The organism is Priestia filamentosa, assembly GCF_900177535.1.
Taxonomy (GTDB): Bacteria; Bacillota; Bacilli; order Bacillales; family Bacillaceae_H; genus Bacillus_I; species Bacillus_I filamentosa.
Map to the genome: position 1 here is coordinate 1,094,088 of NZ_FXAJ01000001.1, position 57,671 is coordinate 1,151,758.

Below are 57,671 nucleotides of genomic sequence, written 5' to 3' on the forward strand. Positions count from 1 at the left end.
CAGTTGCACCAATTAACGGAGAGCAAGTTGTTTCCCAATGGATCGTTACAAATGATCTAGTGGAAAGGCATAATGCAGGATGGATTTGTCATGGAGTAAATGAAACAATAAAAGGAAAAGTGAGAAATGGAAAAGAATATACGCATGACTTGTATCGAAACAAACGGGGGGAATCTATTGTTGAGAAATATACGGTATTAAACATGGGGCATGCATGGTCAGGAGGAAATGACAATGGAAGCTTTACAGATTCTGAAGGACCTCATGCAAGTAAAATCATGTGGGATTTTTTTATTAGAGAAAATCGAAAAAATGGATATTCAAATCAAAAAAGCTCTTGAAGAAATCTTCTCAAGAGCTTTTTTCATGTTAAGCTTTTTCTTCTTTATTGTTTGTAACCCCTAATACATCAAGTAAAAATACAAAGACAGGTATTCCGACAATTAATCCCCATACTCCGAAAAAGTGTTCTGAAAAAATGAGTACAATAAAGGTGAAAAAAACCGGAAGCTCTGTTTTGGCTGACATAAGTTTTGGATTTAGAAGGTAAGCTTCAATAGCATGAATAACCATAATCATAATCAGTAAGTATAGAATCATTGTAAATCCACCAATTGTATATCCAATGATGGAAAGTGGGATAAGCGAGAGGATAACCCCAGCAACCGGAATAAGACCGAGGAAGAAAATTAAAATCGCTAGCCCGAACAGCTGTGGAAAATCAAAAAACCAAAGGCCGATTGTTGTAAGAACACAGTTTACAAGAGCAATAATAAACTGAGCTTCAATGACTTTTCCAAATGTCCTAACGAATTTACGACCGAAGAAAGCAATCTCTGTATAAAAAGCAGACAGCTTACTTTGCTGAAACTTTTGGCTGAACATAATAAGTCTTTGTTTTTCCATAAGGAAGAACATGCTTAAAATTAAAGACAAAAAGATTTGGACACTTAGGATACTAAGGTCTGTTAAGTATTTGTATAAAAAATTAAATCCTTGTTCAATATAAGTATTTAAATTTACGCTATCAAACGTATTTGAGATAAAGGAGAAGAAAGGAATATCTTCTGGATTCAGATAAAATGACTTAATTTGTTTTACAAGCTCTTCAACTTGTGTTTTAATAACTGGATAAAATCTAAAACCACCTACAATAAGTCCAGTGACAAGTAAAACGTAAAGAATAAGCACGATGAGCTTTTGGCTGATGGGTACCCATTTATGCACCCATTTTGTGACAAACGTTTGCACTCTATCCATCAAAAAAGTGAAAATAAACGTTAACAAAATAAAATTGATCATGCTTTTTAGAGCGAAAAGAGCAAGCGCTAAAATGAGGAAAATCAAGAAGCGTCTAAAACCGCGGTTTTCCCAGAGTTTTGCTAATCCAGTCATTGTTTACATCTCCCATAAAAAATATAGTGTACTCTTGTTTAACCCGCTATTATGGGAAACTACAGAAAATATTAAAAGGAATATTTAAAAACTGCTGTGCATTTCCGAACGTGTATCGTGTTAAACCTATCTCTTAATATTATATGCTTTTCATGTTTAATTTTAAAGCTGTATTAGCGATTTTGAATATTTAATTGAAGATGAAAAGAAAAAAACTCCCTTTGAAAGCAAAAGGAGTTTTTAAATATAAATGAAGCGTACATTATTTGTGGCTGTCTTTTAAGACTTCTTCCATTTTACTAAACGTGTTTTGAACACTTTGAGAAGGAGTTGTCGTAAAGAAACTTACAACTACAACGGCAAGTAAGCTTGCAAAGAAGCCTGGAATCATTTCATACATAAAATCAGACATCCCTGTTTGCACCCAAGTAAGCACAACAACAGTACCTACAATAATGCCGGAAAGCGCACCCCACTTTGTCATACGTCTCCAGAATAGACTCAAAAGAATAGCAGGACCAAATGCTGAACCGAAACCAGCCCATGCATAACCAACAAGATCTAAGATAGTACTATTTGGTGTGTATGAGAGCATAACGGCAATCACGGCAACAACTAAAACAGCGAGTCGCCCAACTGTAACAAGTTCTTTATCAGAGGCATCTCTACGGAAGAATGTTTTATAAAAGTCCTCTGTTGCTGCACTTGATGTTACAAGAAGCTGAGATGAAATTGTGCTCATAATAGCGGCTAAAATAGCGGCTAGTAAAAATCCTGTAATATAAGAGTTGAATAAAATGTCAGATAACAGAATAAAAATCGTTTCAGGATCATTCAACGTTATGTTATTTTCTGTAACATAGGCTAATCCAAATAGTCCTGTTAAGCAGGCTCCAATAATCGCAATAATCATCCAGCCCATTCCAATACGTCGAGCTGGTTTTAATTCTTTTATAGAACTAATAGCCATAAAACGAACAATAATATGGGGTTGGCCGAAATAGCCTAATCCCCAGGCAAGAAGTGAGAGGAGGCCAATAACTGTTGTTCCTTTGAAAAGGTCCAAATGTGTTGCATCAATGCTTTTGATGGTATCAAATACATTCGTTGGTCCACCTAAGTCGAATAGCACAACAACTGGTACTAGAATAAGAGCAAGAAACATAATAATACCTTGCACAAAATCTGTTAAACTTACAGCTAGAAAGCCACCGAAGAGGGTATATGCAACAACAACAATAGCGATAAGAAACATTCCATATCTGTAGTCTAACCCAAAAGCAGATTCAAATAATCTTCCACCGGATACTAATCCAGATGAAGTATAAAGAGTAAAGAAAACTAAAATAACAAGTGCTGATACTAATCGTAGCATACGGCTTTTATCTTCAAATCGGTTTTCAAAATAGTCAGGAATCGTAATGGAGTCGTCAGCAACATATGTGTATGTTCGAAGCCGTGGAGCTACAAGTAAATAATTTAAATAGGCTCCAATGGATAATCCGACAGCAAGCCATACTCCAGATAGTCCTGTTGTATACAATGCACCAGGAAGCCCCATAAGCATCCATCCGCTCATGTCAGATGCTCCTGCTGAAAGAGCAGTAACTGCAGGACCAAGTCCGCGTCCTCCTAACATGTACCCCGATATATCATCTGTTGATTTTTTATATGCATACCAACCTATTGCGAGCATCCCTAAAAAGTAAATGCCCAGTGTAATATAAGAACCAATGTCCACCAAATCTCTCCCTTGTTTTTTTTACGCTATAAGCGCTGATGAAGTGAATTATTTCTCTTATTCTATGAGAAAATAATTTAACTATTCGGACTATTATTGTAAAGTAAAAATGACTAGGAGTAAAGTCTGTTTTGAGTAAATATGACTATTCTCACCGAAAAAGGCAAAAATATCAAAGTGACGATAAGGTGTCATGTTTAGGGGAATATAGCTTGTTTTAAAGAATTTGAAGGGGAGCAATATAGTCCCTTTTACCTAATTTGTTTTCCTTGTTGAATTTATACCCTTACAATAAAGAGAAGAGCAGTTTATTCTCTTTCTCTTCATATTGCAATTGGATACATTTGCTTTATAATATAGAAGAACTGCATTTGTAATTAGTAGAATGTCAGGCTTTAAAAAGTACAAAAAATAAAAATTTTATAAAGTTTGGAAATAGGTGTAAAGCATAGTTTGCTTGCTTAAAAGGGAAGTCGATGAAATTTCGACACGGACCCGCCACTGTGAATGGAGTATAGGAGCTTTAAATAGACCACTGAACAAAAGTTCGGGAAGGTAAAAGGCTCTTTTCCTAAGTCAGGAGACCTGCCTGTTTTAACATCGCTGTTCGACCTACGGGAGTTTAGGGAGGTGGTTAGAATGCCTGTTTTCTTAAACTTTATGAATATAAAAGCATGTCTAACCTTTGAAAGGGGAGACATGCTTATTTTTTTAGCCTAGATCAATAAAAGGAGAGAGAAGAAAATGAAAAAAGCACGCAGTTATTCGGTTATTTTAGCTCTATTATTTTTTATTTTTCTAGCTGTAGCAGGCTGTTCAGAAGGACAAGATAGGGCAGAGTCAGACTCAAAAAAATTATCTTTTGCATTTCCATGGAGCCCAAAGAGCCTTGATCCACACGGCAGCGATAGCTGGGAAGTAATGCGATCTGGTGCAGGTGAAACACTTGTAAAACTCAATGAAGATTTAAAACCAGAACCTTGGTTAGCAAGCAGCTGGGAAAGAAAAGATCGCAAAACGTGGACCTTCACATTAAAGAAAAATGTAAGCTTTCATAATGGAGAGAAAATGAGTGCTGAAAGTGTAAAAAAATCGCTTCTACGTTCAAATGAAAAAGATTCAAAGGTTAAAGATTTACTAAACTTGGAAACTATCCGTGTTATCGATGATCACAAAATTGAGATTGTTACAAAACAACCAAACGAAGCTTTAATTTCACATCTAGCTGATCCATCTACAATTATTGCAGAGGTCTCTACATTAGATGAAAAAGAGGAATATCCTGCCCTTACAGGAGCTTTTAAATTTGAGAAATTTAACAAAGACGAATCGCTGATTATGAAGAGAAATGAGGAATACTGGGGACAGAAAGCAAGGGTTAAAGAGATTGATATAAAATTCATATCAGATGGAAATACGAGACTTATGGCTTTACAATCAGGAGATGTTGACGGTGCTGTTGATATTTCAACAGATCAAATTAGCGTGCTGAAAAACAGCGACAATATCAATGTCTTAACTGCTCCTTCACTTCGAACGCATATGATGATGTTCAATATGAGCTCAGCTCGCGTAACAAATCTTTCCGTTCGACAAGCAATTGATAAAGTCTTACCGAGAGAAGAGATCTTAACGTCTATTATGAAAAATGAAGGAACGAAAGGAAACGGCCCATTTCCAGAAGTATTGTCTTTTGGAAAAGTAAAGCAGAGCCAAGAAAATCAGTCTTTTGATTCGTTAATGAAACAAGGAGGCTATACGAAAGAGGATGGAGTATGGACTAAGGGTGGAGAGCCTTTGCAACTAACAATGCTGACTTTCCCTCAACGACCAGAGTTGACGGTAATGGCTGAAACGATTCAAAGCTCACTATTAAAAGAAGGGATAAAAGTAAAGGTAAGAAGCGTGGAAAATATTGATGATGTTCTTGCGGAGGATAATTGGGACTTATCGATGTATAGCATGCTGACAGCACATACGGGAGATCCTCAATACTTCTTAAACTTGTTTTATAATTCTAAGAGCCCAGCAAATGTAAGTCATTATAATTCAGCTGAGGTGGACAAACTGTTAACAGAGTTAAATCAAACTTCTGGAGAAAAAGAGCGTGAAGAAATCGCAATAAAAATCGGTAATCAAATTAATAAAGATATTCCCCAATCATTTATCGTTTATCCAAATACCGTATTTGGAGTGAATGAAAAGGTGAAAAACTTTGAGCCAAGTCCAATCGAGTATTACTATATTACTCCAAATATTGATGTGAGCATGTCTTAAATGATTCGCTTTATCGCTGAACGCGTTGTACAGCTTGTTCTTGTTGTTTTTCTTATGTCAACCTTCACATTTTTATTGCTTAGGCTAGCCCCCGGAGATCCTGCACGCCTTATGTTAACAGCTCATAACGTGCCTGCATCACAAGAAGCGTTAGATAGCGTAAGAGAAGAGCTTGGCTTAACAAACACACTCCCCGTTCAATATGTGCATTGGATAACAGACGTATTTACAGGACAGTGGGGAGTGTCCTATATGTCAAAACAGCCTGTACTTGAAGAAATTGTGAGAAGAATTCCAGCCACATTTGTACTAGCCCTAGGCGGTTTAGGGGTTATGCTTTTTATGACTTTTCTTTTTGGAATGTCTACAGCCCTCCGTTCACAAGGAATAGTGAATCGTTTTGGGAAGGGCCTTGCGCTTGTTGGCTCATCTCTCCCATCATTTTGGCTAGGATTTTTACTCATATATATTTGTTCTGTAAAGTATCAGTTGCTTCCTTCAATGGGAAGGGGAAGCTTAGAAAATTTAGTACTGCCAGCTATTACACTCGGTTTTGGACTTGGAACAGTTTATGCCCGCGTATTCCGAGAGCATTTGCTTGATGTTTTACAAAAGCCTTTTGTGAAAGCAGCAAGAGCAAGAGGTCAGTCTGAGTTATCTCTTTTAACAGGTGAAGTATTGAAACATGCTATATTACCAATAATTACGATGACAGGGACGAGCTTTGCTTTTATGCTTGGCGGGAGTATCATTGTTGAAACAGTTTTTTCTTGGCCTGGACTAGGCCGTTACATCATTGATGCGATTAATATGAGAGACTATCCTATTATTCAAGGGTATGTTATTTTTACAACTTTTTTATTTGTGCTAATTCATATTTTAATAGATATATTGTGTAGTTTTGTTGACCCTCGGTTACGGGCCAACTAGGAGGAAAAAGAATGACACATCAGTTTTATAACAAATATAACCGAGGGATGAAAGGTTTAAGCTTTCTTATCGTTCTTTTACTTGTGGGCCTGTTAGCCCCTCTTTTAGCACCGCATAATCCTTTAGATACGAATTTGTCCCAGCGGTTACATCCGCCAAGTTCTACTTATCCATTTGGCACAGATCATGTTGGAAGATGCATACTGTCTCGTATTTTGTATGGCATGAGAATAAGTGTTGGAGGAGCTTTCCTCATTATGGTTAGTACGCTTCTTATTAGCCTTCCAATTGGTCTTTTAGCAGGATATAAAAGTAGAAAGGGTACCTTTTTTCTACGCATTATGGATGGTTTTCTAGCTGTGCCTGATATTGTTCTTACTATTGCTATTGTTGGTGTGCTAGGGCAAGGATTTATAAATATGATGATTGCGGTTGTAATTGTTCGGTGGGCAAACTATGTGCGCATTGTGCGTAGTTTTGTTTTAAATATTTGTGAGGAAGATTACATAAAAGGAGCAAGAATGGCTGGAAATACGCACTTTCAAGTGATGATAAGGTATATTATTCCACCTATTTTTACGCCACTTGCTGTTTTTATCTCTCTTGATATGGGCAAGATTGTGCTTTTAATGGCAGGGTTATCTTTTCTTGGATTGGGTGTACAACCACCGACGCCTGAGTGGGGAGTTATGCTTCATGATGGAGCTTCTTATTTTCAAAGTGCTCCACACGTTATGCTTTTTCCAGGGCTCTTTGTTTTACTTTTTGTATTGGCATGTCAGCTTATAAGCGAAGATTTAAAAAAGAATAGTGGTGAACGTTAAATTGAAAAATGACGCGTTGTTGCAGGTGGAAAATTTAGAAATCTCCACAATTACAAAGGAGAAGAAGGTCCCTCTCATAAAAGGAGCTTCATTTCATATTCACAAGGGAGAAATTGTTGCTTTAGTAGGAGAGAGCGGTTGTGGAAAAAGCCTAACAGCTCATGCCTTAGTTGGCCTGCTTGAAAAGAACTGTGAAGTGACAGGAGGAGCCATTTATTATAAAAATAAACGTTTGGATGACAGAAATAAAAAAGATTTTCAACGGATAAGGGGCCGTGAAGTCGGCTTGCTTATCCAGGAATCTTTGAATGGTTTAAACCCGCTTCACACTGTGAAAAAACATATAAAAAGAACGCTTAAAAAGCATAGAGATATACCAAAGGATAAAAAGCATATTTATGAGCTCTTACAAAGTGTTGGATTTAAAGATCCAGGCTATATTTTATCTTCCTATCCTTTTGAACTTAGCGGTGGTATGCGTCAGCGTGTTCTTCTCTCGTTGATGCTTAGTTTAAAACCATCTCTTCTTATTGCAGATGAACCAACAACAGCTCTTGACACCATCAATAAAGAAAAAGTAATGCAGTTGCTAAAAAAACTTCAAAAACAATATGGGTTAACTGTTTTGCTTATTTCTCATGATCAAGAGAGTGTGGCAAGAATTGCAGATCGAGTCATTAGAATGAAGAAAGGAGGGAAGATAAGCGTATGTTCTTAAAACTAGAGTCAGTTACAAAAGAATATCAAATACAAAGACGCTTTCGTTCCTCCTCTATAACCGCCGTGGATACGGTAAGTTTGAATATAGAAAAAGGAGAGCGGGTGGGATTAGTCGGTGAGAGTGGAAGTGGGAAAAGTACATTAGCAAAACTAATTACAAAATTTGAGAGCATTACAAAAGGTGAAATTTTTATAAATGGATGTTCTGTACATAATAGGAATTTGAGCGAGCTTGAGCTATATAAAAAAGTTCAGCTCGTTTTTCAAGACTCCTCTTTTTCCCTCTCTCCGCGGATGTCTGTTAAAGCTCTTATAGAAGAGCCGTTGCGAAATTTCTTTAAGTTGAATAAGGAAGAAAGAGAGAAGAAATGCTTTTCGTTGATTCAAAAAGTCGGTCTTGATGAAACATTCTTAGAAAGATATCCAGGAGAGCTAAGCGGAGGGCAGAAGCAGCGAGTATGTATTGCAAGGGCAATAGCTGTAGAGCCTGAGCTTATTATATTTGATGAAAGTCTCGCAAGCCTTGATCAACCGGCTCAAATGTCTATCATTAATATGCTTCTTAGTTTACAAAAAGAAAAAGGGTTAGCATACCTATTTATTACCCATGATTTAGCATCAGCAAAAAAGCTTTGTGAAGGGATTGCTGTAATGTACAAAGGGAAACTGGTTGAAGTAGTAAAAGACTGGAAAACCGAACCGTTTACACATCCTTATGCAAAACTCCTTTTTTCATAGAAATGAAGTAAAAACCATCTTAATTATAGATGGTTTTATTTTTTACCATAAAAAGTAATCGAAAAGAACTATAATTAACGCTATAATACAAAGAAAAATGAAAATCAGCTTGATTATTCTATATTTTTGAAACGCTTTAAGGTTTCAATCGTTATAATAGAGGAGAAAAAGTGAAAGGAAAGAGGGGAGACCTTGTTTATTGTAGAACTATTATTTGTTGCAATTATCTTGTTTTTTATTTACAGCATTTTGCCAACGCTTTTCATTCGTTTGTCTTCTCTTCGTATTGTGAAGAAAGGCGTAGGAGAAAAAAAGATTTCTCTCACTTTTGACGATGGTCCACATCCTCAATATACGAAGAACCTTCTTGATTTATTGAAAAGGCACAATGTAAAAGCAACTTTTTTTGTTGTAGGAGAGCATGCTTTAAAGCACCCGCACTTATTGAGAAGAATGGTTATTGAAGGCCATGAAATAGGGATTCATCACTACAAGCACAAAAGTGGATGGTTTTTAACACCCGGAAAATTGAAAAAGGAACTCAAAATGTGCCAAGAGGCGATCGAGCATATTACAGGAAAAGAAGTGAGATATTATAGACCGCCATGGGGCCATTTTAATATATGTACACTAGCATTAGCAAAAACATATCAAATTATTATGTGGTCTGTAATCTTACAAGATTGGAAAACCGAAAAGGGAGAAAGTACTCTCTCAAAACGCTTAATCGAAGGGCTTTGTGATGGTCATATTTATCTTTTACACGATAATGGTTCCACATTTGGAGCTGAAGAACAGGCTCCTCGTGTTATGATTGAGCAGCTTTCTTTGTTTTTAGATGAAATGCACAAAAGAAATTTCACCTGTGTAAGCTTACAAGACCTTATAGTGGGGAAGAAACACTATAGAATAGGACATTAACAAATGAATGTAGATCAAATTACTGAGTATTTACTAACATATGGATATTGGATTATTTTACTTGTGTTATTTTGTGGAATTGTTGGAATACCAGCTCCAGAAGAGACGTTTCTTGTTTTTATAGGGATGCTTATTGCCAAACATCAGCTTTCATTTTATGGAAGCATTGGAAGTGCTTTTGCAGGAACATTAGTTGGAATGCTCTGTGCCTATTTTATAGGAAGAAAAGTTGGGAATCCATTTGTAAAGAAGTTTGGTAAATACATTAAGATCACAGAGGAGAACAGGGAAGAAACGTATAGTAACTTTAAACGTCATGGGAAGCTATCAACGTTGTTATGCTTGTTCATTCCGGGTTTTCGTCAAATAACGCCGTACGTAGCTGGAATCACAGGCTTTCCAGTTCTTTCATACCTGTTTTTTGCAACGCTTGGAAGCGGCTTATGGGTTGTATTGTATATTATAGGCGGTTATTTTATTGGAAATCGTATCCCTGTTGAATATGTCTCGTTTTTAGGACTAGCAGCATTGATTGGGTTTATTGTTGTAATCATTGTGAAAAAACGAAAGAAAACAAGCTAAATGAGGAGGTGCATTCCTTGAAGAAAGTTCTTTTTTTACCTTTATTTCAAATGCCATCTGGTCATCACCAAGTGGCAGATGCACTTATGTATGAAATTGAAAAAACAACAGAAAATGTAACATGCAAAAAAGTAGATTTCTTAAGCTATTGGAATAAACATATCGAGAAAGTGGTGGAATCTAGTTATTTAAAAATGATCCATGCTTTTCCTAATATGTATGACTGGGTTTATCGCAATTTTATGTACAACCAATTTACAAACAAGCAAGTTTCTTTACTAAATCGCATTTATAGTTTGCGTTTTGAGGAAAAGATGCTTCAGCTAATTCAAGAAGAGCAGCCTGATTCTATTGTTTGCACACACTGTTTTCCTTCCGCTATTCTAAGTCGCTTAAAGCAGCGCAAGGCCATCAATATTCCCGTTGTGAATGTATATACAGATTTCTTTATCAACAGTATTTGGGGCGGGGCTGAAATTGACTACCATTTAGTGAATGATATGCAAATGAAGCAAGAACTTATCCAACGTTTCTCTATTCCTGCTTCACATATTTTTATAACGGGAATTCCTGTAAACGGGAAGATTGGAAGAGAGTGCAGCTCTTCTAAAAAAATGAAAAAGCAGATTTTAGTTGCAGGGGGAAGTATTGGATTAGGGAAAATGAATGATTACCTCCAGCAAATTAAACATTCAAGCAATTATCACTATACCGTTTTATGTGGGAAAAATGAAAAACTGTATGAAGAATTGAAGAGATGGAACATACCGCATATTGAACCAAAGGCCTTTATTTCTTCTCGTGAGGAAATGAACGAATTATATGCAAGAGCAGATGCACTTGTAACAAAGCCAGGAGGAATTACAATTAGTGAAGCATTAAAGCTAGGGTTGCCTATTTTTATTCATTCTTCACTTCCAGGTCAAGAGCGGATCAATTTAAAACGAATCATTGATAAAGGGCTGGCTGTACTGCTTCATGAAGACCAAGGATTTGAAGAACAGCTTTCAATTGTTCTAGAAGATAAATGGAAAAGAAGAAGTCTTATTAAACGAATGGAAGATATGGTAAACAAACGCGAAAAAATTGCATATGAAATTATTGTAGATATTGCTGTTAAAACCTCGTTTCTTCATGTACGTCATATTTAATAAGGAAAGTTTGTAAGTAACTTTTTCAATTGAGGTGTTAAATGAATGTAAGGTGATAATATGAAAAGCTATTATTTCTTTCTCTTTTTTGAGCTATCCACCTTCATCTTTTAAGTACTTCATTGAAGAAAAAGCGTGCTTTCTAACCCTTTTTGATCTTCTGTTTTAGGTGAAATTAGGGTGAAAAGTCTCCTTTAAAAAGGATAATATGGTCTTTTAGGGCAAGATTTAAGAAAAATGAATGAGACGAAGAAGGAAAATTCTCAGAAAGTGTTTTTCTGTAATTTGTAATTATTATGGAGAAAAATAGTAAAAACCCTCTTTTGAAAGAGGGTTTTTTTTATTTACAAATTTATTGAGAAAGAAATAAAAGCCTGATGCTTTGAAGGATAAAGAAATCTAACTCTTTAAAGATGGAAAAATACGAAAATAAAAGACACATTAAAATAATTTATGTTATTTAAAAAAGAGATTGATTTTTCATAATTTAATTTACTTACTTAATATGTAGATGCTTGTTTTCCAAAAAACAGGGGTATATAATATCCTACTGTAGGACATAAGTCAATGGACGATTGATTAAAAAATGTGTACAAATTAGAAACAAATAGCTTTATGGTAAAGATAAAATACCAATACACAATTAGGGGTACTATAATGTGTGAGTATTTGTCTTACACCTTGTGCACGAGAACATTAAAGGAGCGGATTTTATGCGTCACTTACACGTATCTTCTGATGCGATTGAAACAACTTTAAGAGGAAAAGACGTACTAGCAATGCCAATGCTTAATAAAGGTGTGGCATTCACTGAAGAGGAAAGAAAAGAACTTGGACTTGAAGGTCTTCTTCCTCCAACTATTTTAACACTTGATGAGCAAGTAAAACGCGCTTACGAGCAGTTCAAAGCTCAGCCGGATAACTTACGTAAAAATGTTTCTTTAAATGATTTGCATAATCGTAATGAAGTGCTATTTTATAGACTTTTAACAGATCATCTTAGTGAAATGCTTCCAGTTGTCTACACGCCAACTGTTGGACAAGCCATTCAAGAATATAGCCATGAATACCGCCGTCCTGGTGGGGTATATCTTTCAATTGATAATCCAGAAGGTATTGAGCAAGCGTTCAAGAACACTGGAAAATCACCTGAAGATATTGATTTAATGGTTATTACGGATTCTGAAAGTATTCTTGGAATTGGTGACTGGGGTGTTGGTGGAATTAACATCGCGATTGGTAAATTAGCTGTTTATACAGCAGCTGCGGGTATTGATCCAAGCCGTGTGTTACCAGTGGTTCTTGATGTTGGTACAAACAACAAAGAACTTTTAGAAGATCCACTTTATATTGGAAATCGTCATGAACGTATTCGCGGGGACCGCTATAACGAATTTGTCGATACATTTATTGAAAAAGCATTAGAACAGTTTCCAAATGCACTTCTTCATTGGGAAGACTTTGGTAATGTAAATGCTCGCCACATTATCGAAAAATATGGAAAGAAAATTTTAACGTTTAATGATGATATTCAAGGTACAGGAGCTGTTACACTTGCCGCTGTATTCTCAGCTGTTCAAGTAACAAAAACACCGATTAGCGAACACCGTGTTGTTATCTTTGGACCAGGAACAGCAGGTATCGGAGTTGCTGATCAAATTCGTGATGCAATGGTTCTTGATGGAATTTCTAAAGAAGAAGCACACGCACGCTTCTGGCCAATTGACTATCGTGGCCTTTTAACTGACGACATGGATGATTTATTAGGGTTCCAAGAACCTTATGCACGTAAGGCCTCAGAAGTTGAAGGATTTGCACGTGATGAAGAAGGCAAAATTTCACTATTAGAAGTCGTTAAACAAGTGAAGCCAACAATCTTAATCGGAACATCTGGTCAAGCAGGTGCGTTTACAGAAGAAATTATAAAAGAGATGGCAAAACATGCAGAACGTCCAGCCATTTTACCGATGTCTAACCCAACAAAACTTGCTGAAGCTGTTCCGGAAGATTTACTAAACTGGACAGATGGAAAAGCTCTCATTGCAACAGGTAGTCCGTTTGATCCTGTAACATACAAAGGTGTAACCTATGAGATTGGACAATCCAACAACGCATTTGTATTCCCTGGATTAGGTCTAGGTTCAATTGTCGTAAAAGCAAAAGTTATTACAGACAGTATGTTTGCAGCTTGTGCTGATGCTGTAGCAAAAATGGTTGATAGTGCTAAACCTGGTGCATCACTACTTCCAAGCATAAAACAACTTCGTGAGGTTTCCGTATCAGTAGCCATCGAAGTTGCAAAAGCAGCAATTGAAGACGGTGTTGCTGAAGAAGTACCAGAAGATGTAGAAAAAGCGGTAAATGATGCAATTTGGAATCCTATTTACCGTACAATCAAAGCAACTAAATAAGCATTAACAGAGATTGAGGTTTGAGTTTCTCCACTCAAGCTTCTCTCTTTGCTGTTTTATTTTAAGGAGGATTTTCATGGGAATTGAGCATATTCTTGTTATTTTAGCCCCCATCTTTTTCGTTATTGCACTAGGCTATTTAGCAGGATACTTTAAAAAATACAATATGGAAACATCAAAGGGGCTTAACACGTTTGTTACAAAATTTGCGTTACCTGCCCATTTATTTGTAGGGGTTGTCACAACATCAAAACAACAATTTATTGAAAAATGGCCGTTTGTTGTAACTATGTTTCTCGGTATTGTTGGTTTTTATATTATTCTACTTATTGTTTCTCGTTATGCTTTTAAAATGGATTTAACAGGAGCATCAATGATTTCATTGAACTCTGCTCAACCAACGTTCGCTTTTATGGGGATTCCTGTACTAGGGAGTTTATTTGGAGCAGACGCAGTAGCAATTCCAATTGCCATTACAGGGATTGTTGTAAATGCACTTTTAGATCCACTTTCTATTATTTTCGGTACAATTGGACAACGTGGAGATAATAAAGATGAAAAAAGCGAGAGCTTGTGGAAGATCACCATTAAATCGGTTCTTCATGGTTTATCAGAACCGCTTGCATGTGTTCCGCTTATTGGGATTGTCATTGTATTAATTGGCATTCCAATTCCTGAGCTTTTCAATGATATGTTAAACCAAATTGGTACAACAACATCTGGTGTAGCACTGTTTGCTGTTGGGGTAACAATTGGAGTGCGTAAAATTAGTTTCAGCGTTGTGTCATTTGCAATTGCATTATTAAAAGTTGCTGTACAACCACTTGTAATGTTAGGAATTGCTACAATGATTGGTCTTTCAGCAGACGATACAGTAAAAGCAATGTTACTTGTTGCTTTCCCAGGCTCTGCGGTTGCAGCACTAATTGCAACGCGATTTGAAAAACGCGAAGCAGAAACAGCTTCAGCTTTCGTTATTAGTGCTATCCTTTCGTTGATTACGTTACCAATTCTTATTACATGGTTAATGTAACAAAATATGATTTATAATGGAAGGCATTTTTGAACATTAAGGAAAAAAGAACTCTACTTTTTAAGTAGAGTTCTTTTTTTGTGAAGCTTTTTTCTATAATAGAGGAAAAAAGTCTTGCATCTTACGTAACGTAACGTTTTAAGATAGAGAAGGAAAGGAATGATGGAAGGTGATGAAATATAGCATTGGTCAGTTTGCAAAGAAAACAGGTGTTACGGTAAGAACATTGCGTTATTATGAAGAAATCGGCTTATTAATTCCGGAATGCACAAAAACCAACCGGCGTTTTTATTGTGATTCGCATCTTAGCTCTCTACAAAAAATTATTTCATTAAAGTATATCGGTCTTTCGCTTGAAAAAATTAAGGAGTATCTTAATGAAGAAGTATGGGACCTGCGGCAAAGTCTTCTGTTTCAACGACAAATCATGGAGAAGGAAAGAGAGAAACTTACAAATATTATTAAAGCGCTCGACAATGCGCTGGCAGTTTCTAAAGAACAAAAAGAACTAAGCCCTTCTATATATGTAGCTATTATTGATAGTTTTCAAATGGAAGAAAAAAGTAAGAAAGCATTGAAGCAAATTTTACCGGAAGATACAATTGATCGTATTTTTAACATTTCAGATGAAGAGCAAATTTTGCTGAATCAAAAATGGGTTAACATTTTTGTAGAACTAACAGATCTTTATAAGGAAGGAAGAGAATCCAATTCGCTTCTTGTTCAAAAATGTATTGAAAAAGTATATGATTTGCTCGTATCTTTTGTAGGTGAAGACTTATCTTTAATAACAGAAATAAAAGAAGAAGATTTTCCGCAAGACTTATTGAAACTTCCTTCCCCTTTTTCAGAAAAACAGCAAAAATGGATGGATGAAGCTTTTGAGCACCACTTTACTTTAATAGAAAAGAAAGAGAAAGGATAAGGAATATGGAGAAGGAAAATACAAAAGCAAATTTAGCTTCCTTTTGGAAGTTACTAAAAAGCATAAAGCTTCCTAAAGTTATTATGATAACAGCATTAACGTTAAGTTTATTAGAAACAGGGGCTGCTCTTATTGTTCCACTTTTTACAAAAAATTTAGTAGATAAAGCTGCCTCATCTGCTCTTGAGACATCTGTCATTGTTATCCTCATTCTTGCCTTTATGTTACAAGCTATTTCAGGGGGGATTTCCTCCTATCTGATTATGTACGTAGGGGAAATTGTGGTCTCTCGCTTACGAAGTAACCTTTGGCGGAAAGTTCTTTTCTTAGAAGTTCCTTACTTTGATAAGCATCAGTCAGGTGAAACAATGAGTAGAATTACACAAGACACAAATACAATTAAGACTCTTGTGACTCAGCATCTTGTTTCATTTTTAACAGGGATTGTCTCAATTGTGGGATCTGTTATTATTTTGCTTTTCATCGATTGGAAAATGACACTTGTTATGGTATTAGCGGTTCCTTTTTCTCTACTTCTTATTATTCCATTAGGACGAAAAATGTACAGAATCTCAAAAGCGACTCAAGATGAACTTGCTTCATTTTCAGGAGAGCTTGGGCGTGTGCTTGGTGAAATCCGTCTTGTGAAAATGTATAGTGCAGAAAATGTAGAGGTTGAAAAAGGAGAGGAAGGAATTAAAAAGCTGTTTCGCTTTGGATTAAAAGAAGCGCGAATTCAGTCTGTGCTTCATCCCTTTATGACGCTTATTATGATGTTGGTAATTGTGGTTCTTATTGGATATGGGGGAGTGAGGGTTGCTTCTGGAACTCTTACCGCTGGATCTCTTGTTGCGATTATTATTTACATGTTCCAGATTATCGTTCCATTTAGTCAGATGGCTACATCTTTTTCTGCTCTTCAAAAAGCACTTGGGGCAACAGAGAGAATTGGAGAAATGCTGAACTTACGAACGGAAGAAAAACAGAAAGGAAAAAATTTAGAAGAAGCACTTGAAGATATTGAGCTTAAGGATATTTCTTTTTCTTATAACAATGAAACCCCTATTTTAAAAGATATTAATCTTCGCATTCCAAAAGGAAAAACAACTGCTTTTGTTGGTCCAAGTGGTGGGGGAAAAACAACGCTATTTTCGCTGCTAGAGCGATTTTATAAGCCAACTTCAGGAAGGATTACAATAGGGGAAGAAAATATTGATAGTTTTACACTTTCTTCTTGGAGAAAAGCAATTAGCTATGTTTCACAAGAAAGTCCTATCATGTCAGGAACAATTCGAGAGAATATTTGTTATGGAGTAGGCAGAGAAGTGAGCGATGAGGAAGTAAAAAAAGCTGCTAAACTTGCTAATGCAAAAGAGTTTATTGATAATCTTTCAGATGGGTTTCATACAGAGGTAGGAGAAAGAGGAATAAAGCTTTCAGGAGGACAGCGTCAGCGCATAGCTATTGCAAGAGCTCTTATCAGAGATCCGAAAATTTTGTTTCTTGATGAAGCAACATCTAGCTTAGACAGCTCTTCAGAACATCTTGTGCAACAAGCTTTAAATCGTTTAATGAAAGGACGAACAACTCTTATTATTGCTCATAGACTTTCTACTGTTGTTCATGCTGACCAACTTGTTGTAATTGAAAAAGGAGAAATATCAGGTGTTGGAACACACGAAAATCTTTTGAAGAACCACAACCTTTATCAAAAGCTTGTGCAGCAACAGCAAACGGAAAGATAAAAAACGTGCGGTATAGAAACCGCACGTTTTTTTATTTAAACGGAAGGGCTAATCATGTTTTCAGGTTTTACAACTTTGTCAAATTGCTCTTCTGTAAGAAGATCTAATTTTAGAGCCGCTTCTTTTAATGTTAATCCTTCTTGATGAGCATATTTAGCAATTTTAGCCGCATTTTCATATCCAATATGAGGATTTAAGGCTGTTACAAGCATAAGTGAATTTTGAACATTTTCTTGGATTTTTTCCAAGTTTGGTTCAATTCCTACGGCACATTTATCGTTGAATGCTTTCATTGAATCGGCAAGAATTCTTGCTGACTGAAGGAAGTTATAAATGATTACCGGTTTAAAGACGTTAAGTTCAAAGTTTCCTTGACTTGCTGCAAATCCAATTGTTGCATCATTTCCCATTACTTGAGAAACAACCATTGTCATTGCTTCACTTTGCGTTGGGTTTACTTTTCCTGGCATAATAGAGCTTCCTGGTTCATTAGCAGGGATTATAATCTCTCCAATTCCGCAGCGAGGACCGCTTGCTAACCAGCGTACATCATTAGCAATTTTCATTAAGTCTGCCCCAAGAGCTTTTAAGGCACCGTGTGCGTATACAACTTCGTCATGACTTGTTAAAGCATGAAATTTATTCTGAGCAGAAGTGAATGTTTTACCAGTGATTTTACTAATTTCAGCTGCTACACGATCTCCAAATTCAGGGTGCGCATTAATGCCTGTACCAACAGCCGTGCCGCCAATAGCAAGCTCTTTTAGGTAGCCTATGCTTTCTTCTATCATTTTTTCACTTTTTTCAAGCATGCGGAACCATCCACTAATTTCTTGACCAAGTGTAAGAGGAGTGGCATCTTGAAGATGTGTACGACCAATCTTAATGATTGAATCAAACTGCTCTGATTTTTGTTGGAACGTTTCTTTTAACGTACGTAATGAAGGAAGAAGATGATCCTCAACTGCGATTACGCCTGCAACATGAAGAGCCGTTGGAAACGTGTCATTTGAGCTTTGAGACATGTTAACATCATCATTTGGGTGAAGACGCTCTTCGCTTCCTGTTTCTTGTAAAATTTGATTTCCTCTGTTCGCGATTACTTCATTTGTATTCATATTTGATTGTGTACCGCTTCCTGTTTGCCAAACAACAAGTGGAAAGTGGTCTGTTAACTTTTCTTCAATTACTTCATCCGCAGCTTTTGCAATTGCGTCTGCTTTTTCTTTTGATAATTTTCCTAAGTTATAGTTACTTAGTGCCGCGCTTTTCTTTAAAATAGCAAATGCTTTGATCACTTCAAGAGGCATTTTTTCTGTTCCAATTGGGAAGTTTTCTTTGCTGCGCTGTGTTTGAGCAGCCCATAGTTTGTCTGCTGGTACTTTCATTTCGCCAAGCGTATCTTTTTCAATACGGTATTCCATTGTAGATCCCCCTTGAAATAAATAAATTAGTGGTTGTCTATTCAATATTACCATATTTTTATGATATGGTCACAGCGCTTTCATTTTTCTTTCCTTTATTCTTTTTCCTCAGAAGTGTTTTTCTTCTAGAACGCAAGCCCTCCATGACAGAAAGCGTTTTCTGGCATTGGTTAAATTATCAGAATTTACAAAAAAACATGTTAGGAAAACTCACAAAATGATTTTAAAAAAGACGCAAGTTTGTAAATATGTAAATACAATACATGTTTTAATTCCAGAGGGGGAACTGTAGTGGAAAAGCAAAAACTTGTTGTAATTGGAAATGGAATGGCTGGTGTTCGAGCTGTAGAAGAGATTTTAAAATTAGACCCTAATCGCTTTTCGATTACGATTTTTGGGAGTGAGCCACATCCAAACTATAACAGAATTATGTTATCAAAAGTTCTTCAAGGGGATACGGAGATTTCAGATATTGTGTTAAATAGTCTAGAGTGGTATGAGGAAAATAACATTACTCTTCATAAAGGCGAAGAAGTAATCAAAATTGATCGTGAATCTAAAACGTTATTCACTAATAAAGGGCGCGAAGAAAGCTACGATAAATTAATCATTGCTACAGGTTCAAACCCGCTTATGATTCCATTCAAAGGAATAGACAAAGAAGGCGTTGTTACATTTAGAGATATAGCAGACTGCGAAAAAATGGTGGATGCATCAAAACAGTACAAGAAAGCAGCTGTTATTGGAGGTGGACTTCTAGGGCTTGAAGCGGCGAGAGGATTGCTCAATCTAGGGATGGAAGTCGATGTTATTCAAAATATGCCGTACGTTATGAATAGACAGCTTGATGAAACAGCTGGAAATTTGCTTCAAAAGTCGCTCGGAGACCAGGGAATGAATATTCTTGTTAATCATGATACAGACGAGTTTTTAGGCGAAGAGAGGGTAACGGGAATTCGCTTTAAAGACGGTTCAGAAATAAAGGCGGATTTGATTGTAATGGCGATTGGAATTGTTCCAAATACCTCTCTTGCAAAAGAAAGTGGTTTGACGGTTAATCGAGGAATTGCCGTTGATGACCACCTACAAACGAGCGACCCGGACATTTTCTCAGTTGGAGAGTGTGCTGAACATAGAGGAATTGCTTACGGACTTGTTGCACCGCTTTATGAGCAAGGAAAAGTATTGGCACATCGCATTCTTGAACAGGAGTGTGCTCCATATGAAGGTTCTGTTTTGTCCACACAGCTTAAAGTGTCAGGTGTTGACGTATTTTCAGCTGGAGAGTTTATGGAACATGAAGTGGAAAATGCCTATGCCATTAAAATATTTGATGAAGTATCGAATGTTTACAAAAAGCTTCTTATAAAAGATGAGAAATTAATTGGAGCTGTTCTTTTTGGTGATACAAAGGATGGAAATAAACTTTTCCAAATGATTCAAAAAGGAAGCACTCTTGAGGGATTGAGTCCAACTCTTTTCTCAACAAATAGTGGAAAAGAAGAAAGTCTTGTTGCCTCGATGAGTGATGATGACATTATCTGTGGCTGTAATGGAGTTTCGAAAGGCACCATTTGTAGCGCGATTTCAGAAGGCGGATTAACGAGCGTTGATGAAGTCAAAGATGCCACAACAGCGTGTCGCTCGTGTGGAGGCTGTAAACCACTTGTAGCTGAACTGATTAGTTTAACAGCCGGAAGTGAAGTAGAACAAAAAGAAGCGATTTGTTCATGTACGACTCTTTCTCGCGATGAAGTTGTAGCAGAGATTAAAGAAAAAGGATTAACACACAGCAAAGAAGTAATGAATGTTTTAGGATGGAAAAATGATGAAGGATGTTCAAAGTGTCGTCCAGCACTTAATTACTATCTTGGCATGATCGATCCAGAGCAGTATGAAGATGAACGCGAGTCTCGGTTTGTAAATGAGCGAATGCATGCCAATATTCAAAAAGATGGAACATTTTCCGTTGTACCGAGAATGTACGGTGGTGTTACAAATCCAAAAGAGCTTCGCAAAATTGCTGATGTTGCAGATAAATATAATATTCCTCTTGTTAAAGTAACAGGTGGACAGCGATTAGATCTCCTTGGAGCAAAGAAAGAAGATTTACCGAAGATCTGGGAAGAGCTTGATATGCCGTCAGGATACGCGTATGGAAAAACGCTTCGCACTGTTAAAACGTGTGTAGGAGAGTCATTTTGTCGCTTTGGTACTCAAGACTCTATGGGGCTTGGCATTAAGCTAGAGAAGAAATTTGAACGTCTTCAAACCCCACACAAAGTAAAAATGAGCGTTTCAGCTTGTCCGCGTAACTGTGCAGAGTCAGGGATTAAAGATGTTGGGATTGTAGGAATTGAAGGAGCTTTTGAAATTTATGTTGGTGGAAACGGAGGAACCCACTTAAGAGCAGGAGATTTACTTTGCAAAGTAGCGACAGAAGAAGAAGTGATGGAAATGTCATCAGCCTTTTTACAATATTACCGCGAAAATGCAAATTACTTAGAGAGAACCTCAGCTTTTGTTGAGCGCGTTGGTCTTGCTCATATTAAAGAAGTGCTTGATAACATAGATACAAGAACAGAGCTTAACATTCGAATGGATAAAGCCTTAGCTGTCACAACAGATCCTTGGCGTGAAATTATTGAAAGTAAAAATACGAAAAATGAACTCTTTACAAATGTAATGCTTCAAAAAGGCTAAGGGGGAAAAATAGATGAAAAGCACAGTAAAGTCAAAAGTAGAGATTGGACATCTTAGCGATTTTCCAGAGCGGCTTGGAAAAACCGTTATTGTAGGGGAAGAAGAGCTTGCTGTTTTTAGACTGTCAGATCAAAAGGTGAGAGCTGTCACAAACAGATGTCCACATAAGAATGGTGTACTTGCTGAAGGGATTGTGAGCGGAGAATTTGTTTTCTGTCCGATGCATGACTGGAAAATATCCCTTCAAGATGGAAAGGTACAGGCTCCTGATGTAGGGTGTGTGCATACTTACGAAGCTATTGTGGAAAATGAAAGAGTATATATCATGATATAAAAAACGCGAGTTCTTTGAACTCGCGTTTTTTTATACCGTCACTGTTTGTGGTTTTTGACCTTTTTCATTCATAAGACGAATTTGAGAAGGAGTAATTTTTAAGATGATATAGTTTGGATCATCTTTTCCATCAAACCAGTGCTCGAACTCGTCTTCCCAAAGCTCGTTTTTCATTTTTTGATCTTCATAAATTTCAGCAGTACCTTCAATTTCAACATATGAGTCTCCCAAACCTTTACCATCATAACCTAGTAAAATATGAACGTTTGAGTTTTTTTCGATTTCTTCTGTTTTATGTGTTTCTTTGCTTGTTGGCGTATAAAGTGTTAAATCGTCATTAAAAAATGTCATGTAACGAGAATTTGGTTTGTTTCCTTCAATTGTTGCAAGTGTACCAATCTTATTATTTTCTAATACTTTTGCAATTTTTTCTTTTACATCTTTAACTGTCATAATCATTTCACTCCTTTGTTTTAACTCTTATTCCTATTATTCCATCTTTAAAGAGTTGTTAAACATGAAGAGTGTGTTCAACTACTGAATTATGACAGTAACGATAAAACTTTTAAACTCTTTTTCTTGTAGCACTTGCACAAATTCATGTGCTTTTTGAAACGATTGAAAGCTTCCAGAAACAACGGAATACTCTTTATTTTCATCTTCTTTTTCAATGAGGATGAAAGTTTCGATACCTGTTTCAAGAAGCTCTCCTTGCCTGATAAGAGCTTCTTCCTCTGTCTTGAAGTTTCCTGTTATAACACGATAGTACATTATCTCAGAAACAGTTGGATGCAGATTGAAAAATGCAGCAATTCCTTGCGCATGCCCTCTAGCAATCATTTTTAGGTAGGTCTTATCTTGGAGAAGTTTTGCATCCTCTACATTAGAAATGAAGCCGTTCTCAGTAAGGATAGCAGGCATATTAGTTTCTCTTAGTACGAAGATATTAGCCTTTTTTTGTCCTCGGTCTGGGATGGTAATTGTTCTAGTAATAGATCCGTGTAAAACATCCTGTAATTCAAGACTGTTAGTAGATTTTGTGTAAACGAAATCTTCGTACCCTCTTCTTGTTCTCATGCTGCTCGCATTACAATGAATGGAAATGTAAAGATCGGCATTCCAGTTATTAGCGCTTTTCACCCGATCATGTAGAGGGATAAACACATCATGATCACGGCTCATTTTAACTTGCACGTTTTCATAATTAAGAACGAGAATTTCTCGAAGGAATAGGGCTATTGATAGGTTAACCTCTTTTTCAACAATTCCATTTGCTGTAGCTCCTGAATCTGTTCCACCATGGCCAGGATCAATGAATACTTTTAGCATTGTGTCATCTCCTTTCATTGTCTCTTACCGTATCGTATGAAAGAAAAAGAGAGTAAGCGTAGATAAAACAACTAGATTAAGAGAGTTTTTTCACTATTTTTTCTTCTTTTGTCTAAAACAAATAGAAAAAACGTCTAAAAAAAAGAGTGGACAATATAATAGAAGTAAAAGGAGTGAAAGAGATGGTTTTTGCTGCTTCTTTATACCTTGCAGCGGGCTTTTCATTTCTCATTGGAATGAAAAGAGACGTTAAGTTAAAAGTTGGGGGAATTTTTACAGGGCTTTTTCTTCTCTTTTTAGGCGGTGTCTTTTTAATTCGCTATAAAACCGGCTATTATGGTCTTTCAGAACAAGAGTGGCTAGATAAAAGTGGCGTAACAGCATTAGGGGATTGGGTACTTCCTTTTTATTTCATTGGTTCTTTTTTATTGCTTTTTTTGATTGATTATCGTTTTTTCTATGTGGCTTTTACGAGTAAAGGAGTTTCGAAATGGGGGCTGCTTTGTCTAACAAGCCTATTTAACGTGCTCTATTTAATTGGATTTGCCATTTGTCTTGCGCTTGTTACGGTGAGCCTTTATCCAATCTGGCAATAAAACGCCTCATTCTTAATGAATGAGGCGTAATTGTTTAGCGACCTTCTGGGAAGACGCGACGTACAAGCTCTGAGAACTCTTGTCCAATGCCTTCAACAGGTTTGCCATTTTGAATGTCGTTTACATAACCACCAACGCGTTTTACAAAGTCTGGGTTTGAAGATACGTACACTTCATCAACATTATTGTCCGCTTTTTTCACTACATTTCGTACTTTTTCTTTCATTTTATCTGTCATTTCACCTTTTTGGTTGTTATCCAATACAGTAGCAACGTAAGCGTTCTCGCCTGTTACAATGACGTGAGCTGTTTTTACTCCATCAATCTTTTCGATTTTTCCTTTTAAGTTCTGATCCACGCGCATATCGTCGTTATTATTGTTGTCGTTGTCATTGTTATCACGATTTGTGTCATTGTCATTATTGATTTGGTAAGGCTCACCATCGTTCATATCATAGTTATTCATATTGTTATCTGTTGCATCGTTCATCCCGCGATCATAATCAGCATTGTAGCGAACATCCCTCGCATTATTGTCCATCCCGCCTTGACCTTGTTGGTTGTCATTTGCTCCACAGCCTGTTGCTAGAAGAAGAACAGCACCAAGAGTAAAAATAGAAAATTTCAAAGTGTTCACTCCTTTGTAGTATTGATACGTTTGTTAATTTGCGTCATAAAGGTGCACATTATACAAAGGATGAAAAAATATATCATAAAAAGCAAAAGAAAAATGCTTTTGTACCTTTAAAAAATACATTTGTTCTTGGTGAGTGGAATTTTTGAAAGTTTTTTTCAATAAAAGCTTAATTTTTTGAAAATTTGTGCTATGATAGTAACAATATTTTATTTCAGCATTGTAAACAATCTATTGAAGAAGGTGTATGAGGAATGAAAGTAGCAAAATTTGGTGGAAGCTCTGTCGCGAGTGCAGAAAAATTTATGAAAGTTGCGGATATCGTCATGGCGGATCAGGAGAGACGTATTGTGGTAGTTTCTGCTCCAGGAAAACGATTTAAAGACGATGTAAAGATGACAGATTTGCTCATTGCTTTAACAAACCAAATTTTAACAGGAAATTCCTATGCGGAAGAGTTTAAAGCAATTATTGTGCGCTATAAAGAAATTGCAGATGGCTTGAAGATAAAAAGTTATATTTGTGATGAAATCGCAGAAAACCTTCAGGACATTATTGATACATACAAAGAAGACGCTAATCGTCTATTAGATAGTGTAAAAGCAAGTGGTGAAGACAATAATGCAAGGCTTATGGCTTTTTATCTCCAAAGCTTAGGTTTAAAAGCGCAATATGTAAATCCAAAAGAAGCGGGCATCTTTGTAACAGACGAGCCAGGAAATGCTCAAGTTCTAGAACAATCGTATAGGGAGCTAGCCAATCTAAGAAAACGAGAAGAAATTCTGGTTATTCCTGGGTTTTTTGGCTACTCAGAACAAGGAAATATTGTAACATTCCCGCGGGGAGGGTCTGATATTACGGGTTCCATCGTAGCAGCGGGTGTAAAAGCAACAATGTATGAAAACTTCACCGATGTAGATTCTATCGTATGCGTTAATCCTACAATTGTAGAAAAGCCAAAGGATATTAAGGAAATTACGTATAGAGAAATGCGCGAGCTATCTTACGCAGGATTTTCTGTTTTCCATGATGAAGCTCTTCATCCTGTTGTAAGTCAAAAAATCCCTGTTTGTGTAAAGAACACGAACAACCCACAAGCGCCAGGGACGTTAATTGTAGCAGAGCGTGATTATTTAAAACAACAGGTGGCAGGAATTGCAAGTGATGAAGGCTTTTGTAGCATTTATGTTTCAAAGTATTTAATGAATAGAGAAATTGGTTTTGGACGTCGACTGCTACAAATTTTAGAGGATGAAGAGATTTCGTATGAGCATACGCCATCTGGCATTGATGATATGTCTATTATATTGCGAAAATGTCAGCTTACAAATGGAAAAGAAGAAAGGGTGCTTGAGCGCATTCAAAAAGAACTGAAGGTTGATGATGTTAAAGTCCAGTACGGTTTAGCTTTAATTATGGTAGTAGGAGAAGGGATGACAAGCTCTGTTGGAGTAGCAGCTAAAGCAACAAATGCATTCGCCGAAGCGGGAGTAAACCTTGAACTGATTAACCAAGGATCTTCAGAAGTAAGTATGATGTTTGGCGTAAAAGAAACAGAACTAAATAAGGCTGTGCAATCTCTGTACAAAGCATATTTTGAACAACCTGTATCAGCGTTAACTTTATAAAAAAGAGCGGTCAATTTTGACCGCTCTTTTTTATACGAAAACTTTTTGTTGAAATATTGATGAATTGCATCGTATTCACAGTATGGAACATTTTCTTTTCTAATGACTTGATAGCCACCAAAACCAAGACCAGTTAGTACAATAAGGTCATCTTTCCCCGCAAGTGAAAGAGCTTTATGAATACCGCGTTCACGATGAAGTTCAACATGAACGGAAGATGAAGAAAAGCCCTTCATCACATCCTCTGCAATGTTTCTTCTATTATATGAACCAGGATGATCAACAGTAACGACGATTTCATCAGCTTTTCTATCCGCAGATTTTTCAATGAAGGGATGCTGCTTTGGATCTCTTAGTCCAACGCCTTTCACCATCAAAATCAAACGTTTATGAAAAATATATTTAACAGTTTTAATAAGACTTTCTAATGCTTCTGGTGTATGGGCATAATCTAGAATAATTTGATGACTTGGATAATTGGTGAAAATCTGGAATCTTCCTTCAGGCTTGTAATAAAGTTTGCTGCTTTGAAAAGATCTTGTAGGGATATTTTTAGGTGAAGACATGCAGAGAAAGCTGCAAGAAAGTTCGCGATATTATGATCTCCATGAATGGGAGCTTTGACAAGGTAGTTATCTCCGTATACGTGCAGTTGAAAGACTGTTCCCGTTTTCTCTAATTTTATGACCTTAGCAAAAACATCTGCCTTTTGTCTCATACTATATGTAATAACTTGTCCTTTAAATAAAGATAAAATGTTTTTGCTCATTCCCTCATCATCTAGATTAACAACAGCTTTCTTAGCACGTGTAAAAAGCTTCAATTTTGCCTTTTTGTATTCTTCAAAGCTATGGTAAAAATCTAAGTGATCTGACGTTAAATATGATGTCTCTAAAAAAGTATGCAATCATGCTTTTTACGGTCATAAGATATTTCGCTTCATATTAAACTAATGGCATAAAAATGTATTTGGTTTCTATATTTCAAAAAAGATATTTTACAATTTACGGAAAGTATACTTTGTGAAACCGATTTACTTCAGCGAAAAAATAGTAAAGAGGTTTAAAAAAAGTTGATTTGATGCAAACTGAACGTGACAACAGAAAAAGGAGTTTTTCCATGAATAAAAGCATTCACATTTTTTTGTTGAGTATCCTTTTCTTAACTGGGTGCAGTGGAGCAAATACAGAAACACAGCATCACAATTCTATAGAAGTAAGTGAAAAAGCCCAAGATATGTATAAAACAAAACTGAAAGATATTGATGGGAATACAATTGGAACAGCCACGTTAACAGAAGGTAAAAACGGGGTTACTATTCACTTGAAAGCGGAGAACTTACCATCAGGTGTACATGGATTTCATATTCATGAAAAAGGGGAATGTAAAGGAGCTGGATTTGAATCTGCTGGAGGTCATTTTAATCCCTATAATAAAGAACACGGGTTAGACAATCCGAAGGGCCCGCATGCAGGGGATTTGCCGAATATTGAAGTTGACCAGAACGGCAAGGTAGATGTAAAAGTTGTAGCTCCTCTTGTTACATTAGAAGAAGGAAAAGAGAACTCTCTGTTTGATGAAGATGGCAGTGCTCTTATGATTCACGAGAAAGCAGATGATAATAAAACAAACCCTGCTGGAGATGCAGGAAGTAGAATTGCATGTGGAGTTATTCAAAAATAAAGGATAGGGTGCAGTGTGCTGCACTCTTTTTCTTTTGTAAAAAGGTAGAGCAATCCACTGTGGAAGATTATGAACGTTTATCTGAATAATTTTGACGGTTTTTGATAGAAAATGATTGATTTTGAAAGATGTTCATGTTAAATTAAGTTAAGCAAAAGATGAAAGCGTTTGAAAGAGGCGATGTCTTCATGCTAACTCAAGAGCGACATGAGTTAATTTTAAATCTCTTAGAAGAAAAAGATACAATTAAAATTAGTGAACTGATTCATATAACAGGAGCTTCTGAGTCTACAATAAGACGGGATCTCAGTCAGCTTGAAGAAGAAAACGTACTCAAACGCATACACGGAGGGGCAACCCTTTCTCGTAAAAAAGCGTTTGAGATGAGCGTTGCTGAAAAATCAGCTCGAAACATTGAAGAAAAACGAAAGATCGCTCACTATGCGGCAAGCCTAATTGAATCTGGCGACTGTATTTTCTTAGATGCAGGAACAACCACATATGAAATGATTCCGTTTTTAACTGATAAAGATATCACAGTAGTGACGAACGGATTACCCCATGTAGCTCACTTAGTACAAAATGAAATTGTTCTTTTTGTTATCGGAGGAGCTGTGAAACATAAAACAGGGGCCCTAATCGGAGTTAATGCGCTTGAAAGTCTAAAACAATACAGGTTTGATAAAGCATTTATTGGAGCGAACGGTGTTGATGCTGTTTATGGATATACAACACCAGATACAGAAGAAGCAATGGTTAAACGATGCGCTATAAATCTTGCAAAAGAAAGCTTTATCTTGGCAGATGAGACAAAAATTTCAGAAGTGAGTTTTGCTAAAATTGCGGATTTAAACCAAGCCGTTGTCATTACAAATGAACTAGAAGATGAACAAAAAGCTCTATTAAAAGAAAAAACAGATATAAAGGTTGTGACAACATGATTTATACGTGTACATTAAATCCTTCCGTTGACTATGTTGTTCATGTGAAGGAATTTGACTTAGGTGGATTAAATCGAACTTCATTTGATACAAAACATCCAGGGGGAAAAGGAATTAACGTTTCGCGTGTCTTGCATCGCCTTGGATTAGAAAGTACAGCACTTGGCTATACAGGTGGATTCACAGGTCAGTACATTAAAGATATCCTTGAACAAGAAGGTACAAAAACGGCATTTGTGGAAGTTAATGAAGATACACGCATTAATATTAAGCTTAAGGCAGATGAAGAAACAGAAATTAATGGACAAGGTCCAACGCTAACTGAAGAGAATCTACAGGAATTGTATCAACAGTTCTCTTCATTAGAAGAAGGAGACTTTGTTGTTTTAGCAGGAAGCATTCCAAGTTCTGCACCGAAAGATATTTACGTGACGCTAACAAAGCTAGCTCGTGAAAAGGGCGCGCGCGTTGTTGTAGATACAAGCGGAAAAGACTTATTAGATATCGTAAAAGAAGGACCATTTTTCATTAAACCAAATCATCATGAACTTGGTGAACTCTTTGATGTTAGCATTCAAACAGCTGAAGAAGCTGTACCATATGCAAGAAAATTAATGGACATGGGAGCTGAGAACGTTATCGTTTCAATGGCTGAACAAGGTTCTTTACTTGTTACAAAAGATAATGTCTACAGAGCCAATGTTCCAAAAGGTGAACTAAAAAATTCAGTTGGTGCAGGCGATTCTCTTGTAGCGGGTTTCTTAGCTAGTTATGTGAAAGACGGAGATTTTGCAAAAGCATTACAAGTTGGAGCAGCTACAGGAAGTGCAACAGCATTTTCAATTGAACTTTGTACGAAAGACCATATGGAATCGTTACTACCGCAGATTCATGTTACAGGTATGGATGAGTAAGGGGGAAACAAAATGAAGATTACAGATTTACTAAAAAAAGATACGATTATTTTATCGCTTCAGAGTACGGAAAAAGCTAATGTAATTGATGAACTAGTTGGCAAACTTGATGAAGCAGGTCGTTTATCAAGCCGAGAAGGGTTCAAAGAGGCAATTTTAGCTCGTGAAGCACAAAGTACAACAGGAATTGGCGAAGGCATTGCTATTCCACATGCAAAAACAAGTTCCGTTGATACGCCTGCAATTGCTTTTGGTGTATCAAAGCAAGGTGTAGATTATGAGTCACTTGATGGTCAAAATGCACATTTATTTTTCATGATTGCGGCAACAGAAGGAGCTAATAATGCTCACCTTGAGACATTATCAAGACTTTCTTCTTTTCTAATGGATGCAAATTTCCGTGAAACGCTTCTTCATGCATCTTCAGAAGACGAAGTGATCGCAGCAATTGATGCAAAAGAAAGAGAAGAAGAAGGAGAAGAAGAAGTTGAACAACCTTCAGAAGGATTAATTTTAGCTGTTACAGCCTGTCCAACAGGAATTGCTCATACGTACATGGCAGCTGATAGCTTAAAAGCAAAAGCTAAAGAATTAAATATGAATGTTAAAGTTGAAACAAACGGCTCAACAGGTGTTAAAAATGCACTTACTGCTGAAGATATTGAAAATGCAGCAGGAATTATCGTTGCAGCTGATAAGCAAGTTGAAATGGAACGTTTTAAAGGCAAGAAAATTATCCAAGTCCCCGTAGCTCGTGCCATTCGTGAACCACAGATGCTTTTAGAAAAAGCATCTAGAGGTGAAGGAAGTACGTATCAAGGAAACGGTGGCAGTGATAAAAGTGAAGAATCGGGTTCAACTGAAAAGAAAGGAAATGCTTTCTATAAGCATTTAATGAACGGAATTTCAAATATGCTTCCGTTTGTTGTAGGTGGCGGACTTCTTATTGCTATTTCTTTCTTGTTTGGTATTGATCAAGATGGCGGAATTAACAACCCATTCGCGAAAGTTTTAAATCAAATTGGGGCTGAAAACGCATTCCAACTATTAGTTCCTGTTTTAGCAGGTTATATTGCAATGAGTATTGCAGATCGTCCTGGTCTAGCTCCAGGTATGGTTGGTGGATACTTAGCTTTTACAGCAAACGCTGGATTTTTAGGTGGACTTATTGCAGGTTTCTTAGCGGGTTATGTTGTATTAGGAATTAAACGTGCTTTAAAAGCTTTACCACAGTCATTAGAAGGATTAAAACCTGTTCTTCTTTATCCGTTTTTAGGAATGTTAATTACGGGTCTTATCATGGTCTACGTAATCAACGGTCCTGTTGAAGCAATTAATACAGGTCTTCAAAACTGGTTAGGTGGTTTTGGTACAGGAAGCTTAGTTTTCCTTGGTATTCTGTTAGGTGGAATGATGGCAATCGACATGGGTGGCCCAATCAACAAAGCAGCATTTGCCTTTGGTATCGCAATGATTGATGCTGGAAACTATGCTCCACATGCAGCTGTTATGGCTGGTGGAATGGTACCACCACTTGGTTTGGCACTTGCAACAACAATTTTCCGTAAAAAGTTTACACAACAAGAACGTAATACAGGAAAAACTTGTTACGTTATGGGCTTAACGTTCATTACAGAGGGAGCAATCCCGTTTGCAGCAGCAGATCCACTTCGCGTTATTCCAGCTGCAGTTGTGGGTGCGGCAACTGCTGGTGCTTTAACAATGGCGTTTCATATTAAGCTTCTTGCGCCACACGGTGGAATTATCGTCTTCCCATTTGTGCAAGGAAGCGCGCTTCTATATCTATTAGCAGTTGTAATCGGAGCGATTGTAACAGCGTTACTTGTAGGGATATTAAAGAAAACAAAGAGTGAATAAACTAGAAGTCGTTCTTCTTTAGGAAGAACGGCTTTTTTTGTTAGAAAATGGTGTTTGATGACTATTTTTGTATGTTTCTGTTTGTTCTATGTGATATAGTAAAAACAGCACGTAATATGATAGAATGTGCGGAAAGTGAGGAAGGATAATTAGCTAAATTTTTCTGAATATTAAAAAATTAAATTGTTTTAAAAATGAAGGAGGGAATAGAAATGAAATCTAACTTAACAGTAAAAATTATTGTAGCTTTAGTTTTGGGGGCGATTGTGGGAATTTCCTTACATATAATCTCTCCAGCTGCCTTTGATGGAGTCAACAAGTATTTGTTTGTGCCATTAGGCCAGATTTTCCTAAAACTTATTCAAATGTTAGTTGTTCCAATTGTTCTTTTTTCAATTATTTTAGGAGTAGCTGGGCTTGGTGACCCTAAAAAGATTGGTATTATTGGAACAAAGACAATCTCCTTTTTTCTTATTACAACAGCTTTAGCTATTACAATAGGAATTACTCTTGCGTCTATCATTCAGCCTGGTAAATTAATGGACGTTGATGCTTCCTCAAGTCCAGGATTTGAGGCTGAAAAAACACCAGGATTTGTAGAGACTCTTTTAAACATTATTCCATCAAATCCTATTGCTGCTATGAGTAGTGGCGAAATGTTGCAAATTATCTTTTTTGCTGTATTTATTGGAGTAGGGCTTGCAGTACTAGGAGGGAAAACAGCAGGTATTTTAAAAGTAGTAGAGCAAGGAAACGAACTTATGATGTACTTAGTAAACGTTGTAATGAAGTTTGCTCCATATGGTACATTTGGTTTAATCGCGACAGCTTCAGGCTCACAAGGATGGGAAGCAATCAGATCAATGGGTCTTTACATGAGTGTTGTATTAATTGCTTTAGCTCTTCATTTTTTCGTTGTTTATGGAGGGGCAGTCGCACTTTTAGGAAAGTACAATCCGTTTACATTTTTTAAAAAGTTCTTCCCAGCGGCAACAGTCGCATTTAGTTTATCAAGCAGTAATGCAGTATTGCCACTTAGTATGAAAACAGCACAAAACGAACTGAAAGTTCCAAAAGCAATCAGTGGTTTTGTCCAACCGCTTGGTGCAACAATTAATATGGATGGAACAGCTATTATGCAAGGAGTTGCAACCGTTTTTATTGCCCAAGTTTACGATGTGAATCTAACATTGTCACAGCTTGTTATGGTTGTATTAACAGCTGTACTTGCAAGCATTGGAACAGCAGGAGTTCCTGGTGTAGGTTTAATTATGTTAGCAATGGTATTAGAATCTGTTGGTTTACCTGTAGCAGGAATTGGATTAATTATCGGAGTAGACCGTCTTCTTGATATGGTGAGAACTGCCGTTAATATTACAGGAGATGCAGCATGTGCGATGTATATCACAAAGTCTGAGGAACAAAAAGGACGTTTACATTTAGATGAGTCACTTGATATAAAAAATTAATCTTAACAAAAAGACTTCCTAATTATAACGGGAAGTCTTTTTTTACAGGAAATGGATTCGAGACAAACAAGCATTTTTTTGTTAGAAAAATATATGTTTAATTATAGGCTAGGAGGTTATATGAGTTTATAAGGATGAAAGGAATTCAATAAATAGCAAAGGGGTAGATAAGATGATTAAGGAATATTCGCATGAGCCATTTACTGATTTTTCAATTGAGAAAAATTATCAAGAGATGGAACAAGCTCTTGAACATATAAAAAGTTATTTAGGTAAAAAACATAGCTTATTAATTGATGGAAAAAACGTTGAAACAGATGAAGAGATTACTTCTATTAACCCTGCTAACAAAGAGGAAGTAGTAGGTTATGTTTCAAAAGCGAGTAAAGAGCACGCAGAGGACGCGATGAAGGCTGCTCACTATGCTTTTGAAAGCTGGCGTTTGTGGGAAGCAGAAGCGCGAGCAGAGCTTTTATTTAGAGCAGCAGCTATTACACGTCGGCGAAAAAAGGAATTAACAGCTCTCCTTATTAAAGAGGGAGGAAAACCGTGGAAGGAAGCAGATGCAGATATTGCAGAAGGCATTGACTTTATGGAGTATTATGGCCGAGAAATGATTCGCTTAAAAGACGGAGCTCCCGTAAAAAGCAGAGATGGAGAGAAAAATAAATATATTTATACAAGTATGGGTGTAACAGTAGTTATACCTCCGTGGAATTTTGCTTTTGCAATCATGGTTGGTACAACAGTTGCTCCTATTGTGACAGGAAATACGGTTGTTCTAAAACCAGCTTCAAACACTCCTGTTATCGCGCGGGCTTTTATTGACATTCTGCAAGAAGCAGGGATACCGAAAGGCGTTGTCAACTTTTGCCCTGGAAGCGGTAGTGAAGTAGGCGATTATTTAGTGGACCATCCGTTAACACATCTTATTAGTTTTACAGGCTCTCGTGAAGTTGGAACGAGAATTTATAATAGAGCTTCACAAGTAAGAGAAGGACAAAAATGGTTGAAGCGATCCATTATTGAAATGGGAGGAAAAGATACAGTTGTCGTAGATAAAAGTGCAGATCTAGAGGCAGCAGCAGAAGAAATTTTTATTTCGGCTTTTGGTTTTGCAGGACAAAAATGTTCTGCTGGTTCCAGAGCGGTTATCCATGAGGATGTATACGATAGCGTAGTTGAACGAGTAGTAAAAATTGCGGAAACTAAAAAAGTAGGAGACCCTGTAGATGGAAGAACATATATGGGACCTGTTATTGACCAAAGTTCATTTGATAAAATTACAGATTATATTGAAATTGGAAAAGAAGAAGGACGTCTTGTATATGGAGGGAAAAGCGATGATTCAAAAGGCTTTTTCATTGATCCAACAATCTTTGCAGACGTTGATCCAAAAGCACGGATTATGCAGGAAGAGATATTTGGTCCTGTTTTATCCTTTTCAAAAGGAAAAGACTTTAAAGAGCTTATTGAGATAGCAAATAATACAGAGTATGGATTAACGGGAGCCGTTTTTTCAAATAACCGCGAACATTTGGAGTATGCAAAAGGTCACTTTCATGTTGGAAATCTATATTTCAACCGAAATTGCACAGGAGCGATTGTTGGATATCATCCATTTGGTGGCTTTAACATGTCTGGTACAGATTCTAAAGCAGGAGGTCCAGATTATCTTCCACTACACATGCTCCCTAAAACAATTAGTGAAATGCTCTAAGAGATGAATAAATAGAAGCGAATGTAATCTTAGCATTCGCTTCTATTTATTGAAAAATTACACTTGTTTGAATTATCAGTATATGTTAAAATTTTAATAAGACGCACATTTTATTCCTATCATAATGTTCAATTCTTTATAGAACAAAGCGCCCCGAGCAGTCATTAATCATATAGCTGTTTGAGGGTGCTTTTTTATAAGAAGGGAGGAGATATTGTGCTAGCGTGGTTAGAGCAGTTTCTGCAGCTGTTCGCACTAGTCGCTACGACTTTTACCACGATAACAATCGGCGTAAAAAATATGAAAAGTATGAAAAATATTAAAAAGAAACCAAAACGAAAGAGGCGATTTTTGTAGAGCATCTTTAGAGAAGTTAAGGAAATAAGAGTGTGCGTCCCATCTCATTGTAAAGTATAAAAAATCATTTGGAAAAGGGGAGAAAAAGATGGCTAAAGTCGGCTTAATTCCTTTTAAAGTGCAGGAAGTTCGTGAATCATCAAATGAGGTACCACCAGGGGTTCGCCTTATTGATGCACCGCTTGTATGGCAGCAAGGATATAGAGGAGATGAAGTTATTGTTGCTGTTCTTGATACAGGATGCGAAGTAGATCATCCTGACTTAAAAGACCAAATTGTTGATGTTTATAACTTTACAGAAGATGATACAAAAGAGAATGTAAAAGACTATAACGGCCACGGCACGCATGTTGCAGGGACGATTGCTGCTATGGAAAACGATATGGGCGTTGTAGGTGTAGCACCAAAAGCAGGGTTGCTTGTTCTTAAAGTTCTCGATAAACAAGGGATGGGGCAAACAGACTGGATTATAAAGGCTATTAAATATGCAGTAGAGTGGAGAGGAAAACAGGGAGAAAAAGTAAGTATTATTTCAATGTCTCTAGGTGGACCACAAGATGATCCAGCTCTTCACAAAGCTGTTCAAGAAGCTGTTGCAGCAAACATTTTAGTTGTTTGTGCAGCTGGAAATGAAGGCGATGGAAACGATCAAACAGATGAGTACGCGTATCCAGGGGCATATGAGGAAGTGGTTCAAGTCGGATCTGTGAATTTACGCGGTCAGCTTTCTGAATTTAGCAATACAAATGACAAAATTGATCTAGTAGCTCCAGGAGAAGAAATTTTGTCAACATATCTAAAAGGGAAATTCGCCGTATTGAGTGGAACATCAATGGCTACTCCGCACGTTGCAGGAGCAGCAGCGCTTTTAGCAAACAAATGGAAACAAGATTACGGTAAAGATATCAAAGAGCCTGAGCTTTATGAACGTCTTATTTCTCACACTGTTTCACTTGGAAATGACCGGAGCGGAGAAGGACATGGTCTTTTGAAGATGCATAAGACGCTCGAAGAAGTTGCTTCAACAAAAGAAGAGTAAAAAAAGCCTAAACTTTTGTTTAGGCTTTTTTTATGGTTTTTAACGTAGAACTAGACTCCTATTTTCCTGTCTTTTACCGCTATAAAAAAAGGGACTCTTTCATCCATTTTTGTCATACTTCTTTATTATAGGCTACTTTGAGGAAAGTTTTTCGAAGGGGAAAATAAATAATTTCTTTATCTATACTCTGCCACTTACGTTTGTCAACTTTCTAGACATTCTCGCTATCTTAAAAGTACCATCTTTCTTATCAAGATAATAACGTTTTCCTTCCTTATTTTTGAGGTACATTATAACCCCTTGTTTTTTAAAAGCTAGTGTATATTTTAGAAAATTTATATAATTTTGTTTAATTCAGTTTTTATTTTTGATTTTTGCTTTTTCGTGTAGTAGGATTAAGTTTGTAAAATAAGGGTAAGTAGGTGGCATTGTGCTTCTAATGAGTGTTATAGGTCTTATAGGTTGTTTAGTTTTTTTTCTTGTTTATCAGCGCTACATCCCTGTTGTGGGCGTCAAAAAGGTAACTTCATGTCAGGAAGTTGAGAGTGCTATCTTAATTGACGTTCGCGATTTTCATGAAGTTAAAACAAAGCCGTGTGAAGATGCACTGCATATTCCATTGCCGTATTTGAAAAGGCAATACGGTGATATTCCGAAGAATGAAGTTGTTATTATCGTATCTGATGCTGTCTTGAAAAATTTAACCGTTAGACAGCTAAGTCGTAAAGGCGTTAGAGTAAAAGGATACTGGTGTTTATAAACAATTTGTACTAAGGAATGATATAAAAAAGACTTGTCTATTGGCAAGTCTTTTTTATAATATGCCAGTGTGGTAAACTTGTAACTCTTTTGTTACCATTTGTCGAAGTAACCAATTTATACTAGAGTAATAGACTAATTTTCGACAATATTTGGGGGTTATTTGTAATAATGAAACAAAAAGAAGGTAACAAAAAAGGATGGAGCAATAGCGTTAAGAAGATTGCAATTGGTGCAGCTGTTGTACTCATAAGCCTTGGCGGAGTTGCGGCAGTGGAGAAGGCTCAAAGCAGTACTGATAAGAGCTCAATGGAGAAAAGCGTAGACTCACAGGAAGAGAAAATGAAAACGGAAGCAATCCAGCAGGAAGAAAAGAAAGATCAAGCTTCTATACATAAGAACGAAGAGCAAGAAGAGCCGAATCAATCATCACAAGAGAAAGCGAATCAAGCTGAAAACTCGGTAGAGCCGAATCAATCTATAGAAGAAGCAGCTAAACAACAAAATAAAAGTATACCTGACATGAAGGCGGAAGAAGAAGAAAAAGTAAAAGAAAAAGAAATAGAGGAAGAAAAAGCACAAGAGACAAAAGAGCAGAAAGAAACAAAACCAACAGTTGATGAGGAAGAAAAAACAGACAAAGAAAATAAAGAAGAGAAGAAACAAGATAATGTGTCTTCTTCATCTGAAAATAAACAAGAACAAGAATCAGCTCAGCAGAGTCAAAATCAAACGACCCCTTCTACACCTGCATTGCCAACAGCTCCCTCGAACGAAGAGAATCGAGAAGAGAAAGTCGTTTATCTAACATTTGACGATGGGCCTAGTACACATACCCAAGAAATTCTACAAATCCTTGATGCTCATAATGCTAAAGGAACGTTTTTTATGCTTGGACCTAATATGAAACGTTTCCCTGAAGCAACGAAAGCAATTGTAGAAGGAGGCCATGAGCCTGCTTTACATGGAGTAAGTCATGATGCTCATCAAATCTATCAATCTAAAGATACGGTTGTTGAGGAGATGAAAGAAGCACAGAATGATCTTTATCATTTAACAGGCGTGCGCACAAACCTTATTCGTACTCCTTATGGAAGCGTTCCGTATATGAAGCCGGAATATTTAGAAGCTGTGCACCAAAATGGATTTGAACTGTGGGATTGGAATATTGATAGTCTAGATTGGAAATATAAAGATGCTCGTTATGTGAACGGAGTTATTCAGGATATTGAAACGAAATCTTTTAAGGAACCAGTAATTCTCCTCCATGACAAACAAACAACGGCTCAACATTTGAATGACCTATTAGACTACTTAAGTGCTCATGGCTATAAAATGAAGCCACTTGACGATACGCTACCAGTTGTTCATTTTTAAAAGATGGTGTTATTGTGAAGGCTTTTCCTTTTTAGGACAAGCCTTTTGTTTTTTGTGGAAGATGAATTAGATTTTAAAATTTGTTATGATAGCAAAGGCAACTTATGAAAGTAATATGAGAATTTACATTGCAGATTAGAGGAGTTATATGATGAAAAGCGTTTTGCTGCTTTTAGTTCTTCTATTAACAGTTTTATTAGGTGGATGTGGTCTAAATTTGGAACCACCAAGCTCGTTAATGAAAAGCCCAAAAGTGGAAAAAAACGAGCAAGCATTAAAAGAACAAATAAAGAAAGATTCTTTATATCGGACACGGCCCTTTTTACTTACTCCAAAACATTCCGAGGAGAAACGCTCTATTTATATCGAAGATTTTGATGGAGACGGGGAGAAAAATGAAGCAGTTTTCTTCTACAAGAATGAAAAAAAACCTTTTGAAATCAAGATGGTTTTCTATCAAAAGAAGGAGCAGTGGAAAAAGGTTGTAACCAAAACAATTCAAAATTATGGGGAGATTACAGATCTGTCTCCTATTCAAGTAAAAGGACAGAAAGCAATGCTTTTAGCTGCTGGATTTGGATATGAGGGTATAAGCGAGAAAAAAATGCACATCTATAGATTTTCTGATTCAAAAATAGAGGATGTTTTTCAAACCTCTTATACGCGCACTATTGCAGCAGATCTCGATGGAGATGGGAGCAGTGAAATTATAACGCTTAGCCTCCAGAAGGGGAAAGAGTTTACAGCTCGCCTTTTTAAAGCAGACAATGGGGATTTTATAGAGCAGTCCTCTCTTAAACTTGATTCATCTATTAATGGCATTGAGCAAATGAAAGCTGGTTATTATACAAAAGGGAAAAAAGGGGTTTTCATTGATGTTGGAGTTGGGGCCCATTCTGCTTCAACATATGTTCTTGGATATGAGGAAGGCAAGCTTATTATGAAGCTTGATGCAAAGAATGAAGATGTCATCAAGTCTATGATTGTTTATAGCGAGGATGTTAATGAAAATGGAATCATTGAAATAGGGAAGACAGTTGTGCCAAAAGGATGGGAAGAAGAGCCTTTTGTATCACTACCGTGGTTTGTATATTACTATGAATTAAAAGAAGATGGCTCGTTAAAAGAAGTTGCGGAACATTATCCAAACTATGAACAGGGGTACGAGCTTACATTTCCAAAAGAGTGGTTCGGCCTTGTTACAATCGCTCGTTCTACAAATGAACACAAGCTTACGATTGAGCGAGTTAAAGACGGTAAAAATCTTTTCACTCTCTATCGTTTTACAAATAAAGAGTGGGAAAGCCAAAGCAAGAGCTATATTGAAATTGAAAATACATTAAAGCATGTCTATGCAATGAAAGCAGAAGAAGAAAGAAAGTATGGTTCTCTCTTTCATCTTTTATCAGAAAATATTAGAGACTAAGTAAGGTGACAAAGCTATGGGGAAAATTTTAGTATTAGAAGACGAGAGTGCAATTCGCAGTTTTATTGTTTTAAATTTAAAAAAAGCGGGTTATGAAGTTACGGAAGCTCATACTGGAGAACAAGCGCTAGAACTTATGGAAAGCTCTTCTTTTGATATTGCTTTATTAGACGTGATGTTACCCGGAATTGATGGGTTTTCCGTATGCGAGCGAATTCGTCAAAAAAATGAGCTTGTGGGAATTATTATGCTTACAGCTCGAACGCAGGACGAAGATAAAGTAGAAGGATTAACAATTGGAGCAGACGATTATATTACAAAACCGTTTAGTCCAAGCGAGCTAACGGCGAGAATTCACTCTCTTTTGCGAAGACTTGGTCGCATTCAAAAACGAGATCAAGACATTGTAAAGTCAGGGCCGTTTGAACTTTACCTTGTTAATGAGATGTTGAAAAAAAGAGGAGAAGAAATTGATTTAACGCCAACGGAATTTTGTTTGATGCAGGAATTTATGAGCGCCCCAAAGGAATTATTTTCACGTCATGAGCTGTTGGATCGCGTATGGGGAGAGGAGTACATAGGAGATCCTAAAGTGGTTGATGTTAATATTAGAAGATTGAGACGAAAAATTGAAGATAATCCTTCACGTCCTACTTATATTGAAACAGTTTGGGGAAGAGGATATTACTGGAAAGGCGAGGGAGAATGAGGCGGCGAATTCTTCTCTATTTCATGTCGGTTATTCTTCTCATTGTAATCCTTTTTCAAGCTATCTTTACTTTTGCTATTTATCATTATTATTATGGAAACATTGAAGAAACAATCCGTCAGCATGCTCAAACAAGCCGTTCTTTTTTTGATCAGTATCATCCTCTCTATACATTCGACTTAAAAGAGTATAGCAGTGAAATTATTCATTCATTTCAGATGCCTGGTACAAACCTTCTTCTTTTGAACAGCAGAGGAGAAGTTGTTCAGTCTTCATCTGGATTGGCAGTAGAGAAGAAAGTTAACATTCCGACTTTTTTAAAAGAAGGGGGCACTTTAAAAGATATTGTCTATTCTCCACTAGGCGAGAAAGTCATGACCTTTTATCAACCGCTCTTTCATCAAGATCAAGTGATTGGCTATCTTTGTTACGAAACTTCGTTAACAGATATTGATAAAATAATTTTACGTTTTACAGTCATAACGCTTGTTCTTAATTTAATTATTGCATCCGCAGCTTTTATCTTAAGCTGGAGGTTATCAAATTCTTTTTTAAAACCTATTCAGCATATCATTTCTATTTCCTCGAAAATGGCAAAAGGTCAATTCCAAAACCGTATCGAGACAAAAAGTCCGGACGAACTTGGCCATCTTGCCCTAACTTTAAATTATATGGCAGATGAAATTCAAGAAAATGAGCGTTTGAAGAATGAGTTTATATCTTCGATTTCTCATGAGTTAAGAACCCCGCTTACAGGAATTAAAGGATGGGCTGAAACGTTGAAAGATCCCGACTATCTTTCTAAGGAAGAAATTGCGCAAGGTATGGGAATTATCTCTTCTGAAACGGACCGGCTCATTCATCTTGTAGAAGATTTGTTAGACTTTTCACGGTTGCAAGCTAATCGAATTACGCTCTTGAAACATACGTTTGACCTTAATGAGCTTTTAGAGGAAATTGTGTTTCACTGGAAGATAAAAGCACAGGAAAAACAAATCTCACTAACTTATAGCGGTGATTGTGCTGTATTTTGGGGAGACGAAAATCGATTAAAGCAAGTGTTCTTAAATATTATTGATAATGCAGTGAAGTATACGGGAACAAAGGGAGAGGTAAAAGTTTCCCTGCAAAGATTTAAAAAAGCGGTAAGTGTGAAAATTTGTGATAATGGACAAGGCATTCCCGAAGAACATATCCCACATATCTCAAAAACTTTTTATCAAGCAGATATGAAGCATAACGGTGCTGGGATTGGTTTGGCTATCGCCTACAATATTGTGGCTCTTCACGGTGGGAAAATTGATGTGAATAGCGAAGAAGGAATTGGAACAGAAGTAGTTGTTATTCTACCCTTTTTAGAAGCTTAAAAGCTCTCTTTATGTGAGAGCTTTTTTGTATGAAAAAATTTGTCGTGCAAAAAAGTTTGAACGAGGCTTTTCTTTTAAGGTATCTTATAGAAAAGGCGAGAGGTGAGCGCAGTGGTGTATATGAGAGAAATTACAAAAAAAGATTTAAAGAAAATCGTCAACTGGGCTTCTAGTGAAGAAGAGCTAATGACATGGGCAGGCTCTAGTTTTTCTTATCCTTTAAAAATAGAAGAATTAAAAGCGTACATAAAGGGAGCAAATGGGGTAGGAAGTGATCGATATATTTTTGTCCTTGTTCAAGAGAATGACGTTGTAGGACACATTAGCCTTGCTCACATTGATTATCAAAACCGTTCAGGACGAATTGGAAGGGTTGTTGTTGAAGAAAATAGCCGTGGAAAAGGTTATGGAACATTGATGATGAAGCATATGCTACAGATTGGGTTCGAAGAGCTGAACTTAAATCGTATCAGTCTTGGAGTATATGATTTCAATGTATCAGCCTATAAAACATATGAAAAACTTGGCTTTGTTCAAGAAGGAATTCTACGCGAGAAGCTCAAAACAACAAACGGATATTGGAACAGTATTGAAATGAGTATGTTAAGTAAAGAATGGAAGCAACACAACGGTTTAATAAAAAAGTAAAAAGGGAAAGATAACGAGAAGTAATGGTACCTTAAACTGTTGGTTGGAGGAATGAAAAGATGAATTCTAATTATGAGCATATCCTAGAGCCGTTTACGTTTAAAAGCGGTGTAGAATTAAAAAATAGAGTAATGCTTGCCCCAATGACGAACTATGCTTCTGATGATGAAACAGGAGAAGTGACAGAAGAAGAACTTGCTTATTACAGTAAGCGAACTGGAGGGGTGGGAGCTATTATTACAGCTTGCGCTTACGTAACGAGAGACGGGAAAGGCTTTAAAGGAGAAATCGGATCCCACCAAGATAATCTTGTACCAAGCTTACAAAAGTTAGCAAATACGATTCAACATCGAGGCACAAAAGCTATTTTGCAAATTTTTCATGGGGGACGCATGTGCCCACCGGAGCTACTAGAAGATGGAATTCCTATTAGTGCAAGTGCTGTTGCTCCTGAACGTGAAGGAAGTGTGACGCCAAGAGAAATGACAGAGGCGGACATTGAACGTGTTATTGAAGGATTTAAGGAATCTGCCAAACGTGCACTTGAAGCAGGGTTTGATGGCGTAGAAATTCACGGAGCTAATACGTATTTACTTCAGCAATTTTTCTCTCCTCATTCCAATCGCCGAAAGGATAAGTGGGGGGGCGATGTTTACAATCGAATGAACTTTATTAAAGAAGTCATTAAAGAGGTAAGATCGGTTGTAGAAAATCGTCCTTTTGTGATTGGTTACCGTTTCTCACCTGAAGAAATTGAAAGCCCAGGCATTACAATGGAGGATACGTTTAAGCTTATAGATTTTTTAAAAGAACAAAATTTAGACTATCTGCATATTTCGGTTCAAGATTTTTGGGGAGGTTCAATTCGTGACAAAGAGGATAAAGCTTCTCGGGTTTTACTAGCGAAAGAGCGCATTGGTGATAAGGTGCCGCTTATTGGAGTTGGGTCTTTACATACACCAGCAGATGTTGCCAAAGCTTTAGAAGAAGTGCCGCTCGTTGCGCTTGGCAGAGAGTTGATCATGGAGCCTCAGTGGATTCAAAAAGTAGAAAAAGGTGAAGAACAAACTATTCGGACAACACTCAGTAAGAAGAGTCAGAAAGAGCTCGTTATCCCTGATGATTTATGGAATGCAATTATGAATACGCCAGGATGGTTTCCTGTTGAAGAGTAGAAAAGGCCTTCATATGAAGGCCTTTTTTATTAAGAAGATAGCCTTTTCTCTTCTTCTGATGAAAGAGAAGAAGAGAAAAGAAATCCAACTGCTATGCCTAAAAGAGCGGGAACGACCCATCCAACTCCAGCTTCATAGAGTGGGAACAAAGAGAGTACTGCATCAAGTTTCTTGTTTAAAAATACAGTGTTGATTGTTTCAAAAAAGCTAAAGAGACCAGAGAAAATAACTGCATATCGATATACAGATGTTCGATAGCGAAGCGTACGATCAAAAAGACCAAGTACAATTAAAACAACAGCCATTGGGTAAATAAAACCAAGCAAAGGCGAAGAAAAAGCCAATATTTGATTCAACCCTAAGTTTGCAATAGCTAAACTGACGATAGTGAGTAAAGTTGCCCACCCTTTGTATGATAAAAAGGTAAAAAGGGTAGAAAAATATTGACTGCATGAAATAATAAGTCCGATAGAAACGCACAAACAAGCTAAAGTAAATAAAACACCTAAAAGAAGCGTGCCAAATTCTCCAAAAAGGGTAGACATTACGATTGTTAAGACGTCAGTTCCGTTATTAGCTGTTCCAATTGAAGAACTTGAAGCACCTAAGTAGGCTAGTATAGCGTAAATAGAAGCAAGAAGTGTCCCTGCCCCAAGTCCAGCTATCATCATATATTTTGAAACTTTCTTTGGTTCTTGGACTCCCTTTGCTAAAATCGCGTTTGCTACAAAAATTCCAAACACAAGCGCAGCTAAAGCGTCCATTGTTTGGTAGCCGTCTAAAAATCCTTTGAAAAACGTATTTCTTTGATAAACTTCTTCTGCTTGTTGAAAATTGCCAAGCGGCGTAATAAGACTTTTTACAAAAATCATTAAAATAAGACTTAATAAAATAGGGGTCAACAGTTTTCCAAAGCGGTCAACAAGCTTTGATGGTGAAAGGCTCAGCCATAGAACAAGTGCAAAAAAGATTATTGTATAGATTCCGAGAAGAAGGGATGAAGAAGGAAGAAAAGGCTTCATTCCCATTTCATATGCAATAGTCCCTGCACGAGGAATAGCAAGGCCTGGACCAATTGAAACGTAAATAACAAGTGGGAAGAAGAAAGCAAAGCTTTTGTGGACACGAGACCCTAACGTTTGAATGCTTCCTGTATTAGCAATTGTCATTACTCCTAAAATAGGAAGTCCTACGGCTGTAATAATAAAACCAATTAATGCAATTACCATCTCTTCACCAGAAGCTCTTCCTAAAAAAGCAGGAAAGATGAGATTACCAGCTCCAAAAAACATAGAAAAAAGCATAAAGCTTAGTAGAAGAAGCTCTTTGTTGTTTAAATTTTTCATAATGTAAGTCCTCTCTTTTTTCATGTATGTAGTATAACAGCGCATAAGAGGACAATCTACAGCGGTTTAAAAGTAGTAAAATTCAAAAAACTTAGCTCCCTTACTCTATGAAATGCCTCTATATAAACATTAATTATTTTCGCTTATTTAATGTTGTAAGTAAGGCTAAAAAAAGCACAACAAAAACAATACCGCTCCACATTAGTGTATCAATTAAAAAATCCATCTTTTATTCACCTCACCCACTCATTATATCAAAAGAAGAGAAAGTCAGAAAAATGTAGAAAATAGACGTGTAAAAAGAACTAGTAAAGAAGAAAACGTGCCTCTTTTTGAAGGAATTCTGAAGCATTTTTAAAGGATTGCGATATTCTTTTAAAAATTTTGTTATACTTTATGAGGGAAAAAAGCAAAAATATGGAGGTACAATAATGTTAAGAATGTCAACAAGAGATCAACATCCTTTTTTAGGAATGTTAAAAAGTCCAAAGCAAACGTTAACATCACTTTTTTATGATGCTCGGTTTCTCTGGGCCTTCCTCATTTTATGGTTAGGTGGAATAAGCGGAATCACCATTATTAGTCGATTGCAAAACGTGGGAGATGATACAAGTCTTTTAACTATTTTACTTTCCGTTATTATCGGTGGATTTGTAATGGGGATTTTGGGATGGTTTTTATTTAGTATTTTATATATGTTTTTTGGTTCCTTATTTGGAGGCAGAAGTGATTTTAGTCATATTCAAATCGCAACAGCTTATAGTCTAACACCGCTTGCTACTAATACTATTTTGACCCTTATTCCGCTTCTTTTTTTACAGGAGCATTTTTTTCAAGTTCAAAGTAATACATTATCAACGTTTGCTTCAATTACTTTGCTTGTTTTTTCTATTATTGAAGTGATTGCTCTTTTATGGTCTTTTATTTTAACAGTAGGGTCAGTTAGTGAAGCACATCGTTTATCTTTTGGAAAAAGTTTTCTCACGGTATTTTTCAGCTGGATCATTGTTTTAGTCATTTTATTCGGTATGCTTCTCACATTTAATACATTGTCATAATTAAAGTGAAAGGCAAGGGGGAATGAAGCATGTATCATGGAAATCCAGTATTAGAGTATCGACTTTTAAAAGGGAAGGAAATTGAAGCTCTTTATTTCTATGAGAATATTGAAATTGAGCAAATTATTGCAAGACGAGAGTGTGAATTTTTTGTAAAACAGGGGATAACGTATAAACAAACATCTTCAGCTTTAGAAGGAAGCCTTTTTATCATTTATGTTGAAGAATATGAAAAAGGCGAGATACTAAATGTTGATCAAGCATCCAGTTACTCTCTTAAACTTGAAATAAGAGAATATGCTCCAGCTCAAGATCATCCCATTTTAAAGGTTGAATATTTTCAGAATCATTTGGATGTTTTTTGCGTAATCGGAAGTGTTTATACATATATTGAAGATGTAGAGTGGGAGCGTGACTCAGCTGAAATTGACGAAGACCGGCGTACATATTCTTTATATGTTACAAAAGTGACAGATAATCTAAGTCAAAAGGGAGTTTATCATGAAAAAAACTAAAAAGATGATGACAGGTGTAGTTGCTTCACTTTTTACATTTTCAATGACAGCTTGTTCTTCTTCTGATTCACGACCAAAGGAACCTGATACAGATGAGTGTAAAGACTGGGATTGGGACGAAGAAACACAAACATACTATTGTGACGATTCTTCTTCACACAGAAGCGGCTATTTTTATTATGGTGGAAGGTGGTTTTCGAATAAATCAGCTTTGCAGCAAAGCAGCAGCTATAAGTCGTATAAGAACAGTTCAAAATTTAAATCTGGCATTGGTAGCGGCACGAAAGGCAGCTTTGGTGGCTAAGTATGGAAGATATCTCACGTAAAAGGAAGGAATTTTTTAGCCATATTCCTGAGTTTTGGCCTGACCTATATAACGAAGAGTATGCTCTTTATGATGTGAAGGAAGAGAAAAAAGAAACAATCGATGAAATTCGGATAGCAACAGAGCGAATTGGACATTTGTTTTTTAAAACAGTTCCCCTTCTTCAAAATTTAGAAGATGATGTACTGCTTCAGCTTGGTTTCCCAGCCAGTACTCTCTTCTTTCTGAAATCTTCTTCACCTTTAAACGTACCAAGTGTGATTGCTCGGGCAGATCTAATTGTGAAAGAGGGCAAAATTAAACTACTTGAACTAAATGCAGACACCCCAACATTTATTAAAGAAACTTTTTTTGTGAATGGAAAAGTTTGTGAGCATTTTGGGGTCCAGAATCCAAATGAAGGATGTGAAGGAGAGCTAAAAGAAGCAATTGAAGAGGCCGTAAGTCAAAGCTTTAGATGCTTACATAAGAGCGGTCCTCCAAATATTGTGTTTACTTCACATGAAGATGATATGGAAGATTTCTATACAACAAAATATCTTCTTGATCTTAGCTCCCTTCCAGCTCACTATGTTTCTCTTCAGAACCTCAAAATTGTGATAGAGGATGAAAAAGAGATAACTAGAGGAATTTATGACTCTTTTTACCAAAAAATAGATGTTTTGTATAGACAAACATATCCTCTAGAACATCTTATTTTAGATAAAGACGACTCTGATGAGGCTGTTGGAGAAGCTTTGATGAGGCTTGTTAACGAGAACAAACTTTCTATTATTAATCCCTCAGCGGCATTTTTACTTCAGTCAAAAGCTGTGCAAGCACTTATTTGGGGGCTTCATGAAACAAATCATTCTTTTTTTACGAAAGAAGAGCATACTTGGATTTCTACTTACTTTCTACCAACGTATTTAGATTCTGCACCGTTTCAAGAACAAGAGAAAGCTTTTGTACAAAAACCTGCATTTGGACGTGAGGGAGATACAGTAGAAATTTACAGTGAAAAAGGAGAAAACAAAAGTCAAAACCCTTATCACACGTATGATGAGTATTTAAGTGTTTATCAGCAGTATGAAAGTCTACCAGTATCTAATATTCAAACAATTCATGGAGTAAAAGAGGCGCGCATTATGTACGGGTGTTTTTTAGTGAGCGGAAAAGCGAGCGCAATCGGAATTCGAGCAGGTGGAGAGATTACAGATAACGGAGCTTATTTTTTGCCTGTAGCACAAAATTAGACTAGGGGGAACGTGCAAAATGAAAACGTATTTAACAGCGGAAGGATTTATTAATTTCTTATCCTATACAGGAACAGGGCTTCTTCTTCTTCTTTTAGGTGTACTTGTTTTTGAATTAACAACAAAGTTTTCAGATCGTGAATTAATAAGACAGGGAAATATTGCTGTTGCGCTTAAACTATGGGGGAAAGGTATAGGGCTTGCGATTGTATTGTATACAGTTTGGGGACACAGCTTGAGCTTGTTTGATGCATTTATTTGGGGAGTTATCGGTATTCTAACGCAAGTTATATCCTACTGGATTATTGAGTATATTCTAACTCCAAAAACTAATCTTGCTCAGAAAGTAGAAGAAGGAAATGTAGCAATTGGAGTAAGTTTATTTGGTGCTTCTATTGCCGTTGGACTTATTGTAGCTGGAAGCTTAACTTACTAATAGTCATACAACCCCTTTATAGAGAATAGAGTAAGAAAAAAGGAGCATTCTGAATGAGTCTATTTAACTTCGCTTTTTTAGGAGATGTTTTGTTACTAGCAGGAGGCATTTTCATTTTCCTATCTATTCTGTTCTCTTTTATAAGAGGGAAAAAAGAAAAAAGAGAAAAAAGAAGATCAACGTAAAAAGGGCAAACGTACTCGTTTGCCCTTTTTAATTTAATCTTCATTTGTTTTTCCTTCTCCCCATTTTCCTCCCTTTTCCATCCAACGTTTATAAGCTTCAAAGAAGCGATTTTCAACTCTGAGAGGGAGCCATAATAAAGTGAGGGAAAGCAAAAAGTAAGCAAAGAGAGAAAAAATCATTCCCCCTTCTTCTGTTAAAAGCGTGGTTGCAAGAGAACCAACAAGTAAGCTAAAGGACATGATGAAAAAAAGAACAAGAATATATCTTTTGTAAATGGACATTTTTCTTCCTCCTTATTTGTAATAAGTATAGTATGTGTAAAATGATGGATTTTATATGAAAGTTTGGGTATTTTATCACTGGGGAACAGAAAAAAAGAGGAATTTAATATAATGGAGTGGTTTTAGTGAGAAAGGTTAACGTAGGATTAGTTGGTTTTGGATTTTCTGGAGCAACATTTCATGCCCCCATTTTCAAAGATTTAGAGGAATTTAATGTAAAAAAAGTAATGTCCACAAAACCTGATAAAGTAGGCGAAATCTTTTCAGAAGTAGAAGTTGTCAAAGAACTTGAAAACATTACGGAAGATCCTGAGATTGATGTTGTTGTAATAACAACTCCAAATGATCTTCACTATGAGATGGCAGCACAAGCGATTCAAGGAAGGAAGCATACAATTGTTGAGAAGCCATTTGTTGTATCACAAGAGCAAGCTCGTCATTTAATTGAGCTTTCAGAAGAGTACAGCGTTCTTTTAAGTGTTTACCAAAACAGGCGATGGGATAATGACTTTTTAACTGTGCAGTCATTGCTAAACGAACAGAAATTAGGAGAAGTTTACTTTTATGAAGCAACAATGAATCGTTTTAGTCCTTATGTAGAGCAAGAGTGGCGTAATAACAGTAGACATGGAGGAGGGGTGCTGTACGACTTAGGCTCGCATTTAATTGATCAAGCTCTTATATTATTTGGTATGCCTAATTTTGTTTATGGAGACGTTCTCCAGCAGCGCAAAAAAGCACAAGTAGATGATTATTTTCATCTGATTTTAGGCTATAAAAAGCTCCGCGTTATTTTACATGCGGGCTCCATTGTTAAAAAATCTGGCCCGACTTTCGAAATACACGGAGACAAAGGAAGCTTTACTAAATACGGGCAAGATAATCAATGGGAGTTTCTTCAATCCTTAACGAATATAAATGATCCAAGTTATGGGGAAGATGATATTGAGCAATATGGTAAATTAACTCTGACAGAGGGAAATCAAGATGTAACACATATTATCCCAACTAAAAAAGGGAGCTATGTTTCATACTACAAAAAAATATATGATGCTATTGTTCACAATGAGGAAGTGCCAGTACCAGCAAGTGAGGCGCTAAGAACAATTGAAATCATTGAAGCAGCACAGAGAAGTGCTAGGGAGAAGAAGGCTATATACTTATAAGATAAGCGACGTGCAAGTGAAATTGCCGTCGCTTATTTATTTGAGTTCAAAATGAGTCATAAACCAAAAGTCATGTTTAGGATTTCTTTCACCAGCAATAATATGCTGCTCTCCTTCTTCATCAAGCGTTATCCACTGCCCATCTTCTGTTGGGTAAATAGGATAAAAGTATCCTTCTTTAAAAAGAAGTTCATTGGGATACGCTTCAATGAAATCAGCTCCGACTTTTTTGGTGATGGACACTTTGCACTGTACAAGTTCCAAAAACATTCCTCCTTTTTCATATACTTATAGTATAGTATTTTTAATTTATTAATACAAAAACTGAGCTTTTTCCTTGTTAGAAAAAAGAAAGAAAGGGTACGATATAAAAAAAGAGAAGAGGAGAGAGACTATGAAAAATGAAAAGATTATGTTAGCAGAAAGACCAAAAGGATTACCAACTAAAGATACGTTTCGTTTCGAAAACGAAGATATAAAAGAGCCTAGTGAAGGAGAAATTCTTCTTAAAACGCTATATATATCTGTTGATCCTTACATGAGATCAAGGATGAACGATAAGGAGAGCTATGTTCCACCTTTCAAGCTTGATGAACCATTAAATGGTGGTATTATTGCAAGAGTAGAAAAATCAAAAAATGATGCGTTCCAAGAAGGGGACGTTGTAACAGGAAGACTTCCATGGCAGCGCTACACAACAACTAATGGGGACGGTCTTCAAAAAATTGATGAAAGCATCGCTCCGTTAACAGCTTATCTTGGTGTACTTGGTTTAACAGGTTTAACAGCATACTTTGGACTTCTTCATATTGGTGAGCCAAAGGAAAATGAAACTGTTGTTGTATCAGGAGCGGCAGGCGCTGTTGGAATGGTCGTTGGTCAAATCGCGAAGCTGAAAGGAGCACGTGTTGTCGGAATTGCAGGTTCAAAGCAAAAAATAGACTATCTCAAAGAAGAGCTAAACTTTGACTACGTTATTAACTATAAAGAAGAGAATGTCTTAGCTTCCTTGAAAGAAGCATGCCCAAACGGTGTTGATGTTTATTTTGATAATGTAGGTGGCTCAATTTCGGATGATGTTCTATCGCTCATTAACAAATTTGCCCGTATTCCAATTTGTGGTCAAATTTCTCAGTATAATAAAGAAGAAGCAGAACATGTTCCTCGTCTTCAGCCTCTCCTTTTAACAAAAAGCGCTCTTATGAAAGGATTTATTGTAGGCGACTATGCAGATGGATTTAAGGAAGCTGTTAAAGAGCTTGGTAAATGGGTTAGAGACGGGAAAGTAAAATACGAGGAGAATATTGTAGAAGGATTTGAAAATGTGCCCCATGCATTTTTAGGACTTTTTTCAGGAGTTAATTTAGGAAAACAGCTTGTAAAAGTAGCTGAATAACATTAAAACCTTGCATGAATTGTGCAAGGTTTTTCACTTTCTATCATTTTTAAGTAGGCAAGTATACAAATTATATAATTAAGGACAAAGGCCCTCTCACTTTAATAGTTTTCTCATAGATTAATAGAGACTTGCGAGGTAAAGAGGGGGCAGCAAGATGTTTCACTTTCCGATGACTAAGATGGTTCGCAAGTACACAGCAAAGCTTGATCGAACTATTCGAGATGAAATATTTTCTTTCTACAAATCATTTAGATGGATGCCGTGTTTTTTGCAAAAAAGCTATGAACGTCATTTACGCAAAAATAAGAAACTAAATGTTATCTTCTCTTTTCATAAAGAAGTTGAAGCTGGAGCAAAAGATATTGAAAGTGTTCTCCAAAAACATAAAAAATGCCGTATGGGAGAAGGTTTTACGGTTAGCAACTACTGCGTAGCAGAGCTAACACCATATGCGCTCGAAGAAGTGTTGGAAACATGTGCATGCGTAAAAAAAGTTCATTTCAACCGGTCGTTTCAAGCTTTACTAGACAAAGCAGTTCCAGCCTCACGTGCTAAAAACGTTATGAAAAGCGGCAAGGTCCTTACAGGGGAAGGGATTAATGTAGCTGTCTTAGATACTGGCGTTTATCCGCACATTGACTTAGATGGAAGAATTATCGCTTTTAAAGATGTGATTAACAATCGTACAAAACCGTATGATGATAACGGTCATGGTACGCATTGTGCAGGTGACATTGCTGGAAATGGGCAAGTATCAAACGGGCGTTATAAGGGACCGGCTCCGAAAGCTAATATTATAGGGGTAAAAGTATTAGATCGTGAGGGAAATGGGTCTCTTGAAAGTGTTATGAGAGGAATTGAATGGTGTATTTTATACAACAAGCACCATCAGCATACACCTATTCATGTAATGTCTCTCTCACTTGGAAGCAAAGCTATTCGCTACAAGGAAGAAGAGGAAGATCCTGTTGTGCATCTTGTGAATGAGGCTTGGCGAAACGGAATTGTTGTAGTAGCAGCAGCTGGGAATAGCGGTCCAGCGTTATCTACAATTAATGCGCCAGGAGTTAGTAGCACAATTATTACAGTGGGAGCTTCGGATCATCAAAATACGGAAAATACAGTAGAAGACGCTACAGTTGCTCCATTTTCCAGTCGCGGACCAACGGTTTATGGAGTAGAAAAGCCAGATATTTTAGCACCAGGAGTTAATATTATTTCATTGCGTTCTCCAAACTCCATAATCGATCGTAATGAACCGGAAAATCGAGTTGATAGTGGGTATTTCTCTTTATCAGGAACTTCTATGGCAACGCCTATTTGTGCCGGTGTTATTGCTCTCATCCTTCAAAGTAATCCATCGTTAACGCCAAATGAAGTTAAGGCCCTTCTTAAAGAAGGAGCAGACCTCTTAAGAGAAGACCGAAATATTTATGGTTTTGTGAATGGGGAAAAAGCAATTGCGGATGCATAATGATTACAATTACTCAGGAGGCATGTCATGCTTCTTGAGTTTTTTTAATACATAGAGGATTTTTTTATAGAGAGACCGAAAGTAGTAAGAAGAACATTGCTAAAACTTTTAATAAAAGGAGAGGGGAAAATGATTAACACGGCTCTTACAGAAATATTTCGAATCGAATTTCCAATTATTCAAGCAGGAATGGCCGGTAAAGTTACAAATGCCAAACTTGTCTCCTCTGTTTGTCACGGCGGTGGACTAGGTACGCTTGGAGCAGGGTATATGTCTCCAGAAATGATTCGCTACCACATCGGTGAGATAAGAAAATTAACAACGCGTCCTTTTGCAGTTAATTTACTTATTCAAGATGAAGAATATAATAAAGAAATGTTTGAAGAAGGAAAGAAACGTTTAGCGCCTTATTATAAACAGTTTAAGATTAGTATGGATGAAGTTGTTCTTCCTTCCTATACGTGGCGGGATCAGCTTAACGTATTGATCGAAGAACAAGTAGAGATTTTTAGCTTTGCTTTTGGGGTGCCAGATGAATCTACTTTAAAATATATTCGCTCTAAAGGAATTAAAACGATTGGAACAGCAACAAGTGTAAAAGAAGCTTGTTTTCTTGAGGAAATTGGTATTGATGCAGTTGTTGCTCAAGGTTTGGAAGCGGGAGGTCATAGAGGCGGCTTTTTTGAAAGCGATCCTCTTGTTGGTTCACTAGCTTTAATTCCCCAAATCGTTGATCATCTTCAAATTCCTGTTATTGCAGCAGGGGGGATTATGGATGGAAGAGGCGTTGTAGCAGCATTTAGTCTTGGGGCAAGTGGCGTACAGCTTGGAACGGCTTTTTTAAGCACCTTTGAAAGTGAAGCTCATCCAAAACATAAGGAGGCTCTCTTCTCTTCAACAGAAAGAAGTACAGAATTAACGACCGCTTTTTCTGGAAAGTTGGCGCGTGGCTTAACAAATAAGCTTATGAAGGAACTTTCAGAAGACCTCTCTTCTATTGCACCATATCCTTTACAGCATTATTTAACAGCACCAATTCGTCAAAAGGCCACTTTAGTCAACGATGAAAGGTATATGGGAATGTGGGGCGGACAAGGGAGCCGCTACTGTCGTTTGAAGTCTGCACATAGCGTTGTGCGAGATATTATTCGTGAAACAAATGAAACGATCAAACAGCTTTCCCGTCATTCTTCCCTATCTTAAAAAGAATGCTTCTAAGCATTCTTTTTTTTGTTCAATTCTCTTTACATTTGCTACTATAAACAAAGAGAGATAGGAGAGTGAATAATGTGTACTTTGGAGTGAATTTAGAGAGTGATTATGTAAATATTTGGAAGAGTGGAATGAAAAATTGGGAGAATGAGATGCCAAAGCGGATGATAGATGATAAGTTAGAAGAAAAGTTTTGGAATGCGTTCATGGAAAAAGGAAAACATAAAGAAAAGAAAAAGCCATTTGTAGAAGATATTGTTCGCGAGGTCCTTATGCACGTTAAATCAAGCGACACAGTAGCGGAGATTGGTCCTGGTTGGGGAACCTATACTTTCCCTATTGCACAGCGTGCTAAAGCTTTAACATGTGTAGACAGCTCAGCAGCGATGATCTCTTATTTAAAAGAAAGAGCAGAGAAAGAACAGCTCAATAATATGAATTTCATTCACGGGAAATGGGAAGAAAAACGACTAGATCAGAATTATGATGTTGTATTTGGATTCAATTGTTTTTATCGTACTCATGATATAGATAAGGCACTTTTAAAAATGAACAATACGGCAAGTCGTCTAGCTATCGTTGGAATGACGAGCGGTCCCGAACAAAGACACTATCGTGAAATTGAAAAAAAGCTTGGATATACAATTCGCTATGTGCGACGTGATTATATTATATTGCAAAACGTCTTATATCAACTTGGAATTGATGCAAACTGTCAGCTGATTGATTTGGCTAATACATACTGCTTTAATACATATGAAGAAGCCTTCTCATTTTTAACAAGCAAGATTGTGACAGAAGAACGGGATGAAATGAAATTGGCTTCTATTATTGATAAATATCTCGAAGAAAAAGATGGGCATATCTATTATGTTCACCCTTTTAAAGCAGCGCTCCTTTATTGGAAACCAGAACCACTCTTTTAATCACTTCGTATAGTTTTTTTATTCGCACAAATACTAAGAGAAATAAGATCAAGGAGTGCGTTATTATGAAAAGGGTATTGCTAGGGACTTTTCTTCTCTTCGTATTATGTGCGTGTAATCAAGATAAACAGTATCCAAATCTATTTTACATAAAAGACGGATATGTTGGATGGGTAGAAGTGGAATATAATAAAGAAGGGGCTTTTCCGACGAGTAAGGAAGGAACCTATAACGTGCTATGGGTTGATGAAAATGGAAAAGCTGAAACAGAAGAGCCCCCGCCAGAGCAAGGATGGGCAAACAACCGGTATTATTATTTCGCTGAAAATGGTGATCGGAAAGAGCTTAAACTGAGTGAAAAAATTCACGGTGCAACGACAATGAAAAAAAATAATGAAGAAAAAGCAATTGAATATTTTTTTGTTGGAAGTGAAAAGCAATTTGAGGATCAAAAAGGGGAATATAAAAGAGAAGGAAAACAGTAGCGTCCAGACGTTACTGTTCTTCTTTTTGTAGTTCTTTTTGTGTAGAGGCTATTCGCACAAGTTCTGCTAGTTTTTCGTTTCGCTCTTCATCAAGTTGCTGTTTGCGGTTAAGAAATAAGATACCGACAATAAGCCCATATACACAAAGACCATAAAGTAAAATTTTAAATACAAAGTAAGCAATACTAAACAAGCTTAAGGCCAAACAACTCATCCTTTCAGGGGGATAATATAAAAAAGTATAGCAAAGAAGAAGAGAGAATGCGAACCTCCCCATCTATTACAAAAGAACGGGAAGGTTAGAAAAGGTGAAACAAAATAATATACTAAATCGTTATAGAAGTTATAATATGTAATGAAAATTTTAAAAAACATACACGATGACAAAAAAAGACACCTTAATTTTACAAAAAATGGGCTTTAACTCGATTTTTTTAATGAAAAAATCGTTAAAAAGACCGTTGTTTTTTAATGTGTAGGTCAAATGTGTCGAAAAATGTAACTTAATTGTAATATTTAGATTTTACGTTTGTAATAATTGATTGCTAGAATGGGAGGCGGTGAAGAAAATATTAGTAATGGAGGATAACTTTTATGAAAAAGTTAATATATTCTGTAGTACTTGGTTCGACAATCTCGGCAGCAGTAGCAACAGCGCCAAACAGTGCAGATGCAGCGCTAGGTGACGGACTTTTAAAACAAGGTATGAACAATTCTGACGTAAAAGATTTACAGCAACAGCTGAAAAATAAAGGCTATTTTAAGCTTGGTTATACAACTACATATTTTGGAACAATTACCAAAGATGCATTGAAAAACTTTCAGCGTGCAAATGGCCTAGCAGCAGACGGAATTGCTGGAAAGAATACATATCGTGTATTACTTAACAATTCTACTTCTTCTAGTTCAGGAACAGTTTCATCTAGTACTCTTTTAAAATATGGAATGAGTAGTCCACAAGTTAAGCAACTTCAGTCTGCCCTAAAACAAAAAGGCTATTTCAACTTTGGATATACAACAAACTACTATGGTTCAATTACAAGAGATGCTGTTATAAAGTTTCAACGTGCAAATGGCCTAGCAGCAGACGGAATTGCTGGCCCAAAAACATTAGCGAAGCTTAATGGAAGTTCTGTATCCGCGGGTTCTTCATCTTCAAGTTCTGGAGTATCTACAAGCACAACTTTAAGACTTGGAATGAGCAGTCCACAAGTACAGCAACTTCAGTCTGCTCTGAAGAAAAAAGGATACTTCACATATAGTCGTACAACGAACTATTATGGCACAATTACAAGAGATGCTGTTATGAAATTCCAACGTGCGGCAGGTCTTGCAGTAGACGGGATTGCTGGCCCAAAAACATTAGCAGCATTGAATGGAAATACGCCTGTTGCTGAGTCTAAGCCATCACAAGGAAGCGGTTCATCATCATCGTCATCACAAACGACACAAAAGATTATTTCTATTGCAAAATCACTTCGCGGGGTTCCATATGTATGGGGAGGAACATCAACAAGCGGATTTGACTGCAGTGGGTTTATTCAGTATGTATTTAATAAAGCTGGTGGACCAAGCCTTCCACGTACAGTTGCGGCTATGTATGACAGAGGTACGTCTGTTTCTTCACCAAAAGTTGGAGATCTTGTTTTCTTTGAAACATACAAGCCAGGCGCATCACATGCAGGTATCTATCTAGGAAACAGTCAATTCATTCACGCTGGTTCTTCAACAGGTGTAACAATTTCATCTCTTCACAACACATATTGGGCACCTCGTTACCTTGGTGCTAAAACATATTAATTCCTAAATCCCTGCTAGTAGATTAGCAGGGATTTTTAATACTTTTTATGCTTTTTCATTGCAACATAATTTTAATCGTAATATGATGAAAAAGCATAAAAAATTTACAGAAAAGTGATGGAAAACAAGGAGGCACGTTTTTATGGCTATTCTAGATGTAACTGTTATTCCAGTAGGCACAAGTACGCCAAGCGTAAGCCAATACGTAGCAGATATTCACAAAGTTTTAAAGCGACACGAAGGAAAAGTAAAAGTACAGCTAACACCTATGAGTACACTCATTGAAGGCGATCTAGACGACTTGTTTGAGGTTGTTAAAGAAAT

General features: G+C 36.7%; 56 protein-coding genes, 1 pseudogene and 1 riboswitch (2 of these 58 cut by a window edge). Of the genes and pseudogenes, 45 read left to right on the forward strand and 12 right to left on the reverse strand.

Going from position 1 to position 57,671, the window contains the following annotated elements:
• Positions 1–341 carry the end of an extracellular catalytic domain type 1 short-chain-length polyhydroxyalkanoate depolymerase gene (locus B9N79_RS05660; RefSeq protein WP_040056448.1) on the forward strand. 676 nt of this gene lie to the left of the window's left edge, so the window shows 341 of its 1,017 coding nt (coding positions 677–1,017); its start codon lies beyond the left edge, outside the window; its stop codon occupies positions 339–341.
• Positions 342–369: 28 nt separating this feature from the next.
• On the opposite strand, the gene B9N79_RS05665 is transcribed toward B9N79_RS05660, so the two are convergent.
• Together B9N79_RS05665 and putP are read right to left on the reverse strand one after the other, a co-directional pair.
• Positions 370–1,395, reverse strand: a complete 1,026-nt coding sequence (locus tag B9N79_RS05665) for an AI-2E family transporter (RefSeq protein ID WP_040056447.1) — start codon at positions 1,393–1,395, stop codon at positions 370–372.
• Positions 1,396–1,657: 262 nt separating this feature from the next.
• Positions 1,658–3,091, reverse strand: a complete 1,434-nt coding sequence (gene putP, locus B9N79_RS05670; protein ID WP_231573080.1) for a sodium/proline symporter PutP — start codon at positions 3,089–3,091, stop codon at positions 1,658–1,660.
• Between the two features lie 465 nt (positions 3,092–3,556).
• Positions 3,557–3,743: riboswitch (cobalamin riboswitch) on the forward strand.
• A gap of 137 nt (positions 3,744–3,880) precedes the next feature.
• On the opposite strand from putP, the gene B9N79_RS05675 reads away from it, so the two are divergent.
• The 12 genes from B9N79_RS05675 to B9N79_RS05730 all read left to right on the forward strand — a co-directional run bounded on the left by B9N79_RS05675 (position 3,881) and on the right by B9N79_RS05730 (position 17,393).
• Complete coding sequence (locus B9N79_RS05675; protein WP_085117948.1) at positions 3,881–5,413, forward strand: ABC transporter substrate-binding protein; 1,533 nt, start codon at positions 3,881–3,883, stop codon at positions 5,411–5,413.
• A complete protein-coding gene (nikB, locus tag B9N79_RS05680) occupies positions 5,414–6,343 on the forward strand; it encodes a nickel ABC transporter permease (RefSeq protein WP_019392209.1) in 930 nt (309 codons plus the stop codon).
• Positions 6,344–6,354: 11 nt separating this feature from the next.
• Complete coding sequence (locus tag B9N79_RS05685; RefSeq protein ID WP_040056444.1) at positions 6,355–7,167, forward strand: ABC transporter permease; 813 nt, start codon at positions 6,355–6,357, stop codon at positions 7,165–7,167.
• A gap of 1 nt (position 7,168) precedes the next feature.
• Entirely contained in the window at positions 7,169–7,885 is a 717-nt protein-coding gene (locus B9N79_RS05690) for an ATP-binding cassette domain-containing protein (protein ID WP_040056443.1), read from the forward strand.
• Positions 7,876–8,625, forward strand: coding sequence for an ABC transporter ATP-binding protein (locus B9N79_RS05695; protein WP_019392212.1), 750 nt, complete (start codon positions 7,876–7,878; stop codon positions 8,623–8,625). The genes B9N79_RS05690 and B9N79_RS05695 overlap by 10 nt, the downstream gene beginning before the upstream one ends.
• A gap of 192 nt (positions 8,626–8,817) precedes the next feature.
• Entirely contained in the window at positions 8,818–9,546 is a 729-nt protein-coding gene (locus tag B9N79_RS05700) for a polysaccharide deacetylase family protein (RefSeq protein ID WP_019392213.1), read from the forward strand.
• Positions 9,547–9,549: 3 nt separating this feature from the next.
• Entirely contained in the window at positions 9,550–10,128 is a 579-nt protein-coding gene (locus B9N79_RS05705) for a DedA family protein (protein ID WP_019392214.1), read from the forward strand.
• 8 nt (positions 10,129–10,136) lie between these two features.
• On the forward strand, positions 10,137–11,279 hold the full coding sequence (locus B9N79_RS05710; RefSeq protein WP_372450205.1) for an MGDG synthase family glycosyltransferase: 1,143 nt from the start codon (positions 10,137–10,139) through the stop codon (positions 11,277–11,279).
• 713 nt (positions 11,280–11,992) lie between these two features.
• Positions 11,993–13,690 carry an NAD-dependent malic enzyme gene (locus B9N79_RS05715; RefSeq protein WP_040056441.1) on the forward strand — a complete coding sequence of 566 codons (1,698 nt, stop codon included), beginning with the start codon at positions 11,993–11,995 and terminating at the stop codon, positions 13,688–13,690.
• A gap of 76 nt (positions 13,691–13,766) precedes the next feature.
• Positions 13,767–14,723: an AEC family transporter gene (locus tag B9N79_RS05720; protein ID WP_019392217.1), complete on the forward strand. Its 957-nt coding sequence runs from the start codon at positions 13,767–13,769 to the stop codon at positions 14,721–14,723.
• Positions 14,724–14,895: 172 nt separating this feature from the next.
• Positions 14,896–15,648, forward strand: coding sequence for a MerR family transcriptional regulator (locus tag B9N79_RS05725; RefSeq protein ID WP_239695515.1), 753 nt, complete (start codon positions 14,896–14,898; stop codon positions 15,646–15,648).
• Between the two features lie 5 nt (positions 15,649–15,653).
• Positions 15,654–17,393, forward strand: a complete 1,740-nt coding sequence (locus B9N79_RS05730; RefSeq protein WP_040056438.1) for an ABC transporter ATP-binding protein — start codon at positions 15,654–15,656, stop codon at positions 17,391–17,393.
• A gap of 35 nt (positions 17,394–17,428) precedes the next feature.
• On the opposite strand, the gene fumC is transcribed toward B9N79_RS05730, so the two are convergent.
• The gene (gene fumC / locus B9N79_RS05735; protein ID WP_019392220.1) at positions 17,429–18,817 is read right to left on the reverse strand and encodes a class II fumarate hydratase; all 1,389 of its coding nucleotides are present in this window, start codon (positions 18,815–18,817) and stop codon (positions 17,429–17,431) included.
• A gap of 291 nt (positions 18,818–19,108) precedes the next feature.
• Here fumC and nirB point away from each other — a divergent pair, with 291 nt between their 5' ends.
• Together nirB and nirD are read left to right on the forward strand one after the other, a co-directional pair.
• Complete coding sequence (nirB, locus tag B9N79_RS05740) at positions 19,109–21,520, forward strand: nitrite reductase large subunit NirB (RefSeq protein WP_040056437.1); 2,412 nt, start codon at positions 19,109–19,111, stop codon at positions 21,518–21,520.
• Positions 21,521–21,533: 13 nt separating this feature from the next.
• A complete protein-coding gene (gene nirD, locus B9N79_RS05745; RefSeq protein ID WP_046217680.1) occupies positions 21,534–21,854 on the forward strand; it encodes a nitrite reductase small subunit NirD in 321 nt (106 codons plus the stop codon).
• 30 nt (positions 21,855–21,884) lie between these two features.
• On the opposite strand, the gene B9N79_RS05750 is transcribed toward nirD, so the two are convergent.
• Positions 21,885–22,307, reverse strand: coding sequence for a pyridoxamine 5'-phosphate oxidase family protein (locus B9N79_RS05750; RefSeq protein WP_019392223.1), 423 nt, complete (start codon positions 22,305–22,307; stop codon positions 21,885–21,887).
• 81 nt (positions 22,308–22,388) lie between these two features.
• Positions 22,389–23,183, reverse strand: a complete 795-nt coding sequence (locus B9N79_RS05755; RefSeq protein ID WP_019392224.1) for an N-acetylmuramoyl-L-alanine amidase — start codon at positions 23,181–23,183, stop codon at positions 22,389–22,391.
• A gap of 182 nt (positions 23,184–23,365) precedes the next feature.
• Between B9N79_RS05755 and B9N79_RS05760 the strand changes: the two genes are divergently transcribed.
• Positions 23,366–23,779 carry a hypothetical protein gene (locus B9N79_RS05760; protein WP_040056436.1) on the forward strand — a complete coding sequence of 138 codons (414 nt, stop codon included), beginning with the start codon at positions 23,366–23,368 and terminating at the stop codon, positions 23,777–23,779.
• Between the two features lie 34 nt (positions 23,780–23,813).
• Here the strand turns inward: B9N79_RS05760 and B9N79_RS05765 are convergent, their stop codons facing one another.
• A complete protein-coding gene (locus B9N79_RS05765) occupies positions 23,814–24,407 on the reverse strand; it encodes a YhcN/YlaJ family sporulation lipoprotein (RefSeq protein ID WP_046217678.1) in 594 nt (197 codons plus the stop codon).
• A 260-nt stretch (positions 24,408–24,667) separates the two neighbouring features.
• On the opposite strand from B9N79_RS05765, the gene B9N79_RS05770 reads away from it, so the two are divergent.
• Entirely contained in the window at positions 24,668–26,041 is a 1,374-nt protein-coding gene (locus tag B9N79_RS05770) for an aspartate kinase (RefSeq protein ID WP_019392227.1), read from the forward strand.
• A gap of 188 nt (positions 26,042–26,229) precedes the next feature.
• On the opposite strand, the pseudogene B9N79_RS26930 reads toward B9N79_RS05770, so the two are convergent.
• Both B9N79_RS26930 and B9N79_RS05780 read right to left on the reverse strand, forming a co-directional pair.
• Positions 26,230–26,607, reverse strand: a pseudogene (locus tag B9N79_RS26930) (glutamate ligase domain-containing protein); the annotation flags it as partial.
• Positions 26,493–26,948, reverse strand: coding sequence for a Mur ligase family protein (locus B9N79_RS05780; RefSeq protein WP_048896840.1), 456 nt, complete (start codon positions 26,946–26,948; stop codon positions 26,493–26,495). The gene B9N79_RS05780 and the pseudogene B9N79_RS26930, both read right to left, overlap by 115 nt.
• A 212-nt stretch (positions 26,949–27,160) precedes the next feature.
• On the opposite strand from B9N79_RS05780, the gene B9N79_RS05785 reads away from it, so the two are divergent.
• From B9N79_RS05785 to B9N79_RS05850, 15 genes are all read left to right on the forward strand, one after another.
• Positions 27,161–27,724, forward strand: a complete 564-nt coding sequence (locus tag B9N79_RS05785) for a superoxide dismutase family protein (RefSeq protein WP_040056434.1) — start codon at positions 27,161–27,163, stop codon at positions 27,722–27,724.
• A gap of 188 nt (positions 27,725–27,912) precedes the next feature.
• Positions 27,913–28,665, forward strand: a complete 753-nt coding sequence (locus B9N79_RS05790; protein ID WP_085117950.1) for a DeoR/GlpR family DNA-binding transcription regulator — start codon at positions 27,913–27,915, stop codon at positions 28,663–28,665.
• Positions 28,662–29,579, forward strand: coding sequence for a 1-phosphofructokinase (pfkB, locus tag B9N79_RS05795; RefSeq protein ID WP_040056432.1), 918 nt, complete (start codon positions 28,662–28,664; stop codon positions 29,577–29,579). The genes B9N79_RS05790 and pfkB overlap by 4 nt, the downstream gene beginning before the upstream one ends.
• Before the next feature lie 12 nt (positions 29,580–29,591).
• Positions 29,592–31,457: a PTS fructose transporter subunit IIABC gene (locus tag B9N79_RS05800; protein WP_085117952.1), complete on the forward strand. Its 1,866-nt coding sequence runs from the start codon at positions 29,592–29,594 to the stop codon at positions 31,455–31,457.
• 212 nt (positions 31,458–31,669) lie between these two features.
• A complete protein-coding gene (locus tag B9N79_RS05805) occupies positions 31,670–32,926 on the forward strand; it encodes a dicarboxylate/amino acid:cation symporter (protein WP_019392232.1) in 1,257 nt (418 codons plus the stop codon).
• A 172-nt stretch (positions 32,927–33,098) separates the two neighbouring features.
• Positions 33,099–34,646 (forward strand): L-glutamate gamma-semialdehyde dehydrogenase, encoded by a 1,548-nt coding sequence (gene pruA, locus B9N79_RS05810; RefSeq protein ID WP_040056430.1) that lies wholly within the window; start codon positions 33,099–33,101, stop codon positions 34,644–34,646.
• Between the two features lie 216 nt (positions 34,647–34,862).
• Positions 34,863–35,003 (forward strand): hypothetical protein, encoded by a 141-nt coding sequence (locus tag B9N79_RS26005; protein ID WP_167555104.1) that lies wholly within the window; start codon positions 34,863–34,865, stop codon positions 35,001–35,003.
• A gap of 88 nt (positions 35,004–35,091) precedes the next feature.
• Positions 35,092–36,042, forward strand: coding sequence for a S8 family peptidase (locus tag B9N79_RS05815; protein ID WP_019392235.1), 951 nt, complete (start codon positions 35,092–35,094; stop codon positions 36,040–36,042).
• 439 nt (positions 36,043–36,481) lie between these two features.
• The gene (locus B9N79_RS05820; RefSeq protein ID WP_100217220.1) at positions 36,482–36,802 is read left to right on the forward strand and encodes a rhodanese-like domain-containing protein; all 321 of its coding nucleotides are present in this window, start codon (positions 36,482–36,484) and stop codon (positions 36,800–36,802) included.
• A 170-nt stretch (positions 36,803–36,972) separates the two neighbouring features.
• Entirely contained in the window at positions 36,973–38,178 is a 1,206-nt protein-coding gene (locus B9N79_RS05825) for a polysaccharide deacetylase family protein (protein WP_085117954.1), read from the forward strand.
• 151 nt (positions 38,179–38,329) lie between these two features.
• Positions 38,330–39,604 carry a hypothetical protein gene (locus tag B9N79_RS05830; RefSeq protein ID WP_046217676.1) on the forward strand — a complete coding sequence of 425 codons (1,275 nt, stop codon included), beginning with the start codon at positions 38,330–38,332 and terminating at the stop codon, positions 39,602–39,604.
• 16 nt (positions 39,605–39,620) lie between these two features.
• Positions 39,621–40,313: a response regulator transcription factor gene (locus B9N79_RS05835; RefSeq protein ID WP_019392240.1), complete on the forward strand. Its 693-nt coding sequence runs from the start codon at positions 39,621–39,623 to the stop codon at positions 40,311–40,313.
• Positions 40,310–41,680 (forward strand): sensor histidine kinase, encoded by a 1,371-nt coding sequence (locus B9N79_RS05840; RefSeq protein WP_026009541.1) that lies wholly within the window; start codon positions 40,310–40,312, stop codon positions 41,678–41,680. Before B9N79_RS05835 ends, B9N79_RS05840 begins: the two co-directional genes overlap by 4 nt.
• A gap of 120 nt (positions 41,681–41,800) precedes the next feature.
• Complete coding sequence (locus B9N79_RS05845) at positions 41,801–42,328, forward strand: GNAT family N-acetyltransferase (protein WP_231573078.1); 528 nt, start codon at positions 41,801–41,803, stop codon at positions 42,326–42,328.
• A 59-nt stretch (positions 42,329–42,387) separates the two neighbouring features.
• Positions 42,388–43,503 carry an NADH-dependent flavin oxidoreductase gene (locus B9N79_RS05850; protein ID WP_048896837.1) on the forward strand — a complete coding sequence of 372 codons (1,116 nt, stop codon included), beginning with the start codon at positions 42,388–42,390 and terminating at the stop codon, positions 43,501–43,503.
• Between the two features lie 29 nt (positions 43,504–43,532).
• Here the strand turns inward: B9N79_RS05850 and brnQ are convergent, their stop codons facing one another.
• Positions 43,533–44,849: a branched-chain amino acid transport system II carrier protein gene (gene brnQ / locus B9N79_RS05855; RefSeq protein ID WP_040056425.1), complete on the reverse strand. Its 1,317-nt coding sequence runs from the start codon at positions 44,847–44,849 to the stop codon at positions 43,533–43,535.
• Between the two features lie 431 nt (positions 44,850–45,280).
• On the opposite strand from brnQ, the gene B9N79_RS05860 reads away from it, so the two are divergent.
• The 5 genes from B9N79_RS05860 to B9N79_RS05880 are packed head-to-tail and all read left to right on the forward strand — an operon-like array spanning position 45,281 to position 48,418.
• Complete coding sequence (locus B9N79_RS05860; protein ID WP_046217675.1) at positions 45,281–45,907, forward strand: Yip1 family protein; 627 nt, start codon at positions 45,281–45,283, stop codon at positions 45,905–45,907.
• Between the two features lie 29 nt (positions 45,908–45,936).
• A complete protein-coding gene (locus B9N79_RS05865) occupies positions 45,937–46,422 on the forward strand; it encodes a hypothetical protein (RefSeq protein ID WP_046217674.1) in 486 nt (161 codons plus the stop codon).
• Complete coding sequence (locus B9N79_RS05870; protein ID WP_019392248.1) at positions 46,409–46,726, forward strand: hypothetical protein; 318 nt, start codon at positions 46,409–46,411, stop codon at positions 46,724–46,726. The genes B9N79_RS05865 and B9N79_RS05870 overlap by 14 nt, the downstream gene beginning before the upstream one ends.
• 2 nt (positions 46,727–46,728) lie before the next feature.
• Entirely contained in the window at positions 46,729–47,982 is a 1,254-nt protein-coding gene (locus tag B9N79_RS05875) for a glutathionylspermidine synthase family protein (protein WP_046217673.1), read from the forward strand.
• A gap of 19 nt (positions 47,983–48,001) precedes the next feature.
• Positions 48,002–48,418, forward strand: a complete 417-nt coding sequence (locus tag B9N79_RS05880) for a DUF350 domain-containing protein (protein WP_019392250.1) — start codon at positions 48,002–48,004, stop codon at positions 48,416–48,418.
• A gap of 218 nt (positions 48,419–48,636) precedes the next feature.
• Here B9N79_RS05880 and B9N79_RS05890 read toward each other — a convergent pair whose 3' ends face one another.
• Positions 48,637–48,885 carry a hypothetical protein gene (locus B9N79_RS05890; protein ID WP_019392252.1) on the reverse strand — a complete coding sequence of 83 codons (249 nt, stop codon included), beginning with the start codon at positions 48,883–48,885 and terminating at the stop codon, positions 48,637–48,639.
• A gap of 125 nt (positions 48,886–49,010) precedes the next feature.
• Here B9N79_RS05890 and B9N79_RS05895 point away from each other — a divergent pair, with 125 nt between their 5' ends.
• A complete protein-coding gene (locus tag B9N79_RS05895; protein ID WP_040056423.1) occupies positions 49,011–50,051 on the forward strand; it encodes an oxidoreductase in 1,041 nt (346 codons plus the stop codon).
• 36 nt (positions 50,052–50,087) lie between these two features.
• Here the strand turns inward: B9N79_RS05895 and B9N79_RS05900 are convergent, their stop codons facing one another.
• Positions 50,088–50,315 (reverse strand): hypothetical protein, encoded by a 228-nt coding sequence (locus B9N79_RS05900; RefSeq protein WP_019392254.1) that lies wholly within the window; start codon positions 50,313–50,315, stop codon positions 50,088–50,090.
• Between the two features lie 130 nt (positions 50,316–50,445).
• On the opposite strand from B9N79_RS05900, the gene B9N79_RS05905 reads away from it, so the two are divergent.
• From B9N79_RS05905 to B9N79_RS05925, 5 genes are all read left to right on the forward strand, one after another.
• A complete protein-coding gene (locus B9N79_RS05905) occupies positions 50,446–51,447 on the forward strand; it encodes an NADP-dependent oxidoreductase (protein ID WP_046217672.1) in 1,002 nt (333 codons plus the stop codon).
• Between the two features lie 157 nt (positions 51,448–51,604).
• Entirely contained in the window at positions 51,605–52,924 is a 1,320-nt protein-coding gene (locus B9N79_RS05910; protein WP_085117956.1) for a S8 family peptidase, read from the forward strand.
• 129 nt (positions 52,925–53,053) lie between these two features.
• Positions 53,054–54,127, forward strand: a complete 1,074-nt coding sequence (locus B9N79_RS05915; RefSeq protein ID WP_040056420.1) for an NAD(P)H-dependent flavin oxidoreductase — start codon at positions 53,054–53,056, stop codon at positions 54,125–54,127.
• Between the two features lie 86 nt (positions 54,128–54,213).
• Complete coding sequence (locus B9N79_RS05920; RefSeq protein WP_040056419.1) at positions 54,214–55,062, forward strand: class I SAM-dependent methyltransferase; 849 nt, start codon at positions 54,214–54,216, stop codon at positions 55,060–55,062.
• Positions 55,063–55,127: 65 nt separating this feature from the next.
• Positions 55,128–55,547: a DUF6843 domain-containing protein gene (locus B9N79_RS05925; protein WP_019392259.1), complete on the forward strand. Its 420-nt coding sequence runs from the start codon at positions 55,128–55,130 to the stop codon at positions 55,545–55,547.
• A gap of 10 nt (positions 55,548–55,557) precedes the next feature.
• On the opposite strand, the gene B9N79_RS05930 is transcribed toward B9N79_RS05925, so the two are convergent.
• On the reverse strand, positions 55,558–55,752 hold the full coding sequence (locus B9N79_RS05930; protein ID WP_019392260.1) for a hypothetical protein: 195 nt from the start codon (positions 55,750–55,752) through the stop codon (positions 55,558–55,560).
• Positions 55,753–56,141: 389 nt separating this feature from the next.
• Between B9N79_RS05930 and B9N79_RS05935 the strand changes: the two genes are divergently transcribed.
• Positions 56,142–57,347 (forward strand): C40 family peptidase, encoded by a 1,206-nt coding sequence (locus B9N79_RS05935; RefSeq protein WP_019392261.1) that lies wholly within the window; start codon positions 56,142–56,144, stop codon positions 57,345–57,347.
• 142 nt (positions 57,348–57,489) lie between these two features.
• Positions 57,490–57,671, forward strand: the 5' portion of a protein-coding gene (locus B9N79_RS05940; protein ID WP_019392262.1) for an MTH1187 family thiamine-binding protein. It continues 124 nt past the right edge of the window; the window shows 182 of its 306 coding nt (coding positions 1–182); the start codon lies at positions 57,490–57,492; its stop codon lies off the right edge, out of view.

Bases quoted from the DNA above. Each gene is read 5' to 3' on its own strand.
- B9N79_RS05665 (WP_040056447.1), bottom strand. From the start codon at position 1,395: ATGACTGGATTAGCAAAACTCTGGGAAAACCGCGGTTTTAGACGCTTC.
- putP (WP_231573080.1), bottom strand. From the start codon at position 3,091: ATGCTCGCAATAGGTTGGTATGCATATAAAAAATCAACAGATGATATA.
- B9N79_RS05675 (WP_085117948.1), top strand. From the start codon at position 3,881: ATGAAAAAAGCACGCAGTTATTCGGTTATTTTAGCTCTATTATTTTTT.
- nikB (WP_019392209.1), top strand. From the start codon at position 5,414: ATGATTCGCTTTATCGCTGAACGCGTTGTACAGCTTGTTCTTGTTGTT.
- B9N79_RS05685 (WP_040056444.1), top strand. From the start codon at position 6,355: ATGACACATCAGTTTTATAACAAATATAACCGAGGGATGAAAGGTTTA.
- B9N79_RS05695 (WP_019392212.1), top strand. From the start codon at position 7,876: ATGTTCTTAAAACTAGAGTCAGTTACAAAAGAATATCAAATACAAAGA.
- B9N79_RS05705 (WP_019392214.1), top strand. From the start codon at position 9,550: ATGAATGTAGATCAAATTACTGAGTATTTACTAACATATGGATATTGG.
- B9N79_RS05715 (WP_040056441.1), top strand. From the start codon at position 11,993: ATGCGTCACTTACACGTATCTTCTGATGCGATTGAAACAACTTTAAGA.
- B9N79_RS05720 (WP_019392217.1), top strand. From the start codon at position 13,767: ATGGGAATTGAGCATATTCTTGTTATTTTAGCCCCCATCTTTTTCGTT.
- B9N79_RS05725 (WP_239695515.1), top strand. From the start codon at position 14,896: ATGAAATATAGCATTGGTCAGTTTGCAAAGAAAACAGGTGTTACGGTA.
- B9N79_RS05730 (WP_040056438.1), top strand. From the start codon at position 15,654: ATGGAGAAGGAAAATACAAAAGCAAATTTAGCTTCCTTTTGGAAGTTA.
- fumC (WP_019392220.1), bottom strand. From the start codon at position 18,817: ATGGAATACCGTATTGAAAAAGATACGCTTGGCGAAATGAAAGTACCA.
- nirD (WP_046217680.1), top strand. From the start codon at position 21,534: ATGAAAAGCACAGTAAAGTCAAAAGTAGAGATTGGACATCTTAGCGAT.
- B9N79_RS05750 (WP_019392223.1), bottom strand. From the start codon at position 22,307: ATGACAGTTAAAGATGTAAAAGAAAAAATTGCAAAAGTATTAGAAAAT.
- B9N79_RS05755 (WP_019392224.1), bottom strand. From the start codon at position 23,183: ATGCTAAAAGTATTCATTGATCCTGGCCATGGTGGAACAGATTCAGGA.
- B9N79_RS05760 (WP_040056436.1), top strand. From the start codon at position 23,366: ATGGTTTTTGCTGCTTCTTTATACCTTGCAGCGGGCTTTTCATTTCTC.
- B9N79_RS05770 (WP_019392227.1), top strand. From the start codon at position 24,668: ATGAAAGTAGCAAAATTTGGTGGAAGCTCTGTCGCGAGTGCAGAAAAA.
- B9N79_RS05785 (WP_040056434.1), top strand. From the start codon at position 27,161: ATGAATAAAAGCATTCACATTTTTTTGTTGAGTATCCTTTTCTTAACT.
- B9N79_RS05790 (WP_085117950.1), top strand. From the start codon at position 27,913: ATGCTAACTCAAGAGCGACATGAGTTAATTTTAAATCTCTTAGAAGAA.
- pfkB (WP_040056432.1), top strand. From the start codon at position 28,662: ATGATTTATACGTGTACATTAAATCCTTCCGTTGACTATGTTGTTCAT.
- B9N79_RS05800 (WP_085117952.1), top strand. From the start codon at position 29,592: ATGAAGATTACAGATTTACTAAAAAAAGATACGATTATTTTATCGCTT.
- B9N79_RS05805 (WP_019392232.1), top strand. From the start codon at position 31,670: ATGAAATCTAACTTAACAGTAAAAATTATTGTAGCTTTAGTTTTGGGG.
- pruA (WP_040056430.1), top strand. From the start codon at position 33,099: ATGATTAAGGAATATTCGCATGAGCCATTTACTGATTTTTCAATTGAG.
- B9N79_RS05815 (WP_019392235.1), top strand. From the start codon at position 35,092: ATGGCTAAAGTCGGCTTAATTCCTTTTAAAGTGCAGGAAGTTCGTGAA.
- B9N79_RS05820 (WP_100217220.1), top strand. From the start codon at position 36,482: ATGAGTGTTATAGGTCTTATAGGTTGTTTAGTTTTTTTTCTTGTTTAT.
- B9N79_RS05825 (WP_085117954.1), top strand. From the start codon at position 36,973: ATGAAACAAAAAGAAGGTAACAAAAAAGGATGGAGCAATAGCGTTAAG.
- B9N79_RS05830 (WP_046217676.1), top strand. From the start codon at position 38,330: ATGAAAAGCGTTTTGCTGCTTTTAGTTCTTCTATTAACAGTTTTATTA.
- B9N79_RS05835 (WP_019392240.1), top strand. From the start codon at position 39,621: ATGGGGAAAATTTTAGTATTAGAAGACGAGAGTGCAATTCGCAGTTTT.
- B9N79_RS05840 (WP_026009541.1), top strand. From the start codon at position 40,310: ATGAGGCGGCGAATTCTTCTCTATTTCATGTCGGTTATTCTTCTCATT.
- B9N79_RS05845 (WP_231573078.1), top strand. From the start codon at position 41,801: ATGAGAGAAATTACAAAAAAAGATTTAAAGAAAATCGTCAACTGGGCT.
- B9N79_RS05850 (WP_048896837.1), top strand. From the start codon at position 42,388: ATGAATTCTAATTATGAGCATATCCTAGAGCCGTTTACGTTTAAAAGC.
- brnQ (WP_040056425.1), bottom strand. From the start codon at position 44,849: ATGAAAAATTTAAACAACAAAGAGCTTCTTCTACTAAGCTTTATGCTT.
- B9N79_RS05860 (WP_046217675.1), top strand. From the start codon at position 45,281: ATGTTAAGAATGTCAACAAGAGATCAACATCCTTTTTTAGGAATGTTA.
- B9N79_RS05865 (WP_046217674.1), top strand. From the start codon at position 45,937: ATGTATCATGGAAATCCAGTATTAGAGTATCGACTTTTAAAAGGGAAG.
- B9N79_RS05870 (WP_019392248.1), top strand. From the start codon at position 46,409: ATGAAAAAAACTAAAAAGATGATGACAGGTGTAGTTGCTTCACTTTTT.
- B9N79_RS05875 (WP_046217673.1), top strand. From the start codon at position 46,729: ATGGAAGATATCTCACGTAAAAGGAAGGAATTTTTTAGCCATATTCCT.
- B9N79_RS05880 (WP_019392250.1), top strand. From the start codon at position 48,002: ATGAAAACGTATTTAACAGCGGAAGGATTTATTAATTTCTTATCCTAT.
- B9N79_RS05890 (WP_019392252.1), bottom strand. From the start codon at position 48,885: ATGTCCATTTACAAAAGATATATTCTTGTTCTTTTTTTCATCATGTCC.
- B9N79_RS05905 (WP_046217672.1), top strand. From the start codon at position 50,446: ATGAAAAATGAAAAGATTATGTTAGCAGAAAGACCAAAAGGATTACCA.
- B9N79_RS05910 (WP_085117956.1), top strand. From the start codon at position 51,605: ATGTTTCACTTTCCGATGACTAAGATGGTTCGCAAGTACACAGCAAAG.
- B9N79_RS05915 (WP_040056420.1), top strand. From the start codon at position 53,054: ATGATTAACACGGCTCTTACAGAAATATTTCGAATCGAATTTCCAATT.
- B9N79_RS05925 (WP_019392259.1), top strand. From the start codon at position 55,128: ATGAAAAGGGTATTGCTAGGGACTTTTCTTCTCTTCGTATTATGTGCG.
- B9N79_RS05935 (WP_019392261.1), top strand. From the start codon at position 56,142: ATGAAAAAGTTAATATATTCTGTAGTACTTGGTTCGACAATCTCGGCA.